Genomic DNA, 57,671 nt, shown 5'->3' with positions numbered 1-57,671 from the left:
TCGAGCACGTACAGGTTGGGATCGGTGTAGCGCGGTTCGGGCAAGGGGGCGATGTCGGCGCGCTTTCCCAGCTTCGCCATTTCCTCCACCGGGCCGAACTCCAGGGCGCGCAGGGGGCAGGCCTCCACGCAGATGGGGCTTTTCCCTTCGGCTACGCGCTCGGCGCAGCCGTTGCATTTCACCGAACGGCCGAGCTGCCGATCGACCTTGGGCGAATTATAGGGGCAGGCCATATGGCAGTAACCGCAGCCGATGCACTTCCCTGCGTCCACATCCACCAACCCGGTGGCGGGGTCTTTGTGCATGGCCCCCGTCGGGCACACATGAGCGCACGCGGGGTTGTCGCAATGGTTGCACGAAACGGACACGTGGTAGGCGAACATCGAGCTCACGTGAACGCCGTCGGCGTCTTCCACCCATTGCCCGCCCTCGTAGTCGTACACTTTCCGGTACGCGAAGTCGACCGACAGGTCCTTGTAATCCTTGCAGGCCAACGCGCAGGTCTTGCAGCCCGTGCAGCGCGAGCTGTCGAAAAAGAAACCGTATTGAGTCATCTTGAATTCACCTAAGCCTTGGTAATCTGGACGATGATCGAATGGGAGGGGCCGTTGCCCTTCGCAAGCGGGGTGGGTCGGTAGCTGGTAAGCGTGTTGATGCAGCCTCCCTTGTCCACCCGGTCTCCGTTCATATCAGCGTCATGCCAAGCGCCTTGGGGTATTCCCACCGTCCCCGGAATGATTCGGGGCGTGACCTTCGCTTCGATCTCGATCTCTCCGGCCGGGCTCTTGACGCGGCACTTGTCCCCGTTCGCGATGTTGCGCTCCCGAGCATCGATGGGATTGATCCACGCCTGCTGGCGGTTCATCTCGTCGATCTCCTTTATGAACCCGAACGACGAATGCGTGCGCGATTTGTAATGGAACCCGCTGCAGTACAGGGGGTATTCCTCGGTAACCTCGCCGTATCCGTCGGGACCGGGCCAAAACACCGGAATGGCATGGATCTCCTCGCCCTCCGCAAGCTCCCAGGAATCATTGAGCTTGTCGAGAGCCTCGGAATAGATTTCGATCTTTCCCGAAGGAGTGCCAAGCGGGTGCGCCGACGGGTCGTCTCGGAAATCCTTCAGGCCGATCGAAGGGGGAAGCTCCCGCTTGTACACGCCCTGCTCGAGGATCTCTTCCCAGGTGGGCATCTCGGGATGCTTCTCGCGACCCTGCTTGTACAGGAACTCGATCCATTCTTCCTGAGTGCGGCCTTCCGTGAACTGCTCTCGTATGCCGAACGTCTCGGCGATGTCGGCGCACGCATCGTAGTGGGTGCGGCATTCGCCGGGAGCCTCCTGAGCAGGGCCTCCAACGGTAACGCCCGTGTAGTACTCCGAATAGCCCTGGTTCTGCATATTCAGCTGCTCGGCGCGCATCGCATCGGGAAGCAGGAGGTCGGCGTATTTCCCGGAATCCGTCAGAACGGTGTCCCAAACCAGGATGAACTCGCACTTGCTCTCGTCCGCCAAAACCTCGTGGACCTTGTTGATGTCGCCGTGCTGGTTGGTGAAGCAGTTGCCCGCATAGCTGATGAGCAGCTTGATGTCGCTTCCCAGCTTCTCGGCGCCCCCGATGCCGGCGTTAGCGGCCGTCATCTTGCTGCCGTGATCGATCGCATTCAGCCACTGGTACACGGGGAGCTGCGTCTTGATCGGGTTCTTGAACGGAAGCGCGCTCACCAGATACGTCGGCGGCTCGGCCTCTCGCTGACCCGTGTTCGTTCCGGGCAGGCCGATCTGACCCAGCGCGATGGGAACCATGGAGATGGCGCGCGCCGTATCCTCTCCGTTGGAGTGACGCTGGGGACCCCAGCCCTGGCACACGAAGGGGGCCTTCGCGTTTTCCAGATCCTTCGCCAGCTGACGGATCCGATCCGCGGGGATCTGCGTGATCTTGGAGGCCCACTCCGGGGTCTTCTCGATCTTGTCGTATCCGACCCCCATCAGGTAATCCTTGTACGATTTGCTCTTTCCCTTGGCGGATTCGGGCATCGTGGACTCGTCCCAACCCACGCAATACGCCGAAAGGAACTCCTCGTCCGTTTTCCCGTCCACCACGAACTCGTGGCACAAAGCGGCGCACAGGGCGGCGTCGGTGCCCGTCCTGATGGGAATCCACTCATCGGAATGCCCGGCCGACGTCTCGTTCAGTCGATAGTCGATGTTGACGATCTTGCCGCCGCGGCTCTTTATCGCTTCCCTCACCCGGGCGAAATCCCAAACCGCGTTCGCACCGCCCATGCGCGTGTCAGCGGGGCTGTTGCCGAACATGACGACAAGGTCGGAGTGGGCTTCCGCCTCGCTGAACGACGATGCGTTCACGTTATCGTACGGAGAGTAGACGCTGCCCTTCTCCTTGTTGCTGCCGAACATGTACGGCATGGATGCAGACATCATGTGCGTCGAGTAGTCGTAGCGCTGATTGACGAAACCGCCCAGCATGCCGAGTAGGCGCTTGCTGGGGTTGCGGCCCGTCGTGGAGTACATGCCGGTACCGTAGTTGAAGTAGATGGCCTCGTTGCCGTACTTGTCTATCGTGTACTGGATTTTGTCATGGATGAGCTGGATAGCCTCTTCCCAGCTGATGCGCTCGAACTTCCCCTCGCCGCGCTTGCCGACGCGCTTCATCGGGTACAGCAGGCGATCGGGGCTGTTCACCCAGCGGCGCATCGAGCGGCCGCGCAGGCAGGCACGCGCCTGGAAGGCCTTGTCGCCGATGTTGTCGGACTCCATATAGGCGATCTTGCCGTCCTTGACGTGCCACTGGAAAATGCAGTTCCCGCCGCAGTTGACGTTGCACATGCTCCAAGCGATGCGGTCATCTTCCTGCTTCGAGCCCAGAGCGTCGGTCGGCTGGGTCAGAGCGGATGCCGCCCCGCCCGCTGCCGCAACGGCTGCGAGAGCTCCCGCCGACTTCACGAAAGTACGGCGCGATTGGTTCAGCTGTGGCATATTTTCTCCCCTCTCGTCGAAAACCACGATCTCATCCTATCGAGACGGGTCTTCCCCCGTGTCACATAAATCATGTGAATTGCGAGGTCAGAGAGTGTAACATGCCCTGGTTCCCCGCATATGGAACGCGCCCGCGCCGCAAGCGTCCCGTCGCATCCCCGTTTTCAACCTTGAACTGAGCGCCGTTTCCCCTTAGCCTAAGCCTTCGAGAGGAAAGCCATGAAGACACTGCAGCTTCTGATGAAGCCGAACATAACCGCACTCGCCTACGCCATGTTCATGGCGACCAACGCGGCGGGCATATGGGGCGGCGTCTTCCCGTTCCTCCCCTTCGACATGCAATCGAACGCGCTGCTGTTCTGGTTCTTCCTCGCCCAGGCCACCACCTTCTTCGCCACGTTCTTCTTCGTGTCCGGGCTGTCCTACTTCGCCCCCTCCATCACCGCGCGACCCCTCGTCGCCGGGGCCGGCGTCCCCTACTTCTTGGGATGGGCCCTGATCATCGGCGCGATGTACTTCGCCGATCTCAGGATGCCCCTGCTGGTTGTCGGGGGCGCGTGCCTCGGTGCGGGGTCGGCAGGCTTCTACCTGCTGTGGCAGCGCCTGTTCATGGCGAAGGAAACCAGCCGCGGCGTGGTCGACCTCATGATGGGCACCGTGTATTCGGCGGTCATCTACTTCGCCCTGTACCTCATCCCCCGCGCGATAACCGTCTACCTCATCCCGTTCGCGTTCATGCCCCTGTTCGCGCTGGCGCTGGTCGTATGCTCCCGCGAAATCGACCTCTCCCAACCGATGTTCGCCGACGAGCCCCGCAAGAACCGCCGCGTTTACCGCAACACCCTGCGCGTCCTGTACCGCAGCGGGCTGTGCGTGGCTGCGCTGGGGTTCTGCACGGGCTGCATGAGGGCTGCGGCCATCGAGCAGCCAGAGATGGGCTCGTACGTGAACATCCTGTCGATGGTCGCCCTGCTTGCTGCGGCCTGCTCCATCCTGGCGATATGGCGCTCGCGCGACGTCAAGTTCAACCCGCTCGCCATCTTCCGCGCGCTCGTGCCCGCCGCGCTCACCTCCCTCGTCCTGATGCCGTTTCTGCCCGCCGCCTACACGCAGTGGCTCTCGGCGGTCTTCTACTCGATCTACGGGATCGCGCTCCTGCTGATGATGATCCAAACCGGCCAGATCAGCCGCGATCTGGGCGTGCACCCCTTCTTCGTGTACGGCCTGCTGGGCGGCGTGGTGTACCTCATGCACGACCTGGGATTCGTCATCGGGAGCGCCGTGGAGCTGTGGGGCATCTACCAGCCAGCACGGATCCTTTTGGCCCTGATGATGGTGTACGCCCTGGCCATGGTCTATTTCCTGTGCCACACCAGCCTGAAGACGACCATAGCGAAGGCGTTCAGCGACGACAGCATCGAGCTGCTCGCCCTCGCCCTTACCGGAAGGCGCGAATCCGCCGAGGGAAAACCTGCGCCGATGGAGGCAGGCTCCCCCTCCGGAAACGATGCGCTCTGGGACATCGACGAGCCCTCCTCCGAAGCCTCCCCCGACGAGGTCGGGCAAGAAGCCCTGAAGGACGCACCCGCCGCGCTCGTCGAGGAGGATGATCGCGAGCGCGTCTTCACCGACCGACTGTCGAAGCAGATGGACGCGGTGCGCCGCGCCTACGGGCTTTCCGCCCGAGAGACCGAAGTGGCCGAGGCCGTCGCCCGCGGAAAGACCGTCAAGCGCATCGCAGAAGAGCTTTTCGTGTCCGAGAACACCGTGCGCACCCACACGAGGCGCATTTACGCCAAACTGGGTATCCATAAGAAATCGGAGCTGATCGACCTCGCTCAGTCCATATCGCGTTAGGGAAGCCTCGGGAAATGAACGCGCAATCGGCACACGACGCCTGGCTGCATATCGGCAGGTTCATCGGTCGGCACATGCCGATCGTCATCTTGGCATCCCTTGCAGCCGGCATCGCCTTCCCCGACCAGCTTGGGAGCCTCAGACCCTTCGTTCCCCTCATGTTCGCCGTCATGACCTTCCAGAACTCCCTGACCATCAGCTTCTCGAAGCTCAAACAAGCGATCACCAGCCCCGCGCCGATCATCATGGTCCTGCTGTTCGCCCATGTGGTGATGCCGATAGCCGCCTTCGGCGCGGGAAGCCTGCTGTTCAGCGGCGAAAGCGACATCATCGCGGGCTTGGTGCTCGAGTACTCGGTGCCCGTCGCGACGTCTATGGTCATGTGGGTATCACTTAGCCGCGGCAACACGGCCACCTCCCTGGCGATCCTCCTGGGCTCCACGCTGATCTGCCCCTTCTCCATCCCCTTCACGCTCCATGCGCTCCTCGGCGCATCCATCGAAGTGAACGCCGCCGGCATGATCGGCGACATGCTGTTCATGGTGGCCATACCCGCGCTCGCGGGGTTCGGGCTGAACGAGGCGACGCGCGGTTGGGCGGGTAGGAAGCTGGCCCTCGAGCTCTCCCCGCTGGCGCGGTTGATCATCCCCCTCATCGTCACCGTCAACACGACGGGCATCGCCGTCTACGTGCGCAACCCTACTCCCCAGCTCGCCGCCATCGTGGTGTTCGTGGGTCTGTTCGCCGCAGGGGCGTTCGTCGTCGGAATCGGCTTGGCGAAGGCGACGCACCGGAAAAGCGCGGAGTTCGCCCCGGTCGCTTTCGGATGCGGGATGCGCAACATCTCCGCAGGGTCCGTGATCGCCGCCTCGTACTTCCCCGCCGAAACGATATTCCCCGTCATGGCGGGGGTCTTGTTCCAGCAGCTCCTCGCCGCGACCTTCGGCAAGATCATCTCACGCATGACGGCCTCGGAAAACGAAGAAGCGGGCGCCTAGGCCCATCGCCCAGACGCCCGCTTCCCCGCAGATAAACGGCAGCCCCGATTACATGGCGCGGATGCGCTCCACCGCCTCGACGGTCGCATCGGCATCGCCGAACGCGGTGAGGCGAACGTAGCCCTCGCCGTGCGGGCCGAATCCGGCGCCGGGCGTGGTGATGACGTTGGCCTCTTCCAGAAGCTTGGTGAAAAACTCCCAGGAACCTACGCCCTCGGGGGTCTTGCACCACACATACGGGCTGTTCACAGCGCCGTATACCTCGAATCCCGCAGCCTCGAGGCCCTCTTTGATCACGCGGGCGTTGTTGCGGTAGTACTCCAGCGTCTCCTCGATCTGACGAGCGCCCTCGGGCGTGTAGATCGCAGCCGCCCCGCGCTGGATCACGTACGAGGCCCCGTTGAACTTGGTGGTCTGGCGGCGGTTCCACATGGCGTTCAGGCTCTGGCCGTCGCGCTCGAGCTCCTTGGGCACCACCGTGTAGCCGCAGCGGGCTCCGGTGAAGCCGGCGGTCTTAGAGAACGAGCGGAATTCGATCGCGCAGGTCCGAGCCCCGGGAATCTCGAAGATGGAGTGAGGGACGCCCTCTTCGACGATGAAGCGCTCGTACGCGGCGTCGAACATGATGATCGAGCCGTTTTCGTTGGCGTAGTCCACCCAGGCGGACAGCTGCTCGCGGTTGAGCACCGTGCCCGTGGGGTTGTTCGGCGAGCACAGGTAAATGACGTCGGCTTTTTCGGCAGGAAACTCGGGGCAGAACCCGTTTTCCGCAGTCGTGGGCATGTAGACGATGTCCGTCCAGCGCTCGTTTTCCGCGTCGTAGTCGCCTGCGCGGCCGCTCATGGCGTTGGAGTCGACGTAGACGGGATACACCGGGTCGCACACGGCCACCACGTTGTCCAGCGCCAGGATGTCGCCGATATTGCCGCAATCGCTCTTCGCGCCGTCGGACACGAAGATCTCGTCCACGGCGATCTCGACGCCGCGCGCGCGGAAATCGTGCTGGGCGATGGCCTCGCGCAGGAAATCGTAGCCCTGCTCGGGACCGTAGCCGTGGAACCGCTCGCTGGTGGCAAGGTCGTCCACCGCTGCATGCATCGCCTCGACCACGGCGGGCACCAGCGGGCGGGTGACGTCCCCGATACCCATCTTGATCAGCTTGGCTTCGGGATGCGCCTCGGCGTACGCCGACGTGCGGCGGGCGATTTCGGCGAACAGGTAGCTGCCGGGAAGCTTGGCGTAGTTCTCGTTGACCCTGGCCATTAAGAGTCCTTTCACGTGCGGTTCGATGACGCCCCTATGGTATATCGAACCTCCGCGCCCGAGGTTTCCGTTTGCGAACGACAATGAAAACTCCGAAGGGGAAACCCGGATGCGCACACGCCCGCAGCCCCGTCGGACGCGGTTCCGCCCGCCGCAGCGCCCGCGGCCCACCGCGCGCGACCCGGCCTACGCCCGCACGCCACCACCCTTCAAGGTGAGTTCGACCCCGTTGAGGATCGAGCGCATGATCAGGTCGAAGTACCGATCGCTCATCTCATTGGGGCCATCCGCCCGATCCTGTTCGGAAAGCGGCTCCATGAACGTTCCGACGAGCTCGGCGATGGCGGGGGATTCCTCCGCATAGGGGCCCAGCTCCCTCACCGCGTCATCCAGGCTCACCCGCCGGCCGCGCTCGTTGGACGAGCGGTAGTCCCGCCCCGCTATCGCGCCCAGCGCGGTATTGCAGATCATCGAATAGGCGAACGAGGTCATCTCGGCGAACCCCGCCTCGTGCAGCTTCGCGAAGCCCACCTCGATCAGCGGAACGAGCGAATGGGGGAACCGGTTCATCTGGAGCAGGTCGGCCACGCCGTTATGGGCGAGCAGCACGCGGCGCAGGCTCGCCATCACCGCGACGTACCACTCCTTCCAGGAAAGATGCGGGTCGGGCATCTCGACCAGGCGGCCCACTTCTTCGACCACCCTCGACGCAACGGCGTCCCGGTTCGGGAAGTAGTGGTACAGAACCGACGGGGAGACATCCAACTCGGCTGCCAGATCGCGCATGCTCCAACCGTTCAGCCCGCGCTCGGCCGTCAAACCGAGCGCCGCATGCGCCACCTTGCCCTCGTCCAACCCCGCACGATGCCCCGTGGTCCGTGCCCTCGTCTCCATGTCCCATCCCCCCGATGTTTCATTGACAATCTAGAACGGTGTTCTATCATACACTCGAACACCGTTCTAGAATCAAGGAGATGCCGATGGACACCGAATCCGCAACCCTTCCGAAAAGCGACGGGCCCAGCACGCCGCACGCCGAGTGCGACAGGGCGGAGAAGAACCAGACCAAGATCCTGCTCGCCGTCGTCATCCTGGCCTACACCGGCCAGATGATCCTCAACCCCGTCCTGGCACCCCTCGCACGCACGCTGGGAATGGAGGAATGGAGCGTCGGCGCCATCATCTCGGTCGCCGCCCTTATGTTCACCCTGTTCAGTCGTTTCTGGGGGCCGTATGCCCAAAGGACCGGGGCGAGGCGCGTCCTGATGGCGTCGATGCTGGGAGGGTTCGTGGCGCTGGGCAGCTTCGCCGCGGTGGTGTTCGCAGCCGACAAGGGGCTTATCGCCGGGTTCTGGCTTGTGTTCGGGGCCATCGCAACCAGAGGATTCCTCTACGGCTGCTCGATCTCGGGCGTGATGCCCGCCGCGCAGTACCACCTGGTGTCGCGGTGCGAAACCGAAGAGGACCGCGTGAAGTCCGTCGGAACCCTAGGCGCCATGAACGGGCTTTCGGGGATCCTGGGATCTGTCGCAGGCGGGGCCCTTTCCATGATCGGGGGCCTGATGCTGCCCCTCGGCGTCATGCCGCTTCTGATGCTTGCCGCGTTCGCCGTGGTCGCACTGGCATTCAAGCCCAAAGCCGTCGAAACCGAGCAGAGCGAACCCCGCAAAGTGAGCTACTTCGACCCGCGCGTGCTTCCCTTCCTGCTCGCAGGGTTCGTCCTGTTCCTGTCGTTCTCGTCGCTCCAATCGGTGTTCGGCTTCATGATTCAGGATCGGCTGGGGCTCGACGCCACCTCCACCGCCGGGTACACGGCCAGCATCATGATCCTGACCTCCGTCACGATGATCCTGTTCCAGGGCGTCATCGCCCCGCGCATGAAACTGTCCGCCCGCAAGATGCTGCGCGTCGGATTCGCGCTGATCGTCGCAAGCTTCGCCCTGTTCATCGCAGCGTCGACGCTTCCCTTGATAGCCGCGGCATCCATCCTGATCGCAGCCGGATGCGGGTTCGCCATGCCGGGGTACAACGCAGGGCCCACCATGAACGTGGAACCCGAAGAGCAGGGAGGCCTCGCGGGGCTGATCATGTCGAACAACGGCCTGACCTACATCATCGCGCCGCTATTGTCCACCTCCCTGTACGGCTTGAACCCCCTGGCGCCTTTCGCGCTGAACCTCGCGCTGGTCGTCGCAGGACTCGTCCTGTGCCTGGCGCACCCGAAGCTGCGTTAGGCGAAAAGGGCGCGGTGGGCCGGACCTTCGGCCGGCCGGCTCACCGATACGGACCCGTCCGCCCTACGCGTTCGCGCGGCCCCTCGCCTCGCGGGCGGCGCAGCGGCGCCTGTGGCGAACGTACAGCACCGCCATGCTGACCGAGGTCGCAGCCCACGTGACGGGGTATACGGCGGCCACCGCCTCGACCGAGGGCGCCTGAGCCGTGAACAGGGCCAGCAGGACCGTGCGGACCACGCAGATGTTGGCCACCACCACGGCCATGGGGCCCAGCGTTGCGCCGTAACCGCGCAGCGCATCCCCCAGCACCTGATGAAACACGTATAGGAAGTAGAAGGGGAACGTCACGGCGATGATGCGCAGCCCCGTTTCGATAACCGCAGGATCCTCGTCGAACACCCAGAACGCCCAGTAGCCCACCGACAGCATCAGCGCCGAAAGCCCCAGAGTCGCCGCAAGCGCCACGATCAGAGAGATGCGCACGCCCTTCCTGCATCGGTCCTCCCGACCCGCCCCGTGATTCTGTGCGACGAACGTGGTCGTGGTCTGCCCCAAGGCGAGAATCACGTAGAACATGGGAAGCTCGACCTTGAAATACGTCGCGAACGCCGCAACCGTGTCGACCCCCATGAGGTTGATCTGGTGCTGGACGAACACGTTGGAAAGGGAGATGGCGAACGCCTGGATCCCGATGGGAAGCCCTACCGCCAGCATGGCGCGGATCTGCCTGAAATCGATATGGGCGCCCATGCCGCCGTCCGCACCGAGGCCCCCTTCCCGGAACAGGCGCTGCGCGACCAGCCCCGCCGCCACCAGGTTCGACAGCAGCGTCGCCAAGGCGACGCCCTCGACGCCCATGCCCAGCGCGCAGAGAAACAGCCAGTTGGCGGCGATGTTCATCACGCCGCCGACCGCCTGGGCGACCATCGGGGTGGACGAATCCCCCAGCGCGCGCGAAGCCCCGGCGCACAGGTTGTACAGCGATACCGCCACCATCGCGATGAAGTAAACGCGCAGATACGCGAGCGCGTCGTCGGCGGCCTCGGCGGGCGTACGCATCCACGCGACGAACGAAGGGGCCGAAAGCCACCCGACCAGCGCAAGCGCGGCGCCCAACATAAGCCCGAGCGCCACCGACGACGCCAGCCCGCTTCTCACGCGCCGCTCGTCGCCCGCGCCGAACGCCTGGGCTATGACGACGTTGGAGCCGGTCGACGCCCCGGTCAAGAATCCCACCAAACATGCGATCAGCAAAACGCCGATGCCCACGGCCGCTATGGACGAAGTCCCCAGGATATTGCCCACGAACAGCAGATCGACCGTCGAATACAGCTGCTGGATAACGCTCGAGGCCAGAAGGGGCAGCGCAAAGGAGACGATGCCCTTGACGGGCGGCCCCTGGGTCAGATCGATCCGCTTCGAACCGGAGCTCGCCATCTACAGCACAGCCTCGATGAGCGATTTCGTGTAATCGTGCCGGGGATGGGCGATGACCTGGTCCGCAGGACCGGATTCGACGATGCGGCCCGCGCACATCACCGCAACGGTATCGCACATGCGCTGGACGAGGGCCATATCGTGGCAGATGATGAGCTGGGCCATCCCCGTCTCTTCCCGAATCCCCTCGAGCAGCTCCACGATCTGGGACTGGACCGTCACATCGAGGGCGCTGGTCGCTTCGTCGCAGATCAACAGCGCGGGCTGGCACACCAGGGCGCGTGCGATGGCGGCCCTTTGGCACTGGCCGCCACTCACCTGGTGGGGGAAGCGCTCGAAAAGCTCGGGGGCGAGCCCGCAGCGCTGCATGAGGGCACGAGCGCGCATCTCGGCGGGCTTTTTCGCCATCCCGCGGTTGCGCAGCCCCTCGGCGACGCCGCATCCCAGCGTATGTCGGGGGTCGAACGACCCTACGGGGTTCTGGAACACCATCTGCGCCCGATCGAAGATAAGCCGCGCGCGACGTCCGCGCAGATGCGCGATGTCCTCGCCCTGCAAGACGATGCTGCCGGCATCGGGGCGAACCATCCCCATGACGAGGGAGGCCACGGTGCTCTTGCCGCTGCCCGACTCCCCCACCAGCCCGAAACACGAGCCGGCGGCCACGTCGAAGGTCACATCGTCCACGGCAGCGACGTCGGCGCCCCGCACCGAACGGAACGTCTTGGAAAGGCCCCGCACCGACAGCACGGGGACCCGATCGGCGTTGGCGCCCATCTCAGACACCCCTTTCCAGTCGAGGAGCCGCGTCCAGAAGCGCTCGGGTGTAGGCGTCGCGCGGGCAGGACAGCACGTCCGACGCCGCCCCATGCTCCACAACGCGGCCGTCCTTCAGAACCAGAACGCTATCGGCCATGGCCCGCGCGACGCCCATATGGTGCGTGACCACGACCATGCCCAGATCGAAATCGCGGCGCGCGCGCAAAAGCTCGTCGACCACCAGCCTTTGCGACACCACGTCAAGAGCGCTGGTGGGTTCGTCGGCCAACACCGCTTGCGGGCCCATCAGCAGACAGAGCGCGATGCCCACCCGCTGGCCCATGCCGCCCGACAGCTCGAACGGGTAGCTGGACAAAACGCGCTGCGGATCGGGGAAGTTCAGGCGCGCGAGCATATCGGCCGCACGCCGGTCGCTCTCGGCGCGCGACACGGATCCGTGGGCCGCCAGTGCCTCGTGGATCTGGTCTCCGATCCTTCGCAGGGGAGAAAACGAAGCGAGGCAGTCCTGGTGGATCATGCCCAGGCCGCACCCGCGCAGATCGCGCAGGCGGGCCTTGGGCATGCGGTTCACGTCCTCGCCGCAAAACCTCACCGTGCCGCCCGTCACCAGCCCGGCCGGCCCCAGCAGGCGCAAAGCGGCCAGCAGCAGCGTGCTCTTGCCGCTGCCCGACTCCCCCACCACGCACAGGATCTCGCCGCGCTGCAAGGAGAAGCTCACGTCGCGCAGAACGGGGTTCCCGCCCAGCGAGACGCTCAGTCGCTCGTATTCAAGCAGCGCGGCCGTCATCCGAAACCAGCCTCTCTATTTGATGTCGAGATCGGCGGTGATCTCGTAGTAGTCGCACGGATGGGGCTTCAGTCCCGTCACCTTCGCGTCGGTCACGATGCCGGTCTCCAGGAAGCTGGCGAACACGAACGCGTTGTCATCGACGATGAGCTGCTGCATGGCAGCGGCGATCCGAGCGCGCTCGAGCGGATCGAACGTCGATTTGAGCTGGGCGGAGAGCCGCTCGACTTCATCGTTGCGATAGCCGCCGTAGTTCTTAGTCGAACCGTCCAGGCAGCAGGCGCTGAAGAAGTAATCCGGGTCGCCCGTCGGCGCGACGACCATGCTGTAGGAGTACACGTCCCAGGCCGCCTTGTCCTTGCGCACCTCGGCGTGGCTCGACGTGCTGTTCACCTGGACGTCGAAACCGATTTCCCCAAGCGTGGCCTGGGCGGATTCGGACAACAGCGTAAGCTCCTGACGGCTGGGGAAGGTAAGCCAGCGCAACGTCAGCTTCTGACCGTCCTTCTCGCGGATGCCGTCGCCGTCGGAATCGACCCATCCGGCGGCCTCGAGCGTCGCCTTGGCGGCCTCCTTGTCGAACGAGGGGACCTTCAGGTCCTTGCTGCCGAACTCCATCGTCTCGGGGAACATCCCCTTGGCGACCACGCCGCGGCCGTTCAGCAGGGTATCCACGTAACCACGCTTGTCGATGCCCTGGGCTATGGCCGAGCGGACGGCCTCGTCTTGGAGCACAGGGGAGTTGTAGTTCAGCTGACCGAAGAACACGCGGCTGGTGTTGCCGTTGGAAATCGTGTACTTGGAGTTGTCGAACAGCTGGTAGCTCGAGTTGGGAAGGCCGTTGCAAGCCTGGATCTCGCCGGACTGCATCGCAGACGTCAGGGTATCCCCATCGGTTATGGAGCTGACCACCACGGTGTCGAGCTTGGGATCCCCGTTCCAGTACGTCACGTTCTTATGCAGCTTGATCTCGGTGTCCGACACCGACTCGGCCACATAGGGGCCGGTGCCCACGACGGACTTCGTCTCGGAGACGCCCTCCTGCATGTCGATGATGGCGCCGTACGGATCGCACAGGAAGTTGATCAGGCTGGGGCACGGCTCGGTGCACTCGATAACGACCGCGTTGCCCTCGGCCGAGATGTTCGCGATCTTCAGGTCCTTCGGCGCCCGGTCGTGGGTGGCCACCAGATCGTCCAGGCACTCCTTAACCGCAGCGCCGTCCAGCATGCGGCCCGAGCTGAACGCGATGCCCTCCTTCAGCGTGATCTTCACCGTCCGATCGTTCACGAACTCGTAGCTGTCGGCCAACCACGGCTCGGGCTGCATCGAGTCCGAGAACTTGAACAGGGTCTCGCCCACGCCGTAGCGCACGCAGCTCCACCCCGAATAGGCGCTGTGCGGGTTCAGCCCCGCGTCGTCCATCTCGACGCTGTAGGCCGTCGTCCCGTACACCAGCGTCTTTCCGGCAGGCGAGCCGCCGCCCGACGTCTGCACGCATCCCGTCAACGTCGCGACCAACGCCAACGACATCGCGGCGGATGCCGCCAGCAGGGGCAGCCGCCTTCTCTTCTTCGCTTCCATGAAACTCCTTCCTCGATCGGGGCTCGCAGGCCCCTTCGGGCGCCCGGCTCGACCGGGCGCATCGATACCTTTCGAAATCCGCAGCTGCGCCGTCATGCCGAATCGGCGCCGCCGGGAGGACTCTTCTTCAGCAGCCCCTGGCAACCGTAGCCCGATGCGCGGTTGGCGGGATCGATCCAGTCGCGCAGCGCATCGGCGAACAGGTTGAACACCGACACCGCTGCGAAAATGGCCACGCCGGGCGCCAGAACCGTCCAGGGAGCCGTCTGCAGCAGGCTGCGGTTGTCGCTCATCATCGAGCCCCATTCGGCCGCAGGGGGCTGCGCTCCCAGGCCCAGAAACGACAGGCCCGCCAACTCGACCATCATGGTGCCGATATCGAGAACGGCCGTCACCAGCACCGGGCCGGCGATATTGGGTAGAAGGTGGCGAACCAAAAGCCGCGCCGTCGTGCAGCCGCTCATGCGGGCCGCCTGCACATAGGCCTCGTTTTTGCGGGCCAGCGTCAGCCCGCGCGCGATCCGCGCGTACTTGGGCCAGCTGATGACCGCCAGCGCGATCACGGCGTTGTGGATCCCGCCTCCCAGCACGCCGGCGACGGCCAGGGCGAACACCAGGCCGGGAAACGCCAGGAACACGTCGGACGTGCGCATGAGCACCGCGTCGAGGCGCCCTCCGAACCATCCGCACACCACGCCTATCGCAGCTCCAAGCGACCCGCTGATCGCCACCAGCACAAGCGCCGCGAGCACGCTTGCATGCGCCCCCGCGATGACGCGCGACAGCACGTCTCTGCCGTAGCGGTCCGTCCCGGCCCAATGCCCGCCGCCGGGCGACGCCAGGGCGTTCGCCAGATCCTGCGCGTTGGGGTCGTACGGGCACAGGAAGGAGGAAAACGCGGCGATCGCCGCCACCGCGCAAGCCAAGCCCCCGAACACGAAGAGCTTCGTGCGCGCACCGTTTGAGAGGGTCCCCTGCATCTAGGCGCCCTCCCCGTCTATCCGGACGCGCGGATCGAGCGCCCGGTACGCCAAGTCGGCGACGAGGTTCACCACCACGTAGATGACGGCCATCCACACCACGTACGCCTGGATGATCGGGTAGTCGCGCAGCGCGATCGAATCGACTGCGAGCTTGCCGACCCCGTCCCACTGGAAGATGGACTCGACGATGGCCGCCCCTCCCAGCAGATCCCCGATCGAGAGGGCCAGCATGGTGACGATCATGATCATCGAGCTTCGCAGGACGCTCCCGTACAGGATGCGGCGCTCGGGGATCCCACGCGACCGAGCTCCGTCGACATAGCGCTTCCCCAGCTCGTCGAGGACGGTGGCGCGCACCTGCCGCGTGTACTTGCCCACCATGGCGATGGTCAGCGTCGCGGTGGGCAAGACCAAACCGATGGGCCTGATGGCGCCGATCCCGCTTTGCCCCAAGGGCGACGAGATCACCGGGAGCCACCCCAGCCATACCGCGAACACCAAGATCAGCAGCAGGGCCACGAAGAAGTTCGGCAGGGCGTTACCCACGAAGCTGCCGAACCGGATGATGTAGTCGCTCGCGCGGTTCCGGTGCGTCGCCGAATAGATGCCCAACGGCACCGCGACGAGCACCGTGCAGACCACCGACGAGAGCGTCAAGAGAAGCGTGGCGGGCAGCTTCGAGGCGAACGTGTCGAACACGGGCTTTCCCGACACGTAGCTGTCGCCCATGTTGCCGGTCAAAAAGCCCCCGAGCCAGTTGGCGTACTGCACGAGAAAGGGCTTGTCGAGGCCGAGCGCGGCCTTCTTCTGGTCGATGACGTCTTGCGAAACCGCCGCGCCCTGGTTCTCGATCAGCGCCGTCACCGCATCTCCCCCGGCAAGGCGCATCATGCCGAACGACAGCAGGGTGATCCCCAGCAGGATGGGGACCAGCTGCAGCAGCCTGCGCGCTACGTATCTTTTCATCCGGGCGTCCGTTACCTTTTCGATCGCTTCTTACTTCACCGCTTCGATCATGAACAGCGGCGAGCTTGCGTAGAACAGCTGCTCGCCCCTCGACCACACGCGGCGCCACACCGATTCGTCGGTAAGGACCGACGAATAACCCAAATCCGTCAACACGGCCGCATCCCACGAAGGGCGCAGCTCGTAAGTGAGGGGAAGGCGCAGGGCGATCTGCTCGCATGCGCGCTCCTCCACCGACGTCGCCACCGCATCGGCAGACCACTCCAGAACCGAGGAATCGCGCTGATCGGCCGTCCGTTTCCGATCGGTTTCCGCGTCGATCAGATAGCGGTACCAATTCGCGTCGAACGCGATCATCTTCCCGCCTGGAACCAACAGCCTATGCCACTCGCCGTAAGCCTGCAGAGGTTCGTCCAACAACCATGTCACGTTGCGGGAGACGATCGCATCGAACGAATCGTCGTTAAAGCAGGTTAACTTAATATCGCCTTTATGGAAAGTGATTTCGTTTTCCACTCCCGCGCGGACCGCGTTCGCATGCGCCTGCCCAAGCATCCCCTCGCTCGCATCGACCGCATCCACCCGGCACCCCTGGCGCGCCAGCAGTATGCTGAAGAAGCCCGGCCCACAGCCGAGGTCGAGAACACGCAGATCAGACGGGTTGCCCAGGGAGGCGAGCCGCTCTGAGAGCAGCTGCGTCCAGGCGCGGCGCTCGAACCCCGCCATCTCGTCGCGAACGCCGTTGGAGTAACTGGGAGCGCGCACGTCCCAGTACCTCGATATCTCCTGCGGGTCGATAACCGCAGGACACGCTTGCGCGCCCCGCCCGCTCGGCGACCTGTGACTGCAAGCCATCGCTACCTTCTCCCGTGATACGAAACTACGTTTCGTCACACTATCAGAGCGACGGCCCTTCGTCCAGAACCCCGTCGTCCGGCGACGACGAACCGAACGACGGCCCGCGCATCAGCCTGCGCGGCTTGTCGGGAAGCGCGACCACGGCGAGCATCACCACGATGAAGAACGCACCGGCCGCATCGAACCCCGTCACCGCCGTTCCCAGCAAAACCGTGGTGAACGCCAGGGCGGCCACGGGCTCGATGCCGGTAAGCAGACCGGCCACCACCGGGCCCGCCTCGCGCAGGCCCCGCAAAAACAGCGGATAGGGAAGCACCACGCCCAGAAACACCGACCCCAGAATGCCCGCGATCGCACCCAGATCGGCGGGGAAGGCAGAGCCGACCGGATGGAGGAAGATGAGGGCCGCCACCGCGCCGACCATGATGCTGGGCGCCGTGACCGCAACCCCGTTCCACTTCTTCATGAGATAGGTGGGAAGCAGCACGTAGGCGGCGAGCGTCACCATGCTCAAAACGCCCCAGAACAGGCCCTGCGGGCTGAGCGCCAAGCCGCTGAGGTCGCCCTGCGTGCAGATGAGCGTCATGCCGACGGTACCCAGCACGATGGCGGTAAGCTCGCGCTTGCGCGGCAGGCGGCGCTCCATCAGGCAGGCGTACCCGATGACCACGACGCTTCCCAGCTGCTCCATGAGCGTGGCAATGCCGGCGGTGTTGATCGCGATGGACATGATGTAGGTGAACTGGCATCCGAAGCACCCGAACACCCCGTACAGCACCAGGTCGATGAGCGCGTTGCGGTTCGTGAGGATGCTTTTCAGCTGGTCGCGCATGGTAACCAGGCACACCGTCATGAGGATGGCGGCGCTCAGCACCAGGCGCACGCACACGACCAGATGGGGATCCATGCCGTGCTCCTGCGTGAGGTACTGCACGCAGGTACCCGAAAACGCCCAGCACAAAGCCCCTGCTAAAATGCACACCACACCCAGCGCCTTATTGCTCCTCGCCGCTTCCACGTATCGCACCTCCACTCGCATCCAGCCGCTTTGCGCGTCGCGCGCCCGAACCCGTCTTCCCTACGACCTGATCTCCAGCAGGCGCATGATCTCGGCCCTGCTGTGAACACCGCATTTCTCGTAGATGTGCCGCACGTGGGTTTTCACCGTTGAAGGGCTGATGACCAGGGATTCTTGGATGTACTTTGACCCATGCCCCGTCACCCACAGCAAGAAGATCTCCTTCTCCCGTTGGGTGAGGCCGTAGGTTTCCGCCATATCCTCGAGGTGATCCCCCATCGAGCGGCCCATCCTGCGCTCGGCCTGCTCGCGCTCGACCTTGCTGGGAGCCTCGAACACCAGAAGCGTGTCCTGGCTGTCGAACATGAAGCCCGTCACCAGCATGAGCGCGAAGATCCCCGCCACCGCGAAGGGCGCAACCATGTCCACCAACAGCCACGCCGACAGCTGGCCGGCGAACATACCGCCCTGAACGGCCAGGCGCCCGATGGCGAACACGAGGAAGGCCGGCGTGCGGGTCGTGCGCGCGATATCGGCCAGCAGAACCCATGAGAGTATTTCGATGACCACCTGAATACCGGTCATCAGGGGGGCGATGAGCGCCACGTACTCGTATCCGAAGATCGCCACCATGAGCAGCGCGCTTCCCAGAAGCGGAAGCGTCATCTTGTAGGCAGCTCCCAAGCTGGCGTTTTCACCCTGGAAGAGCGCGCCCCACACCACGAACGCCGCCACCACCGCGATGGTCAGCCCCGCCGTTCTCTCGAACCCGAAAAACCCGGACTGGTCGAACGAAGCCACGTACACGCGCGCCCCGCCGTACACGAACATCACCGCAGCCAGGCCCAAAGCCACCCTCCACGGCAAGCGCGAGAACGGCACCAGGGAAAAGCGGGGGCCCTCCGCGCCCTCGGACGGCGCGCCGTCGGGCGAATCCCCCTCGTCGGACTGGGAACCTCCCAGGTACCGATGGATTTTCTCGGGCTCGGGGCACAGGGCGGCCGCCAACACGGGAAGAACCGTGGTGATAGCGCCCGTCGCGACCTCGGGCATGAGCAGCGCCGCATAGTAGATGGCATGCGCGAACCCGAACGAAACCGCCGTCGCGAACACGATGTTGCGAGCCGACAGCGTGCTGAACAACCGTCCCCAGAAGATGACCAACCACACCGATGCAACGCCCGAAACCACGGCTCCGACCAGCATCAGCGGCAACGGCGCCCGGTCGCCGAACGCGTAGCACGCGGTGCCCGCCGCCATGAGCGCGCCTGCGGCCACCAGCTGAACGCGCCTTTCGAACAGCACGCGCAGGCGGCGCGAGAACCCGATGATCACCGCGTAGAACGCCACGCCCGCGATCATCGACGCCAAGTGAACGTACACGAGGTTCAGGTGCGTCGAGAGAACCGGATTGACGGATGCCGACGCGTTGAACGACAGGTACACCCAGGCCCAGTAGAAGCAGAAGCCGAACACCTGGGTGGCCGGAAGCAGCGCCCGCATCGACGGACGGCCGCCTTTCCCCTGTTCGCCGCTAATTTCCTGTGACGCCATACCTTCTCTTCCGCATGTGTTTCGGACGAAATATGCCACCATTATCATAACGCAGAACGGCCCCGTCAAACGGGGCCGTTCGCGTCGGGCCGCAGAGGTTGCGCCCGGCTCGTCGGAGCGCCGCCAGCGGGAGGGGAAAGGCGGCGCTCGGAAGGATGCTACTTATGCGCAGCGGCGTTCTCGCCCGCGATGCGCCCGAAGGTGATGCACATGCCCATGCTCAGGCCCTTCATCGAGATGGGGTACTCCACCGCGAAGCGCCCGCCCTGGGGGCCGCCGGCCACGTACAGGCCCTCGATCTGCTCGCCCTCGCCGGTGAACACGTGGCAGTCCTCGTCGGACACCACGCCGCCCAGCGCACCCAGGTTCAGAGCAGGGGTGCACTTCGCGGCATAGAACGGGGCCTTCTCCAGAGCGAACAGGCGCTGGGAGGATTTGCCGAAGTCGGAGTCCTTGCCGGCGGCGACCAGCTCGTTGTAGCGCTGGATGGACTTCTTGGCCGTCTCGGCGTCGATGCCGGAGATCTTCGACAGCAGCTCGTCGATGGTGTCGGCCTTGATGCAGCGGCCGTCGGCCACGGCGGCCTCGAGGTCGGCAGGGGTGCGCACGTTGATCTTCAGGCCGTTGGCGGTGTAGGCGGGCAGTTCGTCCTCGCGGTAGATGCACGCGATGCCGTGAGCTGCGGGGAAGTATTTCAGCTGCTCGGGCCAAGCGGAATCGAACAGCTGGTAGCACTCGCGGCCGGGCTGGAGCTCCACCTGGTTTTCCAGCTGCTGGCCGGGCAGGTCCTCGTTCATGAAGCGCTTGCCGTGCAGGTTCAGCCACAGGTACCCGTTGGCACCCATGACGCCGCGCCCGTCGGCCCCGGCGCCGCCGCCCATGTGGTGGATCATGGGTGCGTGCCACTGCTCGATGGCCGCCCCTGCCCACACGGCCATCTTATGGCCGTCGCCCACGTTGACGGGCTTGCCCTCGGAATCCATGGTGATGCAGAGCGTCCCCACGCCGTTTTCCACCGTCTCGGGGGCGTAGAACTTCATCATGTCCTCGTTGCCCAGGTAGTCGCCCGTGGTCAGAACGACGCTCTTCGCCGTGGCCTTCACGTATTTGCCGGACGTGACGTCTTTGGCGTACACGCCGGTGACCTTGCCGTTCTCGGCGATCAGCTTGACTGCGGGACACGAATAGCGCACTTCGGCGCCCTTGTCCAAAGCGACCTGGAGGTTGTCTTCCTGGACCTTCTTCAGGTTGCTGAACGTGATGGACGTGGGGTAGCACGGAAGGTCTTCCTTGGTCCAGTCGTAGGTCTCGGGCATGGGATAGAAGAAGGGGGCGATGTAGTTCGCCTGCTTGTCGGCCGGGATCTCGGACCAGGTCTCGTCGGCGATGTAGGCATCCTTGCTGGCCTCGATGAACCAGTCCAGCGTAGCGCCCGACTCGTTGGCCCAGCGCTCGATGACGCCGAAGCGCGTGTGGTAGCTGCCCTCGGCCATGTGGCGGTTCACGATCATGGTCTTGTCGAGGAAGCCGTCGCCGCGGCCCCATTTGCCCAGCGTGTTGCCGCCCAGAGCCGCGATGTCGCTTGCAACGGAGGTGAGGGCCGAAGCCTTCTCGAAGCACAGCACCTTGGCGCCGGCCTCTGCGGCAGCGCGCGCCGCAGCCGGGCCCGATGCGCCCAGGCCGACCACGATGACGTCGGTCTCGAGGGTTTCGGAAACCTCGGAATCGCTGATAGAGGGGGCTTCACCCAGCCAGGTGAGGTTGCCGGTTCCGTCGAAGCCGGCGGTTCCGCCCGCAGTCGATGCGGAGGCCTCGGTTGCGGCCTTCTCGCTTTTCGCCTTCGGAGCGCAGCCCGCCAGGCCCCACGCCGCGGCGCCCGCCGCAACCGCCCCGGATGCCGTCAGAAAACCGCGGCGGCTGATGCCCTTGGAGATCTCTGCCATGTTCGTGTATCCCTTCCCTAGGAATCCTGCGGCGCCGTCGGCCCGCTTGCCCGCGTCCCCGGCGCCTCTCGTCTGCCCGGGCCTCGCCCGGTTCGATCCATGGGAAGATCATGCCCCGCCCGCGCGCCCGCGCCACCGACCCAAAAGGCTTAATTTATGCAGTCGGCCCCTCGACCAAAAGGGGTGAGATATGCTTTCATCTGGTAAATCATCTGAACCTGACGGAGAATCGAGATCGCATGGCCATCCCCGCGTTTTTGGAGCCCCTGCTGGCCCGGCAGTACGGCGCAGACCTCGCTGCAACCATCGTCGAGGGCCTCGCTGCGAAGCGGGCGGTGACGCTGCGGGCCAACACCCTGCTGTCCGACCGGGATGCCGTCGCCGAAGCGCTCGACCAGGCGGGCATCTCCTGGGAGCCCGTCGGATGGTACCGCGACGCGCTCGCCCTGCCCCGGGCAAGCCAGCGCGACGTCTGGGATCTTCCCGCCTACGAAAGCGGCCATCTGTACATGCAGAGCCTCTCCTCGATGATCCCGCCGCTGGCGCTCGGGGCGCGCGCAGGTGAGGACATCTGCGACATGTGCGCCGCCCCCGGTGGAAAAACCACGCAGATCGCCGCGCTCACCGGCGCGGGCGCCCGCATCACCGCCTGCGAGATGCACGCTCCCCGTGCGGAAAAGCTGGAGTTCAACCTCAACCGCCAGAGCGCCCGCAACGTCACGGTGATGCGCACCGACGCGCGGCGGCTGGACGATTTCTTCTCGTTCGACCGAATCCTGCTGGACGCCCCCTGCTCGGGGTCGGGAACGCTGAGCGCCGCAGACCCCCGCGTGGAGAAACGCTTCACCCCGCATCTCATCGAGAAATCGCGCAAGTCGCAGCAGGCCCTGTTCGACAAGGCGCTCAAACTGCTGAAACCGGGGGGAACGCTGGTGTATTCCACCTGCTCGATTCTGCGCGAAGAAAACGAGGCGATCGTGGAAGAAGGGCTGCGCCGCGCGCCGCGCGACCGCGCCTTCTCGGTAAAGCCCTTCGACCTCGATGCTTCAAGCGAGCTTCCCCGCCTGCCCGTCAGCCTGGAAGGGGCTCTGTGCCTGGCTCCCACCGATCGCTACGAGGGCTTCTTCGTCGCCAAGATCGTCCGCACGGGCTAGGGCGCAAGCCCGCACGCGCCCGCATGCAACCCCTCGCCGCATGCGGGCGCGTGCGTGCGCCGCACCATCAGTGGAACAGCCCCAGAACCGGCGTCCCATCGGGCATGGCCTGGTCGAGCTGAAGCGCCCTGAACAGGCGGTCGGGAACGAGGCTGACCAGGTCGTCGGTCCATCGCACCAGGTCGGTAGGCTGGTCCGACCTGAACCAGTCGTTCAGCACCTCGCATTCCAGCTTGGAGAAGATCTCGACGATGAACCGCATGTTGTCGTTCACCTCGATATGGCGGTAGTTCTCCAGGGTATCCAGCAGCACGACCTTGCGGTTCTCGGGCATGACCGTCTGCCCGAACGGCGTGTTGATGCTGTACTGGATGGACTTCCGGTAGAAGTCGCGCTCCTGGTTGATCAGGCGCAGATGGTGGTAGTAGCCGGTTTTCCAATCGATCGAGCGCCCGATCTCGTTCAGATAGAACTGCCGGCAGAAGATGGAGTGCCACCAGGGGATGTCGTACTTGCTTTGGAAGTGGCGGTAGAAGGCCTGGCGCGATATGCCGGCGTTCTTGCATATCTCGGTGATCGTGATGCGGTCGAGCGGCTTGTCCACCGCATGAAGGATACGCATTTTCATGCGCAGTTCAGGCGAGCTGAAGATGTCTTCCCCACGAGCAAGATCTGGAAGCATGGTTCCCCCAATCTCTCCGCAACAGTCGACGTGTTCAATAACGTGAACGGCAACATTTTTCGCGTTTCGTCCATCATAGCGTTACATTCGCCGTTGATAGTTCGGTCTCTCGGGACTTTTACCCCTATCTGTTCCAATTAATAGACAAATACCTCGTTTATGTCTACTACCTGTAGCATTTTCCCTCCAACGACCTTTGAAACAACGGTTTACGCACGTCATCATTCCCTTACAGAAAAGGACGGGAGCTTCTTCCGACCAAGCCGACGGCGGTTGCGCCGGGACGGAAATCGGGCAAGCGACCGAACGAACGCGTTAGCTCCGAAAGCCTCGGATGCTTGGTGACAGTAAACCCCCTTGCCAGGCGTCCGGGCCTTTCAGAGCCAGACACAGGACCCTGCGCGCACCGGCGCGCCCCCACCGATCTTTAGAGACGAATACGAAAAGAAACAGACGAGCACCTACTCAGGTTTATATATCCGCACTTCTTAGGCCCTAATAGCAGCGCTGCTTTTGGCAATGGAACGGTCAACCTACCAAGGAGGGATACATGAACGAACGAGCTAAGTACAAGCTCATCGGCTTTATCATGATGTTCGGCTCATCTTCGTTGATGGGCGGGATCGGGGCTTTCGCACGGTTCATCGACGCACCAGGCGACTTCGTATCTTTCTGGCGCAACTTTGCAGGGCTCCTCGCACTTTCTTTAATTTTCCTGTTCATAGGTGGATTCAAAAAAGTCCGGGAAACCCGCTTCTCCGGCACGATGCTTCTCTCGGGCATCTTCCTGGGTCTGCTCTCGGGCCTGTACTGCCTGTCCACCCAGTACACGACGCTGGCGAACGCATCGTTTCTCATCTACACGGGCCCGATCTACTCGACCGTGCTCGCAGCCATCTTCCTGAGGGAGAAGCTGAACATCAAGGGCATCCTGTGCATCGTGGCCGTTGTGGTGGGCATGCTGTTCATCGTGGGCATCATCACCCCCGAGGGCCTCACGCTGGACCTCGATCCCAAGTACTCGTTCGGCAACGCCATCGCCTTTGCATCCGGCGTCGCCTACGGCCTGTACCTGTTCTTCTCGCGCTACCGCGAGGACTGCGACTCCAACGTCCGTTCCTGGTGGAACTTCCTGTTCGGATCGCTGTCCATCATCGTGCTGATGATCTGGCACCACTTCTTCCTGCAGCCTCTGTCCTACACCGAGAAGGTCAACGGCGTGACCCAGTTCGACGCCTCCGGCCAGATCATCACCCACGCTTGGAACCTGTTCACCATGCCCGCCTCGTCCTGGGCCGTGCTGATCGCCGCAGCGCTCATCACCGGGTTCGGCGCGTTCTACCTGCTCACGCATGCTACTAAGCGCCTGAAGGCCGGCGAACTCGCCGCGATCTCCTACCAGGAGACCATCATGGCCTCGTTCCTGGGCCTGCTGCTGTTCGGCGAGACCATGACCGTCTTCCAGATCATCGGCGGCACCCTGATCGTCGTCGGCGGCGTGGCGCAGATCTTCTTTTCCACCAGCGCAGCCGGCAAGGAAGGCGACGCCGGCAAGCTGCCCGACGAACAGCCGGGCGGCCAAAGCGCCGACCCCGCGCAGGCCTAGAGCCGCCCTCCGGAGCGGGCGACGGGCGCCGAGCGATCGCCGACCGAGAACGCGGCGCACCCCAGCTACCAGCCCTCGTCCGCTCCCTGAAAGAACACCTCATTCCCGCACCGCGCGATCGCAGGCCCGGCTTGCCGCCGTGCGCCCTCGAGGCGCGAGGGGCGAAAGCCCGATCGGCCGCCGCCTTGCACCAAGCGATCGCAATTCCCATAGGAGGCCAACATGAAAAGCACCGTCTACATGGAGGAAATGGACGCCTTCACCTACCGCGAGAAATTCGAGCGCGACGTGGTGATGTTCGTCCCCGCCGGAGCTCTCGAGCAGCACGGCTCGCATATGGCGATGTGCGTCGACGCCGCACTCACGAAGTCTATGGCGGGTGCAACCGCCGAGGCTCTCACGAAGTCGACCGGAGGCGCTGTCCAAGGCATCGTGGCCGCACCGATCAACTACGGCTACCGATCGCAGCAGCGCTCGGGTGGAGGGTTCCACCTCACCGGCACTACCAGCCTGCGCGGCACGACGCTCATCGCCCTGGCCCGCGATATCGTGTTCAGCCTGATCGCCCAAGGAGCCCGCAAAATCGTGCTGATGAACGGCCATTACGAGAACTTCCAGTTCATCTTCGAAGGGGCCGAGCTCGCCCTCGAGGACGCTCGCGCGAACGGCATCGACGACGCGAAGATCCAACTTATGTCCTACTGGGACTTCGTGGACGAAGAGACCATCGAGCGGCTGTACCCGGAAGGGTTCACGGGATGGGACCTCGAGCATGCGGGCGTCATGGAGACGTCGCTCATGCTGCTGTTCTACCCCGACCTGGTCGATCTGGGCAAGGCGGCCGAACCGCTGTACCGCGATCTGCCCGCCGTGCTGCCCAACTACGACGTGCTGCCCATCATCCCCGAGTACACACCCCCCTCGGGATGCCTGTCCTCGCCCGCCGCGTCGTCGGTGGAGAAGGGCGTCATCCTGCGCGACGTGGCCGTGCGCAACATGGTGGATGCCATAAAACGCGAGTTCGCCTAACCCATCGCGAAGAACGGGCCCTCCGATACATGGCGCGGAGGGCCTGGTCGAAAGGAGAGACATGAACCTCGTATGCAGTGCGCGCTCGGCTTCCGCGCTCAACGAAGTCGTCTGTTTTCGCGGGGACTACCACGAAATCCTAGGGAGGAGACTGCCATGAGCGGCCATGAGACACCGAAAGTCCCGTTCAAAGTTGCACTATCGTCGTTTCTGGGGAACTTCATCGAATGGTTCGACTACGCCACCTACGCGTATTTCGCCATCACCATCGGTATCGTGTTCTTCCCCGAGTCGGAGGTAAACTCCACGCTTCTGGCGTTCGCCGTGTTCGCCATCTCGTTCATCTTCCGCCCGCTGGGAGCGGCGTTTTGGGGAAGCCTGGGCGACAAGAAGGGCCGCAAGTGGTCGCTTTCCATGTCGATCTTCCTCATGACCGGCGCTGCGTTCCTCATCGGGTGCCTGCCCACTTTCGAAACCCTGGGCATCCTCTCCCCCATTCTGCTGGTATGCCTGCGCAGCGTGCAGGGATTCTCCGCCGCAGGCGAGTATTCGGGAGCGGCCGTGTTCCTGGCCGAATACGCCCCACCCGAGCACCGCGGCAAATACTGCTCGCTCGTTCCCGCCTCGACCGCAGCGGGTCTGTTCGCCGGATCGACCATGGCGCTGCTCATCAAGCTGCTGCTGCCCGAGTCCGACGTGATCGCATGGGGCTGGCGCATCCCGTTTCTTCTGGCCGGACCTCTGGGCCTCATCGCCCACTACATCCGCACCAAGCTGGAGGACTCCCCCGCCTTCGAGCATATGACGGCGAACACCAACCGCGTCGCCGAAGCGCCCCGACCCAGCCGCCTGGTATTCAAGAAGTACGGCCGGCGCCTGCTGTCCAGCATCGCCGCGACCATGGTGAATTCCGTCGGGTTCTACCTGGTGCTTACCTACCTTCCCACCTATCTCACCAGCTACGTGGGAATCGAGGCGGCTCCCGCCCAGCTCGCCACCGACATCGCCTTGGTGGCCTACATCCTCATCGTGCTCGTCGCCGGCAAGGTGTCCGACATCGTGGGCCGCAAAAGGATGCTCCTGGGCGCCTGCATCGCCTTCATCGTGCTCAGCATCCCGGCGTTCACGCTCTTAGGAACCGGGTCGTTGCCGGTGATCATCGCCGCCCAGCTCGTTTTGTGCGTGACGCTTTCCATCAACGACTCCAACATCGCGTGCTACCAAGCCGAGATGTTCCCCACCGAGGTGCGCTACACCGGCGCCGCGCTGGGCTCCAATATCGCTTATGTCATCTTCGGAGGGACGGCCTCCTTCGTCGCCACCGCGCTTATCGACGCGACCGGAGACGGCATGGCGCCCGCCTACTACATGATGGGTATCTGCGTGGTCGCGGGCGTGATCCTGCTGCTCACCGCGCGCGACTACAACGGTATCCACCTCAACGACATCGAGTAGGCCGACAACTGCTTGCGGCGGCGGATCCCCTCGGACCCGCCGCCCAGGCCGTAATGCGGCAACGGGCCCCGAAGGCTGGTTTCCGCACCGCCCGAACGGCTCCGCATGCATCAATCCGCCCTTCGATTCGCCCATACGGCGCATATCGCCCCCTCGAGGGCGCCACAGCGGCCAATCGGTAAGCGGTAGTTGCTTTATTCTGGATGTTTCGATCTATAACTTGAATTTTTATGCATTATCTATCATTAGTTTTTCATTTCTACTTATACTCAAAATAATGAATACGTATACCTACCAGGTAATTCATTAAACGTATCAAAACCGTTTCATTCAGACGCTACAATGTACTCCCTCGAAAGATGCATAGCCTACGCTTGCGGTACGAGTCGCGAGCACACGAAGGGCTCCATCTTGGGAAACGGCGCGGACCCGCCCGAAAACCGGGTTCGCCGCACGGATCAACGGAAGAGAACCATCTGAAGGAGGCACTATGAGCGGCGATAACGTAGTAGTTGCACGCAACACCCAGAATGCACCGGTCAACCCCCTGTACGCACAGACCGCGGCGTTCTCGCATTACAACAACCTTTCGGCCCAGCTTCCCGTCGACCCCGCGACCGGCAAGGTCGTCGAGGGCGGCATCGAGGCCCAGGCCCTTCAGTGCTTCAAGAACATCAAGGCCGTCGTCGAGAGCATCGACCACGTGATGAACGACGTCATCCGCATCACCGTGTTCGTCAAGGACCTCAAGAACATGGACGCGGTGGACGCCGTCTACCGTCAGTTCTTCCCCACCTACGTGCCCTCCCGCACCGTGGTCGCCGTCGCGGCGCTCCCGCTTGACGCCGACATCCAGGTGGAGGCCCTCGTCTCGAACGGCGAAGGCACCATCCCCAACGCACCTCAGGCCGGCGACCTGCTGAAGTACACCAACAACACCGCCGCCGCGCCCCTCAGCGACCTGTCCACCCAGAGCGTGGCCTTCTCGCACTACAACAACATCACCGCGCAGCTGCCCGTCGACCCCGTTACCGGGCAGATCGTCGTCGGCGGCGCCAAAGAACAGGCCGCTCAGTGCCTCAAGAACATCAAGTCGATTCTGACCAGCATCGACGTTCCCTTCGACGATATCGTCAAGGTGAACGTGTTCCTGAAGGACCTCGCCGACCTCGACGCGGTGAACGAATCCTACACCCGCTTCTTCCCCGATTCGGGCATCGCCCGCGCGGTGGGCTACATGCCCGCTCGCACGGTCGTCGAAGTAACCGACCTTCCCCTGCATGCGCTGGTGCAGATCGAGGCCGTAGTCTCCCACGGCGACGGCACGCCTCCCCAGGCTGTCGAAGACCGCCATGGCCTCATCGTCGAAGCCAGCAGCAATGCTCAGGCCCCCGCAAGCGCGCTTTCGAGCCAGACCGTTGCCTTCTCCCACTACAACAACATTTCGGCTCAGCTGGGCATCGACCCCGCAACCGGCGCGCTTGTGGGCGGCGGCACCAAGGCCGAGGCCGAGCAGTGCTTCAAGAACATCAAGGCCATCATCGAGAGCGTCGATCATGTGATGGAAGACGCCGTGAAGGTGAACATCTTCCTGAAGGACCTCGCCGACCTCGACGCCGTCGACGAAGTGTACGCTGCGTTCTTCCCCAAGGCGCAGGCCGCCCGTCGCGTGGTGGGCGTCAACACCCTGCCCATGGATGCGCATGTCCAGATCGACGCCATCTTCGGAAACGCCGAGGGCACGCCTCCGGTGAAATAGCCCGCTTGAATCGGATGCGCACGGGTTCACCCGAGCGCATCCGACCTGCGATCGAACTTCGCACCCCCTTTTGCGCGACCCCCGCTGCCGATCCGGCAACGGGGGTCGTTTCATGCCTGCGGAGGGATCGGGCGGCAAAGCGCGCCGTTCGACCCCGAACGGGAGAGCCGTAGATCGGGAACGGCCCTCCTACAGATCGTCCACCAGAGCGGTTGATTTCGCGTAGGCAGTCGAGCGAGCCTCGAAGAAATCCGTCTTCACCATGTTGGCGTTCGAATACTGTCCCACCCATTCCATATCGGCCGGCTCCTCGCGGCAGTCGTCGAACAGCATGCCGTAACCGATTTGGCTCCAGCGCAGGTTCCCCAGGTAGCGCACGTAGCGCTCGATCATATCGGACGTCAACCCGGTAATGTCGTCGCCGATGACGTAACGTCCCCAGGCGATCTCCTGGCCCACTCCCTCGATCAGCATCTCACGCAGCTCGGCAACCATGGAGTCGTCGAACAGCTGGGGTTCTTCAGCCTGCAACTCGGTGATGAGGTTGCGGAACAGCCACAGGTGCGTGTTCTCGTCGCGGTTGATGTAGCGGATTTCCTGGGCGCTGCCGGGCATTTTGCCGTTGCGCGCCAGGTTGTAGAAGAACATGAAGCCCGAGTAGAAGTAGATGCCCTCCAGAATGTAGTTGGCCATGCACACACGCAGAAGCGCACGCGGGCTGCGATCGGCCAAAAACTCGTTGTACAGGTCGCCGATGAAGGTATTGCGCTTGAGGAGATGCTGGTCATCGCGCCATTGGTACAGGATCTCGTTTCGCTTCTCGGGGCTGCAGATGGTGTCGAGCATGTACGAGTAGCTCTGCGAGTGCACGCATTCCTGGAACGTCTGGATGTGCAGGCACAGGTTCACCTCGTTCGCCGTAACGTACTCGGACACGTTGGGGAGGTTCGCCGACTGCAGCGAGTCCAGAAACACCAGAAACGAGAGGATCTTGTCGTAGGCGGTGCGCTCGGCTTCGGTGAGCTTCGGGTAGTCCTTGATGTCCTGGGCGAGGTTGATCTCTTCGGGGATCCAGAAGTTGTTCATAGCCTGGCGGTACCAGTCGGACACCCAGGGATACTTCAGGTTGTTGAAATCGTTCAGGTTGGTGGTGTTTCCCCCGATCATGCGGCGAGCTCTCACCTCGGTATCGCCGTCGGGGTTGAACAGGGGGGTTCGTTTGAGCTGGTCGTCGGAGCCAAGCGTCATGATAGTCCTTTCTGTGAACACGGTTCGGGCGGCGCGATCGGGCGTCCATCCGAACGCGGCGACGGCACGCTGCGGGCGCGGTCCGGCGCTGCGGAAATCGATGCGACCTACGCCGAGCAGCTCTCGCATTCGCCGACCTCGAGCGATTTCGACCGCACGTAGTAAACGGTTTTCACCCCGGCCTCCCATGCGCTCGCGTACAGGTCGAACACCTGGCGCATGGTGAACTCGTTGGTGATGTAGAGGTTCATCGACTGCGCCTGGTCGATATGGCGCTGGCGCACGCCGGCTGCGCGGATGGACCACATCTGATCGATCAGGTGGGCCGGCTTGTAGTACCAGTACGTTTCCATGGACAGCTCGGGGGCGATGCGCGGCAGCATCATCCCCTTCTTCTCCTCCAGGAAGAAACGGCGCATGATGGGGTCGAGCCCCGCCGAGGTTCCCGCAAGAATCGACGTCGAGCTGGTGGGAGCCACCGACAGCAGGTAGGCGTTGCGCATCCCCTGCCGAGCGACCTTGGCCCGAACCTCCTCCCACGCGCCTCCCGCATACCCGCGCTTGTCGAAGTAGGCACCGGTCTGCCAATCGGAACCCTCGAAGCGGTCGTAGCTTCCCCGCTCGGCGGCCAGGTCGCTGGAAGCCTCGATGGCGAAGCGGTTGATGCGCTCGAACACCTCGTCGGAAAACTGCAGGTGCTCCTCGCTTTCCCAGCGGATCTTGCGCTTGGCCAGCATATGGTGGTAGCCGCTCACGCCCAGGCCGACCGAGCGGTACCTATGGTTGGTCACGCGCGCGTACGGCAGCGCGTAGAAGTTCAGGTCGATCACGTTGTCCAGGGCGCGCACGGCCGAACGCGTGACTTCGCGCAGCTCGGCATCGTCTTCGACCGCAATGCGGCCCAGCGACAGGCTGGCCAGGTTGCACACCACGAAATCCCCCGGCCGCACCGTGGTAACCACCACGGTATCGCCCTCTTCGGTAACCACCTCGCGCGAAACCGTCTCCATCGCCGAGGTGTTCTGAGCGATCTCGGTGCACAGGTTCGAACAGTAGATCACACCGGCATGCGGGTTGGGATTGGCGCGGTTCACCGTGTCGCGCATGAACGCGAAGGGCGCACCCGTCTCGACCGCCGACTTGATGATCAGCCTCACCACGTCCCGCACCGTCATCGTGCGCTTGGAGATGCGCGGGTCGGCCACGCAATCGAGGTAGCGGCGCTCCCATTCCTCCCCGAAGTAGTCCTCAAGCGCGTACCCTTTCACCACGAGGATCTCGTGCGGATCCATGAGATGCCACTCCTGCGACATATCCTGCTTGGCCAGCTTCCAGAACAGGTCGGGATAGCACACGGCAGGAAACACGTCGTGGGCCTTCATGCGCTCGTCGCCGTTGTTCGTGCGGATCTGCAGGAACTCGGGCAGGTCGCGATGCCAGGCGTCCAGGTACAAGGCCACGGCCCCCGAGCGCATGCCCAGCTGATCGACGGCAACCGCCGTGTCGTTGATCACGCGGATCCAGCGGATCACCCCTCCGGCGGCGCCTTTGAACCCGCGGATCGAACCGCCTGTCGCGCGCACTTTGCCCAGGTACATGCCCATGCCGCCGCCGAACTTCGACACCTGTGCGAAGTTGTCGACCGAACGGTAGATCCCCTCCAGCGAATCGGGCACGGTGTCGATGAAGCAGCTGGACAGCTGATGGTGCGGCTTGCGCGCGTTGGACAGCGTCGGGGTGGCCATCGTCACCTTCAGCTCGCTCAGCATGTCGTAGAAGCGCTCGACCCACTCCATGCGCACCGCACGATCCTCGCGCATGGCCAGGTGGAGAGCCACTCCCAGAAACATCTCCTGCGGGGTTTCGACGGCCTCTCCTTCGTGGGTGCGGATGACGTAGCGGCGCAGCATGAGATCGAGCCCCGCGTAATCGAACAGCCCGTCGCGCGCGTCGTCGATAAGCCCGGCGGCGCGATCGATCTCGTCCCGCGTGTAGTTCTCCAGAATATAGGAGCCGTACAGGCCCAGGTCGGTGAGCATCCGAACCTTGTCGTAGAAGCTCCCCACCCCGCGCTGCGCCATCGCGCGGGCGGTCTTTCCGTGGAAGGAGAACGCCAGAACGCGCGCGGCGATATTGCTCCACAGGGGAGCTTCCTGGGTGGTCAGCTCGACTGCGGCGCGGATCAGGGCGTCGAGGCGCTGGTCGACGTCCATGTCGGGCTTGACGAACCCGTGGAACCGGGCGAGCCACGCGGACACCCCGTACAACTCGTCAGCGAAATCGCGCTGGACCAGCGCAAGCACCGAATCGAGCTCGGGAGCGCCCGTTAGGCGGACGATCTCCTCGCGATCGCGGCGCAGGGCGCTGCGGCGGGAGCGGTACAGGATGTACGCCTTCGCCTGGGCGAAATGCCCCTCGCTCATGAGGGTTTCCTCAACCAGGTCCTGGATCTGCTCGACCGTGGTGGCAGAGGTCTCCTCCATGCGGCGCTCTACCAGGCCCAGCATCCGTTCGAGGTCGGCCGGGGACACAGAGGCGGACGTCGCCGCAAACGACTTCTCCATCGCCGAAACGATCTTCGAGCCGTCGTAGCGCTCGAACGCTCCGCTTCTCTTCACTATCTGCATCGATGAACTCCTGACGATTCGCAATATACCTAGTGGTTAACGAGGTCAGAAGATACCAGATATAGTGATCGTTCCATGAACTGACAGACGACTGACAACTTGGCGCCCTTCCGCAGAGAAAAAGAGGCCGAACCCCGAAGGGTCCGGCCTCTGCGTTGCAAGAAGGGAAGAGCTTTTCCTACTTGGAGGAGCCCATCAGCTTCTTGTAGTCCTTGGCGTTCATCCAACCATCGGGAACGACGGAGTCGTTGTGGCAGTTGGTGCAGTAGTTCACCGAAACGGTGTGGCCATGGTGGCACTCGGTGCACGCCACATCGCCGTGGGGCATGGAGTGCGGGTTGCGCTTGGCGTCGATCGCCGCAGTGGACTGGACGAATGCGCTTTTCTCCTGCAGGTCGGAGTGGCAGCCGCTGTTGATGCAGAACTGGGTGCTGTCCTCGAGGCCTCGAGCGGCGACAAGGTCGTCGAGCGTATGGGCCTCAAGCGGGTACTCGTAGTTGCCGGAAACCCAGGCGGCCGCTTCGGAGACCTGCTCGCTGATGGTGGGAACGTGGCAGCCCATGCACTGCATGCCGGCGCCGTGCTCGACGGCGTTGCCAGCCTCGTCGTAGTTCGCGTGAGCATACGCCAGCATCCCGTTCGGGTTGGAAACCGCGTTGCCCATGCGGTCGGTCGTGCCGTTGGCCCACGTGTCGTAGTACTCGTCCATCGGCGTGTGGCAGATAGCCGAGCAGAAGCCGGCGGTGTTGTGCCACTGCCAGAACCCAATGCCCAGGGCAACCACGACCACGGCCACGACGCCGAGGATCACCAGGCGGTTCTTCTTCGGCTTCTTGGGTGCGGGCTCAACGTTGTTGTTCTCGTCCATTATCAACTCCCTTGTCTGATCGAGACCTTTTTTTCCAGGCAGCGCCCTCTACGCTACCTACCTCGCCGCTCGGGAGACACCCCCTCCTTCGCGACAGCATCCCATGCGAAGCTTCGCATGCCCCATCGAAGCTCTCCGCAAGTTCCGAGGAAGCGGAACCCCGAGGGCGGAGGCGTCGATGGGCGAAAGTTCGTCCGGATGCGATGGGAACCCCGGTTCCGAGCGAATCGGACTTTCCATCGAGTGTAGATTATGCCCCCGATGCACCGTTTTGGGTATCACCATAAAGGGGGGATTTTTTTACATTTCCGCAGGAAAAGACCTCAAGGAAACGGGTGATTCGCATAATCCGCCGCTTTTTTACACAAAAACGCGGGTGGGGAGAGCCTCCCCACCCGCGCCCCCGTGAAACCTAGAGGACGGCCTGTCCCGTGGCGAGCTTTCCGGCAACGCGGCCGTGGGTCATCGCCATGCCGATGGAGTTGCCCGCAAACGGCGTGGCGTACCCGGTGCCGTAGCGGCCCCCCAGGCAGTTGCCCGCCGCCCACAGCCCTCCGATGGGCTCGTCGGTCGAGGCGTTCATGACTTCCAGGTTCTCGTTGCAGGTAACCCCCGCCAGGGTGACCAGACCGGCGTTCACGCGGCGCTCGTTCTTGGTCGGGCACGCGTAGAAGGGCGGGGTCTTGATGGCCTTCATGAATAGAGGGTCCTTACCGTACTGCGTGTCCTCTCCCGCCTCGCACATCTTGTTGTACTCTTCGATGGTTTTGAGGAAGTTCTGCTTGGCCTCGCCGGTATAGCCCGCCAGGTCGGCCAGCTCGTCAAGCGTGTTGGCCGCATACACCGTGGACATCATGCGCTCGGCGATGGTGCAGGTGCGGCACTTGCCGCCCTCCTTGCTGCCGACGGGCACGTTGTTCATGTCCTCGATGAGCTCTTCGTAGTACACGGGGCGACCGTAGTTCGGGGCGCCGTGATCGAGGCCCGCGTTCTTCATGGTCTCGTACCAGTCGGCGTCGGTCACGGTGCAGATGATGCCCTTGGGCTGGCGCAGGGTGGCCGGCCACGCCGCGGGGATCTGGGCTTCGTCCATATAGCGTTTGCCGTCGTTGTTCAGCCACAGATACGGCGTGGTGCCCCAGGGACCGTCTCCGCCGCCGCCGTTCACCATCACCGGGCGCGGAGAGGGCTCCATCTCGCCGCCCGCCCAGCACGCCATGCGCTGGCCGATGCCGTCGCACGTCGAAAAGCCCTTGAGATCGTCTTTGGTCTCGCCGTTGCGCAGGGCCCACTCGGAGATCTCGGTGTTGAGGTTGTAGACCATGTCGACGTTGGCCGCATAGTCCCCCGTGCACAGGATGACGCCGATCTTGGTGTTGTACTGCACGTACGAGCCGTCGGCCTTCTTGGCGACCAACCCGGTCACCTTCCCGCCCTCGGACTCCTGCACCAGCTTCACGGCGCTGGTCTCGTAGTGCCACTCGGCGCCGAGATCCTGGGCTTTCAGGATTGCGAACTGCTGGAACTCGTCGAGGCGGGAAAACGCGGCGACGCCGGGGAACTCTTCGTGCTGAATGGGGCCCATGAACTGGGCGACCGCAGCCCAGGACTTATAGTCGCCGCGCACGATGGGGTACTCGACCGGACCGTCGGCGGCGATGCCGGGCACCTGGCAGATGCACTGGCTGGGATCGAGCGGAGAGATGCTGGGGTCGGCGGTCTCGGTGACCTTGATGCGGCTGTCGGGCCACTGCACCAAAGCGGCCGTATGGTCGAACATCTCGCCGGAATTCGCAACGAACTTGCGGATGATCTCGGGGTTCACGCGACCGGCGGTGCGCTTAACGAACTCGGCGGTCACTTCGCCCACGTTGTAGGGGCCATACCCCTGGTCGATCAGCCACTGGGAGTTGACGTGTCCGATGTCCTCGCCCTTGACCTTGCGGTTCTCCTCGGTGACCAGATCGATCACCACTACCTTGGCGCCCCCTTCGGCAGCAGCCAAAGCGGCCTGGATGCCCGCATGGCCCGAACCCGCCACCAGCACGTCGCAATCTACGGTCGAAGTCGCCTTCACGTCGGGGGCCGACCCCAGCCAACCGCCGTCGGGAGCGCAATAGCCCTCGAGGACCGTGGACGCAGCCTCCTCCTTGGCGCTCGAACCGGCCGCCTTCGGAGAGCAGCCCCCCAAAGCCGCCGCACCGGCCGCGCCCACTGCGGCGATGCCTCCGAACTTGAAGAGGTCGCGGCGCGAGATTCCCTTGTTCATCTTTCCTCCTTCTGATGTTTGGAAGGAGCGCCCTCATACCCGCCCGAAGCGGGTCCGAAGGACTCCCCCACCTTCCCAACTGGAGAAAAGTATCGCCCGACCCCTTGCGCCTAGGTATCACCGAAAGCGATGATTTTTTCCTCGCAACCCCTGGTCAAAGCATCACGGAAATCGATTAGCCGTCCGTTTGATCAGGTAAGTCGACCAGTTCGAGCAACTCGGAACGCGACGACACGCCGAGCTTCGCATGGATGCGGCGAACGTGGGTGCGCACCGTGTTCTCGGAGATGAAAAGCTGCTCGGCGATATAGGCCTGGGTGTACCCGCGCGCCAAATAGCGAAACACTTCGCTCTCGCGCTTGGAAAGGCCCTTGTCCGCTGCAATGGCGCTGCAGCGATCGGCGAGCTGTTCGGCAACGGCGGGCCGTCCCCCGGCCCCGCCCTCGGCATCGGCTGCGAAATCCTTCGGCTCCGAAGCGCCCGAGGGCGCGAACATCAGCGTCCCTCCCCGCGCGAACGACGCTGCGAGTATCCCCAGATACAGAGCGGCCAAAACCAGGCACAGCAGCTGACCCTCACCCCCGATGACGGCGATGAGCTGCAATCCCGTGGCAAACGCCAAGCCCGACAAGGTATAGCCCGCCAGAAACGCCGGCACCAGTCGGCGACCGGCCCGAACCGCTATGCGGGCCGTTGAGCACCAGGCGGCAACGAGGATGGCCGCAAACCCGACGGGCGCGGCTGCGGCCACGAACCAGGCGAAGCGCCCGAACGACGGCAGGACCAGCGTGAGGACGACGGAAAACGGATACACCGCACCGCACCAGATGGAGAAGAAGCGCTCCTGGCCGCACCGAGCCGAGACGAGGGCCGCCGCGACCCCTACCAACACCGTGCCCGCCGCCGAGACCAGCCGGCCGAGCGCCTCGGCCTGCCCTTCGATCCCGGCAAGCCTCGGATCCCAGGAAAGGCCGGCTATGAGCAGCACCAGAAGCCCACCGCCCAAGGAAAGCGCGAGGTCCCCGAAAGGAAGGCGGCCCGCCGCTTTCCCCTCGCCCGGCACAGCCGGTTCGCATTCGGATCCCAACCTATCGCGCGACGTGCGCCGCACCGCCGCGACCAGGGCAAACTGAGCTGCGGCCAGCAGAGCCGCGTACGTCACCGTTCCTATGCCGTCGAAGAGAGAGGATACTGCCGTCAGAACGCCGGCCACAGCGATGGCGGAGGATCCGTGCAGCGCATAAGAGTCGGGAAACGACCTCGCAACGAGAGCCGACCACCCCACCGCCCCGGCAAGCCCACCGGCACCGAACAGCAATCCGCACAAGGTGGAGGCAACCGCGCCTCCACCCGTCAGCTGAATGGAGAGCGCCCCCGCAAACCCGAAGGCCATGAAGGCGGCTTGGACCGCTGACAGCGCGCGACCCGGCAAAGCCCCATCGCCCGAGCCCGAAGGCCGGCGATGCAACCACAGCGCCGCGACAACGCCCGCGAGAACCGCCCCCACCATCGAAGAGGACACGAATAGCGCATGCGCATCCCCCACCGCGGGAACCAGCGCGAGACCGGGCAGACCCTCGGGGACCGCCAGGAACGTCGGGGCCGTTGACCGCTCGATCACGGAGAGGAACGACGCAAATAGCAGGCCCAGCCCAAGAGCCGGTAGGCAAGACGTCCAGCCTGCATTGAAAGCGGTAGTGCCGTTCGAGCGCGAGATCCCAGTCATCAAGCAACTTTCGTTTTAGAAAAAGCGACCGCGGCTTCGCGCTGCGGTCGCTTCATTCTACCTAAAACCGAACCTTGACCCACCCGCAAATCCAGCGAGGGCGCACCTGGATCCATCCGGCAGCAAAAGAAACGCGCCGCGGCCCGAAAGAAAGGAACCCGCCGAAAATCCGACGGGTTCCGAATATGCAGATTCTGCAGGAACGCTTAGCGCTTGGAGAACTGCGGACGCTTGCGAGCCTTCTTCAGACCGTACTTCTTGCGTTCGACCATACGGGGGTCGCGCGTGAGGAAGCCGGCCTTCTTCAGCTCGGGACGGTACTCGCCGGCACCCAGGAGGGCGCGGGAGATGCCGTGGCGCAGAGCCCCGGCCTGACCGGAGATGCCGCCGCCGTTCAGAAGGGCGATAACGTCGAAATGGCCTTCGGTATCGGTCACCTTGAAGGGAGCGACCGCGAAGTCGACCAGGGCCTGGCGGCCGAAGTAGTCGAGGGCCTCGCGACCGTTAACGGTCACCTTGCCCGTGCCGGGAACCAGACGAACGCGAGCCGTGGCGTTCTTCCTACGGCCAGTGCCGTAATACAAAGCTTCATTTGCCATGACTAGCCCTCCATCTTGAACTCGCGAGGCTGCTGGGCCGCATGGGGATGCTCGGGGCCAGCGTACACCTTGAGCTTCTTACCCATCGCGCGACCGAGCGTGTTCTTGGGAAGCATGCCCTTGACGGCATGCTCGAGCACGCGCTCGGGGTGCTTGGCGATGGCCTCGTTGAAGGACTCGGACTTGAGCCCGCCGGGGTAACCGCTGTGGCGATAGTAGCGCTTATCGGTGGCCTTGTTGCCGGTCACGCGGATCTTCTCGGCGTTGATGATGACCACGAAGTCACCGGTATCAACGTGAGGAGTGTACTGAGGCTTGTTCTTGCCGCGCAGAATCTTAGCCGCTTCGACAGCGACGCGACCCAAGATCTGATCTTCAGCGTCGATCAAGACCCAGTTGCGCTCAACCTCAAGGGGCTTTGCGTAGTACGTCTTCACTTCTATTCCTCCAAATACCTGTTCGAAATTCGCTGCAACATACGTTGCGGTGAACCTCTCCCGCCTGCGCGGGGTGTTGGTTTTCAAAAGTGCAGATCATACGGATGCCGGTTTCCTACGCCGACTCACCTGCTCGGGCCTGGACTCCTTCGCACGGTGCTTCCGATTCGCCTGCGTCACGGGGCTTTTGAAAGCGAACCCGAGTATTGTACGGTCGAACAGGCATTTTCGTCAATATCGGAATCGCATTATCCCCGGCGGCCTCCTCACAAAATTCCCATGTGCGCGTCAGGGAAGCCGATCGGCGATCTTGTACCCCACGCGCCACACGGTTATGAGGTAGCGCGGCTTGGAGGGATCCTCCTCGATCTTCTCGCGGATCTTCCTCACGAACACCGTGATGCTGTTGGGATCGGCCGCCTCCGCGCTTCCCCACACATGCTGCAGGATCTGGTCGCGCGTGAACACATTGCCCGGGTCGGATGCCAGAAACTCCAGCAACTCGAACTCCCGAGAGGACAGGGGAACGCTGCGGCCGTCGACGCTCACGTAGTATTTGCCGAAGTGAAGCTCGAATCCCCCCACGCGAAACACCGCCTTGGCCTCGGCGGCCCGCTCGAGCTGCTCGGCATCGCGCTCGCGTCGACGCAGGTGAGCTTTGAGGCGTAGCAACAGCTCTTCGGGAAGAAAGGGTTTGACCAGGTAGTCGTCGGCACCGGCGTTGAAGCCCACGCTCTTGTCCACGATGTCGCCCTTGGCCGTGAGGAACATGATGGGCACGCGGCGCCCCTCGCTGCGTATGATCCGGCAGATCTCGAACCCGTTGATATCGGGCAGCATCACATCCAGGATAAGCAGGTCGGGCCGTTCGGCCCGAAGCCGCTCGAGCCCCTCTTCCCCGCAGGTCGCACTGCAGAAACTGTACCCGGCCTTGCGCACGATCCGCTCGATGAGGTACCGCATGCCCTCATCGTCGTCAATCAGCATTATCTTGGCCACAGCCGCTCCCTTCCCTGCTCGCATCGGTCGAATCGACGGGCAGCACCACGGTGAAGATGCTCCCCTCCCCCGGCTCGCTTTCCACCGAAACCTCGCCGCCCAGCATGGAAACGAGGTCGTTTACCAGGGAAAGCCCCAGGCCGCTTCCCCCGTATCGGCGGACGGTCGACATGTTTTCCTGCGTGAACCGCTCGAACACGAGCCGCTGCTTGTCCTTGGGGATGCCGATTCCCGTATCGATAACCCTGATGATCACGGTTTTCCCGGCTTCTCCCGCCGAAACCTCCACATTCACCCGACCGCCGCTGGGCGTGAACTTCACCGCGTTGCTGGTGAGGTTGGTGAGAATACGGCGCACTTTCTCCCAGTCGCTCATGAGGAGGGGAACGTCGGCTTGGACGCTGGTGGAAAGGGAGACGCCCTTGCGCGCGGCGACGGCGCTTTGCGCGGCGGCCACCATCCCCACCACGTCGCTCACATCGACCAGCTCGAGGTTCAGCCGCTCGCTTCCGGCCTGGATCCGCGCCGTTTCAAGCACGTTGTCCACCATCTCGAGGAGGATGGCGCCGCTTTTGCGGATCTCCTCCAGCTGGGAAAGCGTTTCGGTGTCCGACTCGGGCACGTTGTCGATGATCATCTCGGTGAAGGCGAGAATGGACGTGAGCGGGGTCCTGAACTCGTGGCTCACGATGGCCAGGAAGTCGGACTTGTAGCGGTTGTCCCGCGCAAGCCGCGCGTTGATGCGCTCGACGCGCTGGCGCTGAAGCTTCAGCTCCTCGTTGGCCTGGGACAGCTGGTCGGTTCGCTCGACTACCTGGAACTCCAGGTTCGAGTACAGGTCGGACAGGCGCCCGGCCATCGAATCGAACTGGACGAACAGGCTGTCGATCTCCTTCGATGCGGCGTATGCGGAAACGGACGCGACGCGATTGCCGCCCTCGGGGCCGGCCTCGCCCAAAAGCGGCTCGAACGAACCCGCGCCCGTTCCGCCCATGCGGGAAAGCGACGACGAGAGCCTCATGAGGGGCGAGGTGATCAGGAATCCCAGCACCGCATAGATAAGCAGGGCCAGGCCAAGCATGAGAAACACGAAGAACAAGACGTTGCTGAACACCGATGCCCGCATGGATGCGTCGGCGATTTCGGTAGGAACGACGACGCTCACCGCCCCGGCGATGTCCCCCTCGCTCCACCCTTCCTTCTGGTACCCGGTAACATCCAGCTCGCCGGCAGGCCCGCCGTGGCATTCCAGACAGCTTTGCGCCACCTCCATGCTCGAGACATAGCGAAACACCGGCTCGCCGTCCATCGTCTCGTAGCCATAACGTTCGGTGACCTGGGGATTTTCGGAAAAATCCTTCAACGCCCGCTCCTCGTACTCGTCAGGGGTGTTGTAGGGGTTGCGCGGATTGAGGTTGGTGAAGCGTATGAGGTAGTCGGATCGATCGGAGAACAGCGTGGCCACCGATTTGCCCGCGATCGCGCAGTGGAGGCTTTTGTAGTCGTACACGCCGTCGGAGGTGTAGTTGATGGCGTTTTGGTTGATGGAAACGAAATCCCACACTGCGTCCATCTCCAGAACCAGCACCCGCGAGGTTTCCAGCAGCTCGGCCGTGGTGCGCTCTTTCTGGCCGAAGTACGTGAACACGATGTAGGCGACGCATATCACCAGCAGAACCAGGGTGAGAAACCCGATGATCTTGGTTCTCAGACCAACGCGGGAAACGACGGGCGCGCAATCGGCCGCAGGATCTTTGGCGCCGCCCCTCGACGGCCGGCCCAGCAGATCCGCGAACCGCCACTCGACACGGCCCAATTCGCCCCACCCCCGCGTTCGCGCTCGATCCCTTCATCAAGACGGCGCGCCCCTTCCCCCCGAAAGGTCGCGTCGCCTCCATTATACCGACCGGATCACATTTCGGACGGGCCCTCGACCGAAGGCCCCACCACGCTGAACCGATCTCGGTCTATCTGTTCGACCGCCCGAGCCTCGAAAAACCTCTCGGCAGATGCAAGCACATCGGACGCGAGGCGGGCCGCCGCATGGTAGAAGTCGGTACGAGCCTGCGCGGCGAGGTTATCCAGATACAGGGGACCGAACACTAGCACGTGCTCGGACAAGAAACCGCGCAGAGCACACAGCACCTCGGCGACTTCCCCTTCTCCCGACGCGCCCTGGCCGCCGGCGCGCTCCAGGCATCCCGCCGCCCGGTCGAGCAAATGCGCCATGAACACGAATTCGGCGCCGATATGGTCGTCGGGTTCGCTTCCCAGCTTCTCGAACTCCCAGCCCCACTGCGCATAGCGCTCGCGCACCTGCAGCGTGGTCGGCCCGAACATGGTGGCGTCGTCGGTGCGGTACACCGACTCGTACGGTGAGACATGGCTGCAGGCAACCATGTAGAACAGGTACGTCCGATCGAGGCGGACGGTGCGGGCGAAACCGTCTTCGACCGCGCCGTCTTCCAACGCACTCCGAAACGCGCGGGACGATCCCGGAGCCACCTGGGAGAAGGGCGGCTCCGAGAACATAGCGGCGTCCCGTCCGAGACGATCGAGCTCTTCAGGGCTCAGATCGTCGTACAGAAGCCACCCGCAGAACAGGAACAGCGCCTGAAACGCGCGCAGCTCCTGGGCAGACACCGGCCTTTCGAACGCTCCGTCGACCGCCATCCTAGGCCTCGTGGCTCACTTCGAGCGGATTGCGCAGCGTGCCGCCCAACTCCGCATCGCGATGAAGGCCGAACACCACGTTCGGATCGGTCTCGTTCTTCAGCTCGCCGATCTCGTTGACGCTGCCGTGCTTGGCGCGCAGATCGTCGATCGGGCCGAATTCGATGGCCCTCACAGGGCACGCCTTGGCGCACACGGGATCGGGCTCGCCGTCGGCGGCCTCGTCGGTGCACAGCACGCATTTGTGCGACAGGCCGTCGGACATCTGGACGGGGTGGTGGTACGGGCAGCTCTTCTCGCAGCTCATGCACCCGATGCACTTATCCTTGTCGTTGTCGACCAGGCCCGTTTCGTCGTTTTTCTGCATGGCACCCGTCGGACAGGCTGCCACGCAGGCGGGCTTATCGCAATGCCCGCAGGTCATAGAGGCGTAGTATCCGAACGCCGTCGAGGTGAACGCACCCGCCTCGTCGGTGGCCCAATCTCCGCCGCCAAACTCGTACACCTTGCGGAACTTCTGGGGAACTTCCAGATCGTTCCTATCGAAACACGACGTCATGCACGCCTTGCAACCCGTGCAGATGTCGGTGTTGACATAGAATCCGTACTGCATGCCAACCTCCCCCTTACGCCTTCTCTATCTTGCACAGGTTCGAGTGGACGCCGTTGCCCTTCGAGATGGGCGTCGGGCGCATCGACGTGAGCACCGAGATGCACCCGCCCTTGTCCAGCACGCTCTTGTCGCCCAGCGTGGCGGCATCGCGCGACGCCGGATCGTACCAGGCTCCCTGCGGGATCGAAACCACCCCGGGCATGATGCGCTGGGTGACCTTGGCGGAAAGCTGGGTCCTGCCTCGTTCGGTGGAGACGATCACCTGATCGTCCTGCTCGATTCCCAAAGCAGCCGCATCCTTCTCGTTAATCCAGCACTGCTGAGGGGCAACGGAGGACATCCAGGCCACGTTGCCGTACGAGGAATGGGTGCGCGTCTTGCCGTGATGACCGATCAGCTGGAAGGGGTACTCGCTGCGCAGGGGGTCGTTGTAGCCCTCGAAATGATCGTAGTACGTGGGCAGGCCCGTGATCTGGTCGCGCCCATCGTCGGGGACGTAGCCGCCCAGGGTGAGGTCCCACTGCTTGGACAGGTTGTACGCCTGCTTTGAGAACACCTCGTACTTGCCCGACGGCGTGGCGATCTTGTCCTGCTTGGCGATGGCCGGATCGTGCGTGTCGGTCTGTTTGAACAGGCCCTTCTCCTTGAACTCCTCGAAGGTGGCCGGAAGGTCGTCCCCCGCCTCGACGCCCTGCTCGTAGGACCACTTCACCCAATCGAGCTGGGACTTGCCCTCGGTGAATTCATCTTTCAGACCCAGCTTGTCGGCGATGAGCGTGCAGATCTCGTACACGGGCTTCGCCTCGAACAGCGGCTTGATGGCCGCGCTCTCGCAGCACACGAAGCCCGTCCAGGCGGTGCCGCCCGTGCAGATGTCGTCTTCCTCGAACGACGTGGTGCCCGGCAGGATGATATCCGAGATCAGCGCGGTGGGAGTGAGGTAGCAGTCCACCGTCACGATCATGCGCACACCCGAATCCTTCTCGTCGGGAAGGTTGTAGATGCGCAGGCACTCGTTGATGTCGGCATGCTGACCCATCATCACATTCGAAGCGTAGTTCCAGATGAACTTGATGGGGGCTTTCAGCGTGATGCTGCCCGGCTCGTCGGCGTAGAGGGTCTTGCCCTTCTCGTTTATGTGGCGAACGCCCCACGTCGCGTCGTTCATGGAGCGATAGTCCTCGATGGCCCGGTACCAGTCGAAGAACGAAACGCACACGTCGACCGAGTTCTTCTCGGGGAACGTCGGGATGGCGGTCTTCACCTTGTAGGCAACGCCGCCCGTCGCTTCGCGCGCACCGGTTCCCCCGCCCGAGATCCCGACGTTTTTCGTGATGGCCGCGATCAGCGCGATGGAGCGCGTGTTGTTTCCGCCGTTGCTGTGGCGCTGCGGGCCCCAGCCCTGGATGGTGGCCGTGGGACCGTCCACGTACAGATCGGCCAGCTCGCGAATGGTGGCGGCGGGAACCCCGGTGATGGTCGCAGCCCATTCGGGGGTCTTCTTCCCCGAACCCGCATACGCACCCGTTCCGTTCAGGTACGCCTCGTACGACATATCCTGATCGATGGACAGCTTGCCGTCTTTGTCGAAGCCCATGAACGAGGCGTCCTTGGGTTCGGCGGCCTTCACATCCTCCATGAAAGAGTCGCTGAAGAAGCCGACGAACTTCTCCTTGATGAAATCGCGGTCGAGCTTGCCCGCGGACAGCAGGTGCTGGATCATGCCCGCAACCAGGGCGACGTCGGTGCCGGGACGGATGGGGACCCACTGGTTGGCCACGCCCACCGCGGTGTCGGACAGATGAGGGTCAACCACGACGATGCGGGCATCGGGGTTCTGCTGACGTACCTGCGTGATGAGGTACATCATGGCCGAGCCGCTCATGCGCGTGTTCGCGGGGTTGTTCCCGAACAGGAAGATGTTCTTGGAATTCACCAGGTCGGTGACTTCGTTATTGCTCCAGGCGTCGCCGTTGAACAGCGGAAGCTCCCAGGTGATCTGCCCGGTCGAGTAGTCGCAGTAATGGCGCAGGTAGCCCCCGTACAGGTTCATCAGGCGGGCGAACATGGTCTTGTCGGGATGCCACGACTTCGACACCGTGCCTCCCAGCTGGCCCGTTCCGTACTGGATGTAGAAGGCGTCGTTGCCGTACTCTTCCTTGATCTCCTTCATGGTCGACGCGATATCGCTGATCGCCTCGTCCCAGGAGATTTCCTCGTATTTGCCCTCGCCGCGCTTCGTCCCGGGGACACGGCGCAGCGGCTTTTGGATGCGCGTATCGTTGTAGATGCGCTGCCGGTTCGTACGGCCGCGCACGCACGAGCGCATCTGGTAGATCTCACCCGGCCCGAAAACGTCGGACCCCTCGTTGTCGTTGCCGATGCGCACCACGGTGCCGTCTTTCACGAACACCTTCAGCGGACAGCGGCTTCCGCAGTTCACGTGACAGCTGCTCCACGTGACCGCATCCGGAGAAAACGACTTGTCGGACGTTTCCTCTTTCTTGCTCGGAGATTTCGGGCTGCAACCGGTCAGCGCAGCGCATCCGCCCGCAAGCCCCGACAGGGCCATGAACGTGCGACGGCTGATCTGAGGGCCCAAGACGGTATTCTCCCCCATGAACTCCCCTTCCCTCGTCTTATGCGCCCGCATGCGCGCGGGCGAGCGCTGGGCCTTCCCCCTGAAAGCCCATATCCAATGTATGCGCTCGAGTGCGCGTTTTCCATGATCAATAGATGCATTTTTTATTATCGAATTATTAACAAGCCAGATGGAAGGCGTAAACCAGCCGCTCTCTGTACGGATTTTCCTATAGCCAGCGTCCCATTTTGCAGAGGATCGCCCCACCCGTTCGGTTGCGCTATGATTGCTGCGATCACCGAAGGAAGGGGCTTGCATGCCGATCCGAATTCCCGATGCGCTTCCGGCAACCGAGGTTCTGGAAAGCGAGAACATCTTCGTCATGACCGAGTTCCGCGCCATGAGCCAGGACATCCGCCCGCTCAAGGTGGTGCTGCTGAACCTGATGCCCACCAAAATCGCCACGGAAACGCAGATCATGCGCAAGCTCTCCAACACGCCGCTGCAGATCGACGTGTTCCTCCTGCAAACCGCCAGCCACCAATCGAAAAACGTCTCCCGCGAGCACCTGGAGACGTTCTACCGCACGTTCGACCAGATCAAAGACCAGCATTACGACGGCCTCATCATCACGGGGGCGCCGGTTGAAACGCTTGACTTCGAGAAGGTCGATTATTGGCCCGAGCTCTGCCGGATCATGGAATGGAGCCGCACGCACGTGCATTCCACGTTCCATATCTGCTGGGGAGCGCAGGCGGGCATCTACTACCACCATGGGGTTCGCAAGCACGACCTGCCCCGCAAGATGTTCGGCGCGTTCGAGCACCGACTGGTGAAGCCGACGTCGCCCCTGGTTCGCGGTTTCGACGACCGCTTCATGGCCCCCCATTCGCGCCACACCGAGGTTCGAGCGGGCGAAATCGAGGCCAACCAGAACCTCGAGCTGATCGCCGTGTCCGACGAGGCCGGCGTCTACATCGCGAAGAGCACCGACAACCGGCAGTTCTTCGTGTTCGGGCATCCCGAATACGACAACGACACGCTCAAGGCCGAATACGATCGCGACGTGAAAGCCGGAATGGACCCCGACCTTCCCCAGCACTACTATCCCGGCGACGACCCTTCGCGCGCGCCGCTGTCCACATGGCGCGCGCACGCCCAGCTGCTGTACACCAACTGGCTGAACTACTACGTCTACCAAACCACGCCCTACGACGTGGAGAAGGCGGGGCTCGGAGACGACGACCTGGGCGGCGGCCGATGAGGACCGGCGAGGACGGTCGGTCCCCGAGCACCGCATCGGAAAGCGCACCCGAAGGCGAAGTCGGGAGCGAGGCGGCCCCCGAACCCCGTTCGGGTGGATTCCCCGCGTCCTCTTCGGGCGAATCGGGCGCGACCGGCAAGGCGATACGCGCCGCCGTCCGCCCCGCACCAGCTCGGCTGAAACCGGATTCCCCCTACCTCCGAGCGGAAAACGAAGATGACGACGGGTACGACCCCTACTCGGACCGCCGAAGCGAGCCTCCGCTGTTCGAGCGCGACCCCTGGAACTGAGCGCAAACCCAGCGCAACCGAGCGCGCTGAGCTACAGGCGGACGGTCTCTATCTGCTCTACCAGATCGATAAGCTCTTGCTGAGAATGAACGCCGAGCTTCGCGTAGATGTTCGCCACGTGCGTTTTGACGGTGTTGCGCGATACGGTCAGCTGCTCTTGCACAAACGACGCGTTACGGCCCCGAGCAAGCATACCCAAGATCTCAGTTTCCCGTTTCGTGAGCGCATAGCATTGAGCCGCGCACAGGCTCTTCTCCGCCAAACCGCTTTCCGAGCGAGCTGGCACGACCAGCGCTTTCTCACTTCGCACGCCTTCGATGGTCGCCTGAAAACCCAGGTTCTTGAAGACGGTCATGTTTACGGCCACGAATGAGAACAGGACTACCGCTATGGCCGCCGAACCAGCGATTGCGCCGTCGAACCCGTTCACCGCATGGCCTATCGTGACGCCCGCCAGAAGCCCTGCCGAACAGGCCGCTCTACCCCAGGCGAAAACAACCAGCGAATTCGCTTTGTTCCGAGAGCCAATGGACACCAAAACGAACCACATCAGAATCTCGAAGCATTCGCTTCCCGCGTAAAGCAAGCCGTTGACCACTGAATGGAACGGCCATCCATCCCGATATCCCCCGAACGCAACCGCCACAAGGAAGCCCGCTATCACCAACAGGGCCGCCGCCTGGAACAGCATATCGGCCTTCGGCATCTTGGGAAGGAAAACCATAGCGCACACCAGAGCGACCGGAATAAGGCCGAACAGCGTCTGATGAGGGTTGCCTTCGGTCGAACCGAAGGCCAAGGCGAATCCGTAGGCGATGCGGAACACGAAAAACGAAGCGAACAGAGCATGCGCGAACGGCACGTAGGTTTCAGGTTGGGTTATGGAAAGCTCAGAGCGGGGAGATCCGCTGCGCACATAGGAAAGCGTTTCTCCAGCTAAACCCCTGACCAGGAAGAATACGACGCAGGGAATCGCAGCGAGGACCGCACCGGAAACGACCCCTCCCGCCATCTCGAAGGGAATGCGCAGGAGGTAGGAAGCCACGAACGACGATGCTATGCAGAGCATGCACGATCGACCGCCGAGGTTGCACAGAGCAAGACCCGTCTGAATGACGAACCAGCGCGTGGACAGGGTCCTAAGGCATGCCCCTGCAAAAACAAGCGCCGGATTGCCGTACAGCAACCCTCCCGCGATGAGGGAAAGCCCTGTTCCATAACCTGCGAACGACCCTATCGCGAGCCTGCGCTCGTCAAGCAGCGAGGGGCGCTTCGAGGCCGCAACGGCGAACGCGACGAAGCCCGCAACGCCCACTAAAGACGCGGCATCGCGGGCTTCGGGAATCACCATGGAAACCTGCGGGTACAGAACGGAATTCACCAACCACGTTTCAACGAGCAGCGCCGAAAGCGCAGCAAAGCAGCGAATCCAAGCGGATTCGATCGAGAACTTCTCACGATGCTGTGCAACACTCTCCCCCATTCGAGCGAGCTTATCGCAACAACAAGCTTACGACAAGGTAAAACGACGAATCTCGTACCACGGGGGTGAGCGGTCGCACCCCCTCCTCAACCTGAAAATGGTATCGGCGTGGTGATGATCTCCTCGCCCGATCGCGGGATGATCCCCTTATCGGAAAAGCGTCCAGGGGAAGAGACGCTCCGTCAATCACAGGAGGGATCATTATGGGGATTTCGAACCACAGCCTTTCGCGACGCGGGTTCATCACCGGAGCCGCAACGGCCAGCGCTCTGGCCGCATTCGGCCTTGCCGGTTGCTCGCCGAAGAAGACGGCTACCGAAAAAACCGAAACCGCCGCATCGGATCAGAAAAGCGCCTCGAACGCGAGCGATTGGCTGGGCAGCGCCCCTGAGATCGCAAGCGCGGATATCAAAGAGACCCGCGAAACCGACCTGCTGATCATCGGGGCGGGCAACGGCGGGATGGCCGCTGCCGCAACGGCAGCCGATCTCGGCATCGACTTCACCCTGTGCGAAAAGGCGTCGAAGATCCAGAGATCCCGCCACTGGTTCGGCGCGATCAACACGAAGTACACCGAAGCCGCCGGGTTGCGCGTCGATACCGGAAAGCTGCTGAACGAGTTCACCCGATACGCTTCAGGGCAGGCCGATCAGCGCGTCGTAAAGGTGTGGATCGACGAAAGCTCCGATGTCGTCGACTGGATCGACCCCATCCTCACCTCAGCTGGCATGAAATGCGCGTTCGACGGCAACATCGACCACAAAACCGGCGGCACTGATTTCTACGTGGCTCCCATGGAGCACTATTATTCCGGAACCGACGCGAACGGCGAAAAGCTCGAGCGCAATACCGTGCTGCTGAAGTACATCAACGACAAGGGGCACGACGTCACCTACGACCACGCGCTGGTAAAGCTGGTGCAGAGCGAATCCGGCAAGGTCACCGGCGCCATCTTCCAGACGGGTTCCGGATATGTGCAGATCAACTCCAAAAAGGGAGTTCTGCTCACGACGGGAGGATACGTCAGCAACGACGCTATGCTCCGCGCGTGCAACCCCATGGTCGACCGATGCGTGACTCTGCAGTACGGATCGCCCAACAACGTCGGCGACGGCATTCGGGCGGCCCTGTGGGCAGGTGCCCAGAAAGACGCTGTCGGGGCGCCGATGATCTTCGATCGTGGAGCCGTTCTCCCCGGTCAAGACGCCGGCATCGCCAGCGAGCCGGGCGAACCCGCAACCTTCGTCGGGACCGATAAGCAATTCAATCTGGGTTCGCAGCCCCTTATGAAAGTGGCCCGTAACGGGAAGAGGTTCTGCAACGAGTCCACGCCGTACGATTTCTGCTGCTTTGCGGCTGCCGCAAACGAAGGAGGCGTGTTCGCCCAGATCTTCGACTCCAATCTGAAAGAGGACGTCAAGCGCTTCTCGACCATCGGCTGCTCGCGCCAGACCCAGCAGCTTCTGGCGAAAGAAGCCGACACCCCCCTGGACGCGATCTATGCCGATCAGCTTGACAAGGGAACCATGGTCAAAGCCGATACGCTTGACGAACTGGCCGACAAGCTCGGTTTCGCAGGAGAAGCCAAACAGGCGTTTCTCAGCGAGGTCGAGAAGTACAACGGCTTCTACGACAAACAGGAAGATGCTGATTTCGGCAAGGAAGCCTACCGCCTCTCCGCCATCAAGACCGCGCCGTTTTACGGGACCTGGTTCGGCGGCTCCATCCTCACCACGGTCGATGGCATCCGCATCAACGAGCATATGCAGGCGCTCGATGCCAAGGGACGCGTGATCGAGGGCCTGTACGCTGCGGGAGACTGCTCGGGAAGCATGTTCGCGAACAACTACCCTGAATACATCGTGGGCTGCGCCTGCGGACGAACCCTCACGTTCAGCCGCCACGCCGTGCGCCACATGGCGGGAGACATCAAGTAGCAGACGACCCCGCCCTCTATCGCCCCCGGTTGCCCCCTTCCCTGCAACCGGGGGCTTTTCATAGCTCCATCGGGTTATCGGTCAAACAGGCAGGCGGCAAAAGCAACGTCACAGTGGCTCAAGCTCACAGGCTCACAGGGCGAAGCGCTGCGGATCCAGGCCGACGAAATCGCCGATCACGAGCTCGGAGGCCCCGGCCAGCTCATCCTCGGTCGAGCACAGCGGGGAGCTGTACACGCCCACGCAGCGCATGCCTTCGGACGCCATGCTCTCAAGCGCGTACACCGAGTCGTCGAACCCCCAGGTACGCTGCGGATCAACGCCCATGATTGCGCAGCAGCGCCGAAAGATGAACGGATCGCGCTTCGACCCCTCCACGTCGTCGACCGACACGATGGCGTCGAGGTAGGGGGCGAAACCCGCCCGCTCGAGACCGGCCTCGAGAAACGCCCTCGGGCTGGACGACGCCACGGTGATGCGGGCCCCCTGTTCGCGCAGGCTCCGCACGAACGCGAGCGCCCCGGGGCGACCCTCGGCGCGCTCGCGATAGAAATCCAACATGAACGCATCGATCTGCGCCACGACGGCCGCACCGCTTTCCCCGATGCCGAAGCGCTCGTGGAAGAAGTCGCCCGCCTCGGGAAGCGTCAGCGTATTCAGCTCGTCGCGCTGCTCCTTGGACAGGACGACTCCCGCCCCGCGCGCAACCTCGCCCTCGGCGTCGAGCCAGGCCTCGATCGAATCGATGAGCGTCCCGTCGCAGTCGAAGATGAAACCCGTCGATGCAAGGTCGGCCATGGGCTAGTCCTCGACGCGGATGATGGAGGGCTCGGAGTGGAGCACGTCATCGAGCGAGGCGATCTTAGCCACAACCGCGCGGATGTCGCGCTCGCGCGCCACATGGGTGACGTAGACGACCTCGACGGTGCCCGCCTCCTTCTGACCCCGCTGAACGACCGAGTAGATGCTCACTCCGAAGTCGGCGAAGATGCCCGCCATCGACGCGAGGACGCCCGGGCGGTCGGCAACCGGGAAGCGGATGTAGTATTTCGTCTCCAGGTCGTCCATGGGAACGATGGGCAGGCTGTCGGTGCAGGTGCAGCCCACAAACGACGTCACGCCCGTCTCGATATGGCGCGCGACCTCCAAAACATCGCCCATAACGGCGCTGGCGGCGGGACCTGCGCCCGCGCCCTCGCCGAAGAACATGGTCTCGCCCACCGCGTCGCCCACGACGTAGATGGCGTTGTACACTCCGTTGACCTTCGCCATCTGGTGAGACAGCGGGATCATCGTCGGATGGACGCGCACGTCCACACCGTCGTCCGTGCGGTGGCCGATGGCCATCAGCTTCACGCAGTAACCCATATCGCGGGCCGTCTGGAGGTCCGTGGTGGTGATGTTGCGGATACCCTCGGCATGAACGTCGCTTAGGTTCACGCGCGAGTTGAACGCGATGGAGGATAGGATGGCGATTTTGGCCGCGGCATCGAGGCCGTCGACGTCGGCCGACGGATCGGCTTCGGCGAAACCGCGCGCCTGGGCATCCGCCAGCGCCTCCTCGTAGCTCGCGCCCTCTTCGTCCATACGGGTGAGCATGTAGTTCGTCGTGCCGTTGACGATGCCCATGACCTTGCTGATGCGGTTGGCGATGAGGGAGTGCTTCAAAGGATCGATGATGGGGATCCCGCCGCCGACGCTTGCCTCGAACGCGACCTCGACCCCATGCTCTTCGGCCAGCGAGAACACCTCTTCGCCCGCCGTGGCCATGAGCGCCTTGTTGGCAGTAACCACCGCCTTGCCGTTGCGCAGCGCCTCGCACACCGCATCGTGGGCCACTGTGGTGCCGCCGATGAGCTCGATCACCAGATCGACGTTCGGATCGGTCACCACTTCGCGGTAATCGGAGGTGAACACGTCTGCGAAGCCGAACGAGCGGGCGACCTCGGGCTCGCGCGAGCACACGCGCACAACCTCGAGATCCACGCCGTAGTGGCGGCGGAACTCGTCTTTGTGGTTGCGAAGGATGTCAAGGCACCCTCCGCCCACCGTACCGGTTCCGATCAGGCCGAGTCTTACCGTCATGACTGTTCCTTTCGTTTCCTCCGACGCCTCCGGCCGCTCGCTTGAGGGCGGCCTCGCAGGCAAGCCCCCTACAGGTCGCGGCTCATGATGTCGGCATACGTCTCGCGACGCGTCACCACGCGCGCCTCTCCATCCTTCACGAACACTATCGCGGGACGGGGCTGGCCGTTATAGTTGGATGCCATGCTATAGCAATATGCCCCCGTGCCGAACACGGCGACGATATCTCCCAGGTCGGGGGTCTGAATCGGCATGTCAACGACCACCGCGTCACCGCTTTCGCAGTGCTTGCCGCACAGCGTGACGATCTCGGTGCGCGGCTGCGAGGCCTTGTTCGCGATCACCGGCTCGTAGGAAGCGTGGTACAGCGCCGTGCGGATGTTGTCCGACATGCCGCCGTCGACGGCCACGTACTTGCGGATGCCCGGAAGGGTTTTCAGGATGCCCACCGTGTACAGGGTGATCCCGGCGGTGGCCACCAAGCTGCGGCCGGGTTCGACCAGCAGGCGCGGCTGGGAGACGCCCAGCTCCGCGCAGTGCCTCTTCACCGACTCCGCCGTGATGCGGGCGAAATCCTCGATAGTCGAGGGCTGGTCGTCGGCAACGTAGGCAACACCCAGGCCGCCTCCCAGATCGAGCTCGGACACCTCGAGGCCGTACGCGTCCTTCACGCGTGCGGCGAACCGGATCATGACCTCGGCGGCTTCGTCGAACGAATGCAGGGCGAAGATCTGCGAACCGATGTGGCAGTGAAACCCGACCAGATCGAGGTTGGGCATGGCCATGACGTCTTTCACGCATTTGAACGCGAAATCGTCCAGCATGGTGAAGCCGAACTTTGAGTCTTCGCATCCGGTGCGGATGTACTCGTGCGTGTCGGCCTCGACGCCCGGAGTGATGCGCATGTAGATGCGCTGGGTGCGCCCCAACTCTCCGGCGATCTGAGAAATGCGCGCCGCCTCGATGCGGCTATCTGCGACGATGATGCCGACGCCGGCCGAAATGGCCTCAAGCAGCTCCTGGGGCGTCTTGTTGTTGCCGTGCACGTGCACGCGCTCCATGGGAAAGCCCGCGGCGATGGCCACGGCGAGTTCGCCGCCGCCCGACACGTCGAGCTCCATTCCCTCCTCGGCGGCTATGCGCACGACTTCCTTGTTCATGAACGCCTTGCTGGCGTACAGGACCCCTGAATCGGGGTATTCCCGGGCAAACGCCTCGCGGTAGCGCGACATGCGCGAACGAAGGTCGGCCTCATCGTACACGTACAGCGCCGTCCCCTGCTCACGGGCGAGCTCGACCATGTCGATGCCGCCGACGAACAGGTGATCTCCGCGCACCTCGGCCGTAAGCGGAAGAACCGCCCCCAGCTCCATCGCGGTGCGGTTGTCAGGTTGCTTTGAGCGATCGGATGCGGGAAGCGCCATAGCCCTCTACCCCTTCTGTGCAAGCCGGTTCCGGCCGATTCTAGATATTCCGAATATGTTACCAACACCCGCCGTTTTCCCTGAAGAAGCCGAGGGTTTTCGCACAACGAATACGCAATCTTTATCGATTCGAAACACTGGTGCCGACCTTGTGTCGAAGATCGGTCCCGCGGATCCGCGCAGAATAGCGGGAGTATAATTATTCTCAATTGAGGAACATACGGGAAGGAGATCGGATGGAACCGCGAACAGCGACCGCACCCCAGGTGGAAGGCCTTGTTTCACGCGAACGGGCCCTGCGGGATTTCTTCGAGGCGTGGGAGGTTCCCCCGCATCTGAAGGCCGCCGAGCTCGTTTCCCTCGACGATGCGGCGGGACGCATCGCGGCATGCGACGTCTTTTCCTCCACGACCCTGCCGGTCGTGCGCGCATCGGGGTTCGACGGGGTGGGCGTTCGCTCTTCCGACTTCGAAGCGGGATCCCCCGACACAGCGGGCTGGATCTGCGGCCGCGATTTCGTCCGAGCAGACACCGGAGACGACTTTCCCGACGAATTCGACGCGGTGGTGAGGATAGAAAGCGTCGTCCTGTCCGACGAGGGCGCGCCTTCGTTCCCAAGCGACCTGCGCGTTAAGGCAGGAGACGGCATCCGCGCAGCGGGAAGCACGATGAGGCCGGGCATCCGCCTGATCGCGGAAGGGATGCCGATACGCCCCACCGACCTGGCCGCGCTGGCCATGGGAGGAGCCGGCATGGTTGCCGTGCGCCGCAAACCGCGCGTCGCCTTCATCCCCACGGGAAGCGAGTTGGTCCCCGCAGGCTGTTCGGTGAAGCGGGGCCAGACCATTGACGGAAACAGCCCGATGGTCAAACATCTGCTCATCGAATACGGGGCCGATCCCGTCATGTTCCCCATAGTCGAAGACGATCCCGACAAGCTGCGCGAAGCGCTCGACCGCGCGCTGGAATCATGCGATGCGGTCGTCGTGAACGGCGGGTCGGCCGTCGGATCCGAAGACTTCAACGTCCACATCATCGAAGAGCGCGGACGCGTCGTCCACCACGACATCGCCGCCGTTCCCGGCCGGCCCATGCTGTTGGGCGTCATCGAGGGGAAACCCGTCATCGACCTGCCCGGACCCGCCGTCGCCGCCTTCTACGGCATGCAATGGTGCATCCAATCGGTCACAGCGCGCATGCTGGGCACGAAAACGAAGACGCTTCCCCGCGTGACCGCGCGCGTCGAAGAGCGCAGGGACAACCCGCCCTTCATGGCAAACCTCTCCCGCATCGAACTGCATCGCGACGGACGGGAATTCGTCGCGCGCTTCCTCGATCCCAGGAAGGGATCCTCCCTGGGCGCCGCCCTCGCAAGCAACGCCCAGCGGGTCTCCCCCTTGGGAGAAGGCGCCCTCGAGGCCGGCTCGACGATAGAGGTCGAGCTGCTGCGCGGAGAAGAGTTCATCGGCGAATCGTAGGCGGGCGAGCCGGCGGATCGAAGCGGACCTTGCGCGAATCGCCGGGCTCCGGAAATATCGATAGCCGACCTCGACGACGGGCGCTCTCCCGCCATGCGGGACCGACGAGCTACTGATCGCCGAACTTCTGGTCTTCTCCCAGTTCGACCACGACCTCGGCCACGCCCCGCGGACTGTTCTTCTGAGCTTCCTCGATCTCCTGGCGCGCAAGAGGGCTGTCGATGCTATCCAGCAGCTCCTTGCTGCGCTCAGCCGCCTCGGTGCCCGCCGTCTGGCGCACGGTGGAGGCGGGGTTGGTGGTAAGGTACGCGATGCCGCGGCGCTGTTCGACCTTGGCCTTGGCCGCCAGGAAGGTGAACCCCACCACGCCGGCGGTCGCCGATGCGAGAAGGATGGCCAGCTTGGCATTGACCACATGGCCGGCGTCCGGGAACGCCAGGTTCGCAACGAAGATGGCCATGGTGAAGCCGACGCCGCCCAGAAGGCCCGCCCCTACCATGTGGATCCAGGTGGTGTTCTCGGGCAACTTCGAAACGCCCAGCTTGACCACCACGAAACTGAACAGCAGGATACCCAACGGTTTTCCAACCAAAAGCCCGAAGAACACCCCGAAAAACACCGGGTTGTCCACCAGCTCCATCACGCCGCTGCCCAACAGGGAAACGTCCGCATTCGTGAGGGCGAACAGCGGAAGGATGCCGAAGTACACCCACGGGTACAGCTTGTGCTCGAGCCTCGTCGCCGGGGGAACCACCTGACGTGCGACGTGGCTGAGGTTGCTGACCGTCTCGATGTACTCCTCCTGCGCCGACACGTGGACGTCGGGGTTGTACGACTCGCCCGCCTTCTTCGCCTCGTACGCGCTCCAGCCGATGAACTGGCGCAGGTTGATGCGCGAGCCCGCGGGGATGGTGAACGCCAAAAGGACGCCGGCGATGGTCGAATGGACGCCCGACATGAACACGCAGTACCACAGCACGACACCCACCAGGAGGTAGGGCAGCAGCGAGTACACGTGCATGCGGTTCATAGCCACCAGCACCAAGACCACCGCGACGACGCACGCCAGCCACACGATGGAGGGGGAATGCCCGTAGAACACGGCGATCACGATGATCGCGATGATGTCGTCGGCGACCGCGAGCGTGCTGAGGAACACGCGCACGCCGTTGGGGACGCGGTTGCCCAGAAGCGACAGAACGCCCAGGGCGAACGCAATATCGGTTGCCGTGGGAATGCCCCAGCCGTGCTGGGTGTCGGGGAAGCCCCCGTTGAACGACATGTATATGAGGATGGGCGCGACCACGCCTCCGACCGCGCCGATGATGGGCAGGAGCGCCTGGCGGAAGTTGGTCAGGTCGCCGGCGGTCATCTCGTACTTGATCTCGAGACCCACCAGCAGGAAGAACACCGCCATGAAGATGTCGTTGATGATGTTGGCAAGCGACATGCCCGCGTACCGCTCACCCACCGAAAACCCGATCTCGGTATCCCAGAATCCCAGGAAGTCGGCGTACAGGCCGGTGTTCGCCACGATCAGCGCCACCACGGCGGCCAGCAGCATGAGGGCGGAGGCCTTGGTCGACGAGTACGTGAACGTCATGAACTTCTGGAATCGGTTCTGATTCTGCTGCACCTCGTCGATGTAGATGCTCTTATGCCACGTCTGCGGCTCTTTCTGTGCTTTGTCGGACATGAAATCAAACCCTCTGTCGGTTACGCGCACGCGGGGCGCCTCGACGGACGGCCCTCGCGATTCTTATATCGAAGTAGGAGAACTTTAGCACACGGGCGCACCCGCCCGCGCATCCGTTGCCCCGAAGCCGCCGCGAACGGGGGTTTCGGGGCAAAGGTTCACCCGAATGAAACAAACCCTACAGCTCGGAGGACGCGTAGGACTCCAGCCTGCGCTTGGACGACGCCTCTTCGACCAGCGCGCCGAACAGCTTCTGGGCCTGTTCACTGGTTCGCCACATCAGCTCGGGATGCCATTGCACTCCCATGACGAAGCACTCGCCCCGAAGCTCGATGGCTTCGACCACCCCGTCGGGAGCGTAGGCGGACACGATCATGTTCTTCCCGGGATCTTGGACGCTTTGGTGGTGGATGGTGTTCACCCCGAACCGCT

Annotated in this window: 45 protein-coding genes (2 of these 45 cut by a window edge); 12 read left to right on the top strand and 33 right to left on the bottom strand. The window is 63.3% G+C overall.

Features of this window, described 5'->3' with window-relative positions; all coding sequences use genetic code 11:
* Positions 1–554 carry the 5' portion of a DMSO/selenate family reductase complex B subunit gene (locus tag JI75_RS00670; protein ID WP_039687984.1) on the bottom strand. It extends 67 nt beyond the left edge of the window, so only the first 554 of its 621 coding nucleotides appear in the window; the start codon lies at positions 552–554; its stop codon lies off the left edge, out of view.
* Positions 555–565: 11 nt separating this feature from the next.
* Complete coding sequence (locus JI75_RS00665; RefSeq protein ID WP_039690198.1) at positions 566–2,995, bottom strand: DMSO/selenate family reductase complex A subunit; 2,430 nt, start codon at positions 2,993–2,995, stop codon at positions 566–568.
* Positions 2,996–3,214: 219 nt separating this feature from the next.
* Between JI75_RS00665 and JI75_RS00660 the strand changes: the two genes are divergently transcribed.
* Positions 3,215–4,852, top strand: coding sequence for a helix-turn-helix transcriptional regulator (locus JI75_RS00660; RefSeq protein ID WP_039687983.1), 1,638 nt, complete (start codon positions 3,215–3,217; stop codon positions 4,850–4,852).
* Positions 4,853–4,866: 14 nt separating this feature from the next.
* Positions 4,867–5,850 carry a bile acid:sodium symporter family protein gene (locus JI75_RS00655; RefSeq protein WP_052241468.1) on the top strand — a complete coding sequence of 328 codons (984 nt, stop codon included), beginning with the start codon at positions 4,867–4,869 and terminating at the stop codon, positions 5,848–5,850.
* Between the two features lie 48 nt (positions 5,851–5,898).
* On the opposite strand, the gene JI75_RS00650 is transcribed toward JI75_RS00655, so the two are convergent.
* On the bottom strand, positions 5,899–7,113 hold the full coding sequence (locus JI75_RS00650) for an LL-diaminopimelate aminotransferase (protein WP_039687982.1): 1,215 nt from the start codon (positions 7,111–7,113) through the stop codon (positions 5,899–5,901).
* A 186-nt stretch (positions 7,114–7,299) separates the two neighbouring features.
* Positions 7,300–8,007 (bottom strand): TetR/AcrR family transcriptional regulator, encoded by a 708-nt coding sequence (locus JI75_RS00645; RefSeq protein WP_039687981.1) that lies wholly within the window; start codon positions 8,005–8,007, stop codon positions 7,300–7,302.
* Between the two features lie 86 nt (positions 8,008–8,093).
* On the opposite strand from JI75_RS00645, the gene JI75_RS00640 reads away from it, so the two are divergent.
* A complete protein-coding gene (locus JI75_RS00640) occupies positions 8,094–9,347 on the top strand; it encodes an MFS transporter (RefSeq protein WP_082019676.1) in 1,254 nt (417 codons plus the stop codon).
* A gap of 63 nt (positions 9,348–9,410) precedes the next feature.
* Here JI75_RS00640 and JI75_RS00635 read toward each other — a convergent pair whose 3' ends face one another.
* The 10 genes from JI75_RS00635 to JI75_RS00590 all read right to left on the bottom strand — a co-directional run bounded on the left by JI75_RS00635 (position 9,411) and on the right by JI75_RS00590 (position 21,257).
* Positions 9,411–10,784: an MATE family efflux transporter gene (locus JI75_RS00635; protein WP_052241467.1), complete on the bottom strand. Its 1,374-nt coding sequence runs from the start codon at positions 10,782–10,784 to the stop codon at positions 9,411–9,413.
* The gene (locus JI75_RS00630) at positions 10,785–11,561 is read right to left on the bottom strand and encodes an ABC transporter ATP-binding protein (protein WP_039687980.1); all 777 of its coding nucleotides are present in this window, start codon (positions 11,559–11,561) and stop codon (positions 10,785–10,787) included. It abuts the gene before it with no gap.
* A gap of 1 nt (position 11,562) precedes the next feature.
* The gene (locus tag JI75_RS00625; RefSeq protein ID WP_039687979.1) at positions 11,563–12,351 is read right to left on the bottom strand and encodes an ABC transporter ATP-binding protein; all 789 of its coding nucleotides are present in this window, start codon (positions 12,349–12,351) and stop codon (positions 11,563–11,565) included.
* Between the two features lie 15 nt (positions 12,352–12,366).
* Positions 12,367–13,935, bottom strand: a complete 1,569-nt coding sequence (locus JI75_RS00620; RefSeq protein ID WP_205911729.1) for an ABC transporter substrate-binding protein — start codon at positions 13,933–13,935, stop codon at positions 12,367–12,369.
* A gap of 92 nt (positions 13,936–14,027) precedes the next feature.
* A complete protein-coding gene (nikC, locus tag JI75_RS00615) occupies positions 14,028–14,915 on the bottom strand; it encodes a nickel transporter permease (protein ID WP_082019675.1) in 888 nt (295 codons plus the stop codon).
* Complete coding sequence (locus JI75_RS00610; RefSeq protein ID WP_039687978.1) at positions 14,916–15,884, bottom strand: ABC transporter permease; 969 nt, start codon at positions 15,882–15,884, stop codon at positions 14,916–14,918.
* A gap of 30 nt (positions 15,885–15,914) precedes the next feature.
* Positions 15,915–16,739, bottom strand: coding sequence for a class I SAM-dependent methyltransferase (locus tag JI75_RS00605; RefSeq protein WP_082019674.1), 825 nt, complete (start codon positions 16,737–16,739; stop codon positions 15,915–15,917).
* A gap of 43 nt (positions 16,740–16,782) precedes the next feature.
* Complete coding sequence (locus tag JI75_RS00600) at positions 16,783–17,760, bottom strand: DMT family transporter (RefSeq protein ID WP_158407602.1); 978 nt, start codon at positions 17,758–17,760, stop codon at positions 16,783–16,785.
* A gap of 60 nt (positions 17,761–17,820) precedes the next feature.
* Positions 17,821–19,314, bottom strand: a complete 1,494-nt coding sequence (locus JI75_RS00595) for a helix-turn-helix transcriptional regulator (protein WP_158407601.1) — start codon at positions 19,312–19,314, stop codon at positions 17,821–17,823.
* A 158-nt stretch (positions 19,315–19,472) separates the two neighbouring features.
* Positions 19,473–21,257, bottom strand: coding sequence for an FAD-binding protein (locus JI75_RS00590; protein WP_039687975.1), 1,785 nt, complete (start codon positions 21,255–21,257; stop codon positions 19,473–19,475).
* Positions 21,258–21,496: 239 nt separating this feature from the next.
* On the opposite strand from JI75_RS00590, the gene JI75_RS00585 reads away from it, so the two are divergent.
* On the top strand, positions 21,497–22,411 hold the full coding sequence (locus JI75_RS00585) for an RsmB/NOP family class I SAM-dependent RNA methyltransferase (RefSeq protein WP_039687974.1): 915 nt from the start codon (positions 21,497–21,499) through the stop codon (positions 22,409–22,411).
* A gap of 67 nt (positions 22,412–22,478) precedes the next feature.
* Here the strand turns inward: JI75_RS00585 and JI75_RS00580 are convergent, their stop codons facing one another.
* A complete protein-coding gene (locus JI75_RS00580) occupies positions 22,479–23,039 on the bottom strand; it encodes a TetR/AcrR family transcriptional regulator (RefSeq protein ID WP_240993183.1) in 561 nt (186 codons plus the stop codon).
* A 604-nt stretch (positions 23,040–23,643) separates the two neighbouring features.
* On the opposite strand from JI75_RS00580, the gene JI75_RS00575 reads away from it, so the two are divergent.
* The 4 genes from JI75_RS00575 (at position 23,644) to JI75_RS00560 (ending at position 28,942) form a co-directional block, all read left to right on the top strand.
* Positions 23,644–24,699 (top strand): DMT family transporter, encoded by a 1,056-nt coding sequence (locus tag JI75_RS00575; protein WP_039687972.1) that lies wholly within the window; start codon positions 23,644–23,646, stop codon positions 24,697–24,699.
* Positions 24,700–24,921: 222 nt separating this feature from the next.
* Complete coding sequence (locus tag JI75_RS00570; RefSeq protein WP_039687971.1) at positions 24,922–25,728, top strand: creatininase; 807 nt, start codon at positions 24,922–24,924, stop codon at positions 25,726–25,728.
* A gap of 156 nt (positions 25,729–25,884) precedes the next feature.
* On the top strand, positions 25,885–27,183 hold the full coding sequence (locus JI75_RS00565) for an MFS transporter (RefSeq protein WP_039687970.1): 1,299 nt from the start codon (positions 25,885–25,887) through the stop codon (positions 27,181–27,183).
* 490 nt (positions 27,184–27,673) lie between these two features.
* Positions 27,674–28,942: a RidA family protein gene (locus JI75_RS00560; protein WP_039687969.1), complete on the top strand. Its 1,269-nt coding sequence runs from the start codon at positions 27,674–27,676 to the stop codon at positions 28,940–28,942.
* Positions 28,943–29,131: 189 nt separating this feature from the next.
* Here the strand turns inward: JI75_RS00560 and JI75_RS00555 are convergent, their stop codons facing one another.
* From JI75_RS00555 to JI75_RS00500, 12 genes are all read right to left on the bottom strand, one after another.
* Positions 29,132–30,190, bottom strand: coding sequence for a ribonucleotide-diphosphate reductase subunit beta (locus tag JI75_RS00555; protein WP_039690186.1), 1,059 nt, complete (start codon positions 30,188–30,190; stop codon positions 29,132–29,134).
* Positions 30,191–30,297: 107 nt separating this feature from the next.
* Positions 30,298–32,817: a ribonucleoside-diphosphate reductase subunit alpha gene (locus tag JI75_RS00550; protein ID WP_039687968.1), complete on the bottom strand. Its 2,520-nt coding sequence runs from the start codon at positions 32,815–32,817 to the stop codon at positions 30,298–30,300.
* Positions 32,818–32,995: 178 nt separating this feature from the next.
* Positions 32,996–33,685, bottom strand: coding sequence for a cytochrome c3 family protein (locus JI75_RS00545; protein ID WP_039687967.1), 690 nt, complete (start codon positions 33,683–33,685; stop codon positions 32,996–32,998).
* A gap of 412 nt (positions 33,686–34,097) precedes the next feature.
* Positions 34,098–35,954, bottom strand: coding sequence for an FAD-binding protein (locus JI75_RS00540; RefSeq protein ID WP_039687966.1), 1,857 nt, complete (start codon positions 35,952–35,954; stop codon positions 34,098–34,100).
* Between the two features lie 175 nt (positions 35,955–36,129).
* Complete coding sequence (locus JI75_RS09365; protein WP_039687965.1) at positions 36,130–37,680, bottom strand: helix-turn-helix transcriptional regulator; 1,551 nt, start codon at positions 37,678–37,680, stop codon at positions 36,130–36,132.
* A 206-nt stretch (positions 37,681–37,886) separates the two neighbouring features.
* Entirely contained in the window at positions 37,887–38,279 is a 393-nt protein-coding gene (rpsI, locus tag JI75_RS00530) for a 30S ribosomal protein S9 (protein WP_039687964.1), read from the bottom strand.
* Between the two features lie 2 nt (positions 38,280–38,281).
* On the bottom strand, positions 38,282–38,716 hold the full coding sequence (gene rplM / locus JI75_RS00525) for a 50S ribosomal protein L13 (RefSeq protein WP_039687963.1): 435 nt from the start codon (positions 38,714–38,716) through the stop codon (positions 38,282–38,284).
* Between the two features lie 288 nt (positions 38,717–39,004).
* Entirely contained in the window at positions 39,005–39,715 is a 711-nt protein-coding gene (locus JI75_RS00520; protein ID WP_039687962.1) for a response regulator transcription factor, read from the bottom strand.
* Positions 39,693–41,531 (bottom strand): ATP-binding protein, encoded by a 1,839-nt coding sequence (locus JI75_RS00515; RefSeq protein WP_240993182.1) that lies wholly within the window; start codon positions 41,529–41,531, stop codon positions 39,693–39,695. Before JI75_RS00515 ends, JI75_RS00520 begins: the two co-directional genes overlap by 23 nt.
* 95 nt (positions 41,532–41,626) lie before the next feature.
* Positions 41,627–42,388: a TorD/DmsD family molecular chaperone gene (locus JI75_RS00510; RefSeq protein WP_052241466.1), complete on the bottom strand. Its 762-nt coding sequence runs from the start codon at positions 42,386–42,388 to the stop codon at positions 41,627–41,629.
* A gap of 1 nt (position 42,389) precedes the next feature.
* Entirely contained in the window at positions 42,390–43,001 is a 612-nt protein-coding gene (locus tag JI75_RS00505) for a 4Fe-4S dicluster domain-containing protein (protein ID WP_039687961.1), read from the bottom strand.
* A gap of 13 nt (positions 43,002–43,014) precedes the next feature.
* A complete protein-coding gene (locus JI75_RS00500) occupies positions 43,015–45,621 on the bottom strand; it encodes a DMSO/selenate family reductase complex A subunit (protein ID WP_039687960.1) in 2,607 nt (868 codons plus the stop codon).
* Positions 45,622–45,898: 277 nt separating this feature from the next.
* Between JI75_RS00500 and metA the strand changes: the two genes are divergently transcribed.
* Positions 45,899–46,846 (top strand): homoserine O-acetyltransferase MetA, encoded by a 948-nt coding sequence (gene metA / locus JI75_RS00495; RefSeq protein WP_039687959.1) that lies wholly within the window; start codon positions 45,899–45,901, stop codon positions 46,844–46,846.
* Positions 46,843–47,136 carry a hypothetical protein gene (locus JI75_RS00490; protein ID WP_039687958.1) on the top strand — a complete coding sequence of 98 codons (294 nt, stop codon included), beginning with the start codon at positions 46,843–46,845 and terminating at the stop codon, positions 47,134–47,136. Before metA ends, JI75_RS00490 begins: the two co-directional genes overlap by 4 nt.
* Positions 47,137–47,167: 31 nt before the next feature.
* Here the strand turns inward: JI75_RS00490 and JI75_RS00485 are convergent, their stop codons facing one another.
* Entirely contained in the window at positions 47,168–48,619 is a 1,452-nt protein-coding gene (locus JI75_RS00485) for a helix-turn-helix transcriptional regulator (RefSeq protein WP_039687956.1), read from the bottom strand.
* 203 nt (positions 48,620–48,822) lie between these two features.
* Between JI75_RS00485 and JI75_RS00480 the strand changes: the two genes are divergently transcribed.
* Positions 48,823–50,556: an FAD-binding protein gene (locus JI75_RS00480; protein ID WP_039687954.1), complete on the top strand. Its 1,734-nt coding sequence runs from the start codon at positions 48,823–48,825 to the stop codon at positions 50,554–50,556.
* Positions 50,557–50,688: 132 nt separating this feature from the next.
* On the opposite strand, the gene JI75_RS00475 is transcribed toward JI75_RS00480, so the two are convergent.
* The 3 genes from JI75_RS00475 to lysA all read right to left on the bottom strand — a co-directional run bounded on the left by JI75_RS00475 (position 50,689) and on the right by lysA (position 54,065).
* On the bottom strand, positions 50,689–51,354 hold the full coding sequence (locus tag JI75_RS00475; RefSeq protein ID WP_039687952.1) for an HAD family hydrolase: 666 nt from the start codon (positions 51,352–51,354) through the stop codon (positions 50,689–50,691).
* Between the two features lie 3 nt (positions 51,355–51,357).
* Complete coding sequence (locus JI75_RS00470; protein WP_039687950.1) at positions 51,358–52,641, bottom strand: homoserine dehydrogenase; 1,284 nt, start codon at positions 52,639–52,641, stop codon at positions 51,358–51,360.
* Between the two features lie 68 nt (positions 52,642–52,709).
* Positions 52,710–54,065, bottom strand: a complete 1,356-nt coding sequence (lysA, locus tag JI75_RS00465; RefSeq protein ID WP_039687948.1) for a diaminopimelate decarboxylase — start codon at positions 54,063–54,065, stop codon at positions 52,710–52,712.
* 236 nt (positions 54,066–54,301) lie between these two features.
* Here lysA and JI75_RS00460 point away from each other — a divergent pair, with 236 nt between their 5' ends.
* Positions 54,302–55,543 carry a molybdopterin molybdotransferase MoeA gene (locus JI75_RS00460; protein WP_039687946.1) on the top strand — a complete coding sequence of 414 codons (1,242 nt, stop codon included), beginning with the start codon at positions 54,302–54,304 and terminating at the stop codon, positions 55,541–55,543.
* 109 nt (positions 55,544–55,652) lie between these two features.
* Here the strand turns inward: JI75_RS00460 and nhaA are convergent, their stop codons facing one another.
* Both nhaA and JI75_RS08630 read right to left on the bottom strand, forming a co-directional pair.
* Positions 55,653–57,239, bottom strand: a complete 1,587-nt coding sequence (gene nhaA / locus JI75_RS00455; protein WP_052241465.1) for a Na+/H+ antiporter NhaA — start codon at positions 57,237–57,239, stop codon at positions 55,653–55,655.
* Between the two features lie 178 nt (positions 57,240–57,417).
* Positions 57,418–57,671 carry the 3' end of a glutamate-cysteine ligase family protein gene (locus JI75_RS08630; protein WP_052241464.1) on the bottom strand. 1,819 nt of this gene lie beyond the right edge of the window, so only the last 254 of its 2,073 coding nucleotides appear in the window; its start codon lies off the right edge, out of view; the stop codon is at positions 57,418–57,420.

The sequence above is a fragment of the Berryella intestinalis genome (genome assembly GCF_000814825.1).
Taxonomy (GTDB): domain Bacteria; phylum Actinomycetota; class Coriobacteriia; order Coriobacteriales; family Eggerthellaceae; genus Berryella; species Berryella intestinalis.
Note: the sequence above shows the minus strand (reverse complement) of the source record. Positions and strands in the feature narration are given on the sequence as shown.

What these genes read in the sequence shown, in the direction of transcription:
- JI75_RS00665 (WP_039690198.1), bottom strand. Translation starts at nt 2,995, where the DNA reads ATGCCACAGCTGAACCAATCGCGCCGTACTTTCGTGAAGTCGGCGGGA.
- JI75_RS00660 (WP_039687983.1), top strand. Translation starts at nt 3,215, where the DNA reads ATGAAGACACTGCAGCTTCTGATGAAGCCGAACATAACCGCACTCGCC.
- JI75_RS00655 (WP_052241468.1), top strand. Translation starts at nt 4,867, where the DNA reads ATGAACGCGCAATCGGCACACGACGCCTGGCTGCATATCGGCAGGTTC.
- JI75_RS00650 (WP_039687982.1), bottom strand. Translation starts at nt 7,113, where the DNA reads ATGGCCAGGGTCAACGAGAACTACGCCAAGCTTCCCGGCAGCTACCTG.
- JI75_RS00645 (WP_039687981.1), bottom strand. Translation starts at nt 8,007, where the DNA reads ATGGAGACGAGGGCACGGACCACGGGGCATCGTGCGGGGTTGGACGAG.
- JI75_RS00640 (WP_082019676.1), top strand. Translation starts at nt 8,094, where the DNA reads ATGGACACCGAATCCGCAACCCTTCCGAAAAGCGACGGGCCCAGCACG.
- JI75_RS00635 (WP_052241467.1), bottom strand. Translation starts at nt 10,784, where the DNA reads ATGGCGAGCTCCGGTTCGAAGCGGATCGATCTGACCCAGGGGCCGCCC.
- JI75_RS00630 (WP_039687980.1), bottom strand. Translation starts at nt 11,561, where the DNA reads ATGGGCGCCAACGCCGATCGGGTCCCCGTGCTGTCGGTGCGGGGCCTT.
- JI75_RS00625 (WP_039687979.1), bottom strand. Translation starts at nt 12,351, where the DNA reads ATGACGGCCGCGCTGCTTGAATACGAGCGACTGAGCGTCTCGCTGGGC.
- JI75_RS00620 (WP_205911729.1), bottom strand. Translation starts at nt 13,935, where the DNA reads ATGGAAGCGAAGAAGAGAAGGCGGCTGCCCCTGCTGGCGGCATCCGCC.
- nikC (WP_082019675.1), bottom strand. Translation starts at nt 14,915, where the DNA reads ATGCAGGGGACCCTCTCAAACGGTGCGCGCACGAAGCTCTTCGTGTTC.
- JI75_RS00610 (WP_039687978.1), bottom strand. Translation starts at nt 15,884, where the DNA reads ATGAAAAGATACGTAGCGCGCAGGCTGCTGCAGCTGGTCCCCATCCTG.
- JI75_RS00605 (WP_082019674.1), bottom strand. Translation starts at nt 16,739, where the DNA reads ATGGCTTGCAGTCACAGGTCGCCGAGCGGGCGGGGCGCGCAAGCGTGT.
- JI75_RS00595 (WP_158407601.1), bottom strand. Translation starts at nt 19,314, where the DNA reads ATGGCGTCACAGGAAATTAGCGGCGAACAGGGGAAAGGCGGCCGTCCG.
- JI75_RS00590 (WP_039687975.1), bottom strand. Translation starts at nt 21,257, where the DNA reads ATGGCAGAGATCTCCAAGGGCATCAGCCGCCGCGGTTTTCTGACGGCA.
- JI75_RS00585 (WP_039687974.1), top strand. Translation starts at nt 21,497, where the DNA reads ATGGCCATCCCCGCGTTTTTGGAGCCCCTGCTGGCCCGGCAGTACGGC.
- JI75_RS00580 (WP_240993183.1), bottom strand. Translation starts at nt 23,039, where the DNA reads ATGAAAATGCGTATCCTTCATGCGGTGGACAAGCCGCTCGACCGCATC.
- JI75_RS00575 (WP_039687972.1), top strand. Translation starts at nt 23,644, where the DNA reads ATGAACGAACGAGCTAAGTACAAGCTCATCGGCTTTATCATGATGTTC.
- JI75_RS00570 (WP_039687971.1), top strand. Translation starts at nt 24,922, where the DNA reads ATGAAAAGCACCGTCTACATGGAGGAAATGGACGCCTTCACCTACCGC.
- JI75_RS00565 (WP_039687970.1), top strand. Translation starts at nt 25,885, where the DNA reads ATGAGCGGCCATGAGACACCGAAAGTCCCGTTCAAAGTTGCACTATCG.
- JI75_RS00560 (WP_039687969.1), top strand. Translation starts at nt 27,674, where the DNA reads ATGAGCGGCGATAACGTAGTAGTTGCACGCAACACCCAGAATGCACCG.
- JI75_RS00555 (WP_039690186.1), bottom strand. Translation starts at nt 30,190, where the DNA reads ATGACGCTTGGCTCCGACGACCAGCTCAAACGAACCCCCCTGTTCAAC.
- JI75_RS00550 (WP_039687968.1), bottom strand. Translation starts at nt 32,817, where the DNA reads ATGCAGATAGTGAAGAGAAGCGGAGCGTTCGAGCGCTACGACGGCTCG.
- JI75_RS00545 (WP_039687967.1), bottom strand. Translation starts at nt 33,685, where the DNA reads ATGGACGAGAACAACAACGTTGAGCCCGCACCCAAGAAGCCGAAGAAG.
- JI75_RS00540 (WP_039687966.1), bottom strand. Translation starts at nt 35,954, where the DNA reads ATGAACAAGGGAATCTCGCGCCGCGACCTCTTCAAGTTCGGAGGCATC.
- JI75_RS09365 (WP_039687965.1), bottom strand. Translation starts at nt 37,680, where the DNA reads ATGACTGGGATCTCGCGCTCGAACGGCACTACCGCTTTCAATGCAGGC.
- rpsI (WP_039687964.1), bottom strand. Translation starts at nt 38,279, where the DNA reads ATGGCAAATGAAGCTTTGTATTACGGCACTGGCCGTAGGAAGAACGCC.
- JI75_RS00510 (WP_052241466.1), bottom strand. Translation starts at nt 42,388, where the DNA reads ATGGCGGTCGACGGAGCGTTCGAAAGGCCGGTGTCTGCCCAGGAGCTG.
- JI75_RS00505 (WP_039687961.1), bottom strand. Translation starts at nt 43,001, where the DNA reads ATGCAGTACGGATTCTATGTCAACACCGACATCTGCACGGGTTGCAAG.
- JI75_RS00500 (WP_039687960.1), bottom strand. Translation starts at nt 45,621, where the DNA reads ATGGGGGAGAATACCGTCTTGGGCCCTCAGATCAGCCGTCGCACGTTC.
- metA (WP_039687959.1), top strand. Translation starts at nt 45,899, where the DNA reads ATGCCGATCCGAATTCCCGATGCGCTTCCGGCAACCGAGGTTCTGGAA.
- JI75_RS00490 (WP_039687958.1), top strand. Translation starts at nt 46,843, where the DNA reads ATGAGGACCGGCGAGGACGGTCGGTCCCCGAGCACCGCATCGGAAAGC.
- JI75_RS00485 (WP_039687956.1), bottom strand. Translation starts at nt 48,619, where the DNA reads ATGGGGGAGAGTGTTGCACAGCATCGTGAGAAGTTCTCGATCGAATCC.
- JI75_RS00480 (WP_039687954.1), top strand. Translation starts at nt 48,823, where the DNA reads ATGGGGATTTCGAACCACAGCCTTTCGCGACGCGGGTTCATCACCGGA.
- JI75_RS00475 (WP_039687952.1), bottom strand. Translation starts at nt 51,354, where the DNA reads ATGGCCGACCTTGCATCGACGGGTTTCATCTTCGACTGCGACGGGACG.
- JI75_RS00470 (WP_039687950.1), bottom strand. Translation starts at nt 52,641, where the DNA reads ATGACGGTAAGACTCGGCCTGATCGGAACCGGTACGGTGGGCGGAGGG.
- lysA (WP_039687948.1), bottom strand. Translation starts at nt 54,065, where the DNA reads ATGGCGCTTCCCGCATCCGATCGCTCAAAGCAACCTGACAACCGCACC.
- JI75_RS00460 (WP_039687946.1), top strand. Translation starts at nt 54,302, where the DNA reads ATGGAACCGCGAACAGCGACCGCACCCCAGGTGGAAGGCCTTGTTTCA.
- nhaA (WP_052241465.1), bottom strand. Translation starts at nt 57,239, where the DNA reads ATGTCCGACAAAGCACAGAAAGAGCCGCAGACGTGGCATAAGAGCATC.